Annotated in this window: 49 protein-coding genes and 2 pseudogenes (2 of these 51 cut by a window edge); 39 read left to right on the forward strand and 12 right to left on the reverse strand. The window is 58.9% G+C overall.

Annotation, left to right across the window (positions count from 1 at the left end; translation table 11 throughout):
- Window positions 1-111 carry the 5' end (the start) of a type II secretion system major pseudopilin GspG gene (gene gspG, locus ACZRKZ_RS05920; protein WP_057436533.1) on the reverse strand. 324 nt of this gene lie to the left of the window's left edge, so the window shows 111 of its 435 coding nt (coding positions 1-111); it begins with the start codon at window positions 109-111; its stop codon lies off the left edge, out of view.
- A gap of 197 nt (window positions 112-308) precedes the next feature.
- Between gspG and ACZRKZ_RS05925 the strand changes: the two genes are divergently transcribed.
- The 20 genes from ACZRKZ_RS05925 to ACZRKZ_RS06020 all read left to right on the forward strand — a co-directional run bounded on the left by ACZRKZ_RS05925 (window position 309) and on the right by ACZRKZ_RS06020 (window position 22508).
- On the forward strand, window positions 309-917 hold the full coding sequence (locus ACZRKZ_RS05925) for a lytic transglycosylase domain-containing protein (protein WP_463981019.1): 609 nt from the start codon (window positions 309-311) through the stop codon (window positions 915-917).
- 205 nt (window positions 918-1122) lie between these two features.
- A complete protein-coding gene (mnxG, locus tag ACZRKZ_RS05930; protein WP_463981020.1) occupies window positions 1123-6912 on the forward strand; it encodes a manganese-oxidizing multicopper oxidase MnxG in 5790 nt (1929 codons plus the stop codon).
- Between the two features lie 31 nt (window positions 6913-6943).
- The gene (locus tag ACZRKZ_RS05935) at window positions 6944-8896 is read left to right on the forward strand and encodes a YncE family protein (RefSeq protein WP_463981021.1); all 1953 of its coding nucleotides are present in this window, start codon (window positions 6944-6946) and stop codon (window positions 8894-8896) included.
- A gap of 13 nt (window positions 8897-8909) precedes the next feature.
- Window positions 8910-9563, forward strand: coding sequence for an SCO family protein (locus ACZRKZ_RS05940; protein ID WP_463981022.1), 654 nt, complete (start codon window positions 8910-8912; stop codon window positions 9561-9563).
- Entirely contained in the window at window positions 9560-10177 is a 618-nt protein-coding gene (locus ACZRKZ_RS05945; protein WP_463981023.1) for an SCO family protein, read from the forward strand. The genes ACZRKZ_RS05940 and ACZRKZ_RS05945 overlap by 4 nt, the downstream gene beginning before the upstream one ends.
- 9 nt (window positions 10178-10186) lie before the next feature.
- Complete coding sequence (locus ACZRKZ_RS05950) at window positions 10187-11728, forward strand: cytochrome c/ABC transporter substrate-binding protein (protein WP_463981024.1); 1542 nt, start codon at window positions 10187-10189, stop codon at window positions 11726-11728.
- A 15-nt stretch (window positions 11729-11743) separates the two neighbouring features.
- Window positions 11744-12694: a peptidylprolyl isomerase gene (locus ACZRKZ_RS05955; RefSeq protein ID WP_463981025.1), complete on the forward strand. Its 951-nt coding sequence runs from the start codon at window positions 11744-11746 to the stop codon at window positions 12692-12694.
- Window positions 12695-12916: 222 nt separating this feature from the next.
- On the forward strand, window positions 12917-13447 hold the full coding sequence (locus tag ACZRKZ_RS05960) for a response regulator (protein ID WP_463981026.1): 531 nt from the start codon (window positions 12917-12919) through the stop codon (window positions 13445-13447).
- An 84-nt stretch (window positions 13448-13531) separates the two neighbouring features.
- On the forward strand, window positions 13532-15238 hold the full coding sequence (locus ACZRKZ_RS05965) for a GspE/PulE family protein (RefSeq protein WP_463981027.1): 1707 nt from the start codon (window positions 13532-13534) through the stop codon (window positions 15236-15238).
- The gene (locus ACZRKZ_RS05970; RefSeq protein ID WP_463981028.1) at window positions 15219-16022 is read left to right on the forward strand and encodes a hypothetical protein; all 804 of its coding nucleotides are present in this window, start codon (window positions 15219-15221) and stop codon (window positions 16020-16022) included. The genes ACZRKZ_RS05965 and ACZRKZ_RS05970 overlap by 20 nt, the downstream gene beginning before the upstream one ends.
- Before the next feature lies 1 nt (window position 16023).
- Window positions 16024-16569, forward strand: a complete 546-nt coding sequence (locus ACZRKZ_RS05975) for a PilN domain-containing protein (RefSeq protein WP_463981029.1) — start codon at window positions 16024-16026, stop codon at window positions 16567-16569.
- Window positions 16556-17104, forward strand: coding sequence for a pilus assembly protein PilO (locus ACZRKZ_RS05980; RefSeq protein WP_463981030.1), 549 nt, complete (start codon window positions 16556-16558; stop codon window positions 17102-17104). Before ACZRKZ_RS05975 ends, ACZRKZ_RS05980 begins: the two co-directional genes overlap by 14 nt.
- Window positions 17104-17616, forward strand: a complete 513-nt coding sequence (locus ACZRKZ_RS05985; RefSeq protein WP_463981031.1) for a hypothetical protein — start codon at window positions 17104-17106, stop codon at window positions 17614-17616. The genes ACZRKZ_RS05980 and ACZRKZ_RS05985 overlap by 1 nt, the downstream gene beginning before the upstream one ends.
- Window positions 17613-19445 (forward strand): secretin N-terminal domain-containing protein, encoded by a 1833-nt coding sequence (locus ACZRKZ_RS05990; RefSeq protein WP_463981032.1) that lies wholly within the window; start codon window positions 17613-17615, stop codon window positions 19443-19445. Before ACZRKZ_RS05985 ends, ACZRKZ_RS05990 begins: the two co-directional genes overlap by 4 nt.
- A gap of 2 nt (window positions 19446-19447) precedes the next feature.
- Complete coding sequence (locus ACZRKZ_RS05995) at window positions 19448-19921, forward strand: type II secretion system protein (protein ID WP_463981033.1); 474 nt, start codon at window positions 19448-19450, stop codon at window positions 19919-19921.
- Window positions 19922-19925: 4 nt separating this feature from the next.
- Window positions 19926-20300, forward strand: coding sequence for a type II secretion system protein (locus tag ACZRKZ_RS06000; RefSeq protein WP_463981034.1), 375 nt, complete (start codon window positions 19926-19928; stop codon window positions 20298-20300).
- A complete protein-coding gene (locus ACZRKZ_RS06005; protein ID WP_463981035.1) occupies window positions 20275-20814 on the forward strand; it encodes a type II secretion system protein in 540 nt (179 codons plus the stop codon). The genes ACZRKZ_RS06000 and ACZRKZ_RS06005 overlap by 26 nt, the downstream gene beginning before the upstream one ends.
- Window positions 20811-21200 (forward strand): curli production assembly/transport protein CsgE, encoded by a 390-nt coding sequence (csgE, locus tag ACZRKZ_RS06010; RefSeq protein ID WP_463981036.1) that lies wholly within the window; start codon window positions 20811-20813, stop codon window positions 21198-21200. The genes ACZRKZ_RS06005 and csgE overlap by 4 nt, the downstream gene beginning before the upstream one ends.
- Window positions 21197-21616, forward strand: a complete 420-nt coding sequence (locus ACZRKZ_RS06015) for a curli assembly protein CsgF (RefSeq protein WP_463981037.1) — start codon at window positions 21197-21199, stop codon at window positions 21614-21616. The genes csgE and ACZRKZ_RS06015 overlap by 4 nt, the downstream gene beginning before the upstream one ends.
- A 31-nt stretch (window positions 21617-21647) precedes the next feature.
- Complete coding sequence (locus ACZRKZ_RS06020; RefSeq protein ID WP_463981038.1) at window positions 21648-22508, forward strand: CsgG/HfaB family protein; 861 nt, start codon at window positions 21648-21650, stop codon at window positions 22506-22508.
- A 54-nt stretch (window positions 22509-22562) separates the two neighbouring features.
- Here ACZRKZ_RS06020 and ACZRKZ_RS06025 read toward each other — a convergent pair whose 3' ends face one another.
- Genes ACZRKZ_RS06025 through ACZRKZ_RS06040 form a run of 4 tightly spaced genes read right to left on the reverse strand, consistent with a single transcriptional unit; the run spans window position 22563 to window position 28186 of the window.
- Window positions 22563-24011 carry a curlin gene (locus ACZRKZ_RS06025; RefSeq protein ID WP_463981039.1) on the reverse strand — a complete coding sequence of 483 codons (1449 nt, stop codon included), beginning with the start codon at window positions 24009-24011 and terminating at the stop codon, window positions 22563-22565.
- A 27-nt stretch (window positions 24012-24038) separates the two neighbouring features.
- Window positions 24039-24500 carry a curlin gene (locus ACZRKZ_RS06030; protein ID WP_057436496.1) on the reverse strand — a complete coding sequence of 154 codons (462 nt, stop codon included), beginning with the start codon at window positions 24498-24500 and terminating at the stop codon, window positions 24039-24041.
- Window positions 24501-24560: 60 nt separating this feature from the next.
- Window positions 24561-26804 (reverse strand): Ig-like domain-containing protein, encoded by a 2244-nt coding sequence (locus tag ACZRKZ_RS06035; RefSeq protein ID WP_463981040.1) that lies wholly within the window; start codon window positions 26802-26804, stop codon window positions 24561-24563.
- Window positions 26805-26839: 35 nt separating this feature from the next.
- Window positions 26840-28186, reverse strand: coding sequence for a hypothetical protein (locus ACZRKZ_RS06040; RefSeq protein ID WP_463981041.1), 1347 nt, complete (start codon window positions 28184-28186; stop codon window positions 26840-26842).
- Window positions 28187-28434: 248 nt separating this feature from the next.
- On the opposite strand from ACZRKZ_RS06040, the gene ACZRKZ_RS06045 reads away from it, so the two are divergent.
- The 5 genes from ACZRKZ_RS06045 to ACZRKZ_RS06065 all read left to right on the forward strand — a co-directional run bounded on the left by ACZRKZ_RS06045 (window position 28435) and on the right by ACZRKZ_RS06065 (window position 36898).
- The gene (locus tag ACZRKZ_RS06045) at window positions 28435-29883 is read left to right on the forward strand and encodes a sensor histidine kinase (protein ID WP_463981042.1); all 1449 of its coding nucleotides are present in this window, start codon (window positions 28435-28437) and stop codon (window positions 29881-29883) included.
- 184 nt (window positions 29884-30067) lie between these two features.
- Entirely contained in the window at window positions 30068-32875 is a 2808-nt protein-coding gene (locus ACZRKZ_RS06050) for a multicopper oxidase domain-containing protein (RefSeq protein WP_463981043.1), read from the forward strand.
- 53 nt (window positions 32876-32928) lie between these two features.
- Window positions 32929-33912 carry an SCO family protein gene (locus ACZRKZ_RS06055; RefSeq protein WP_463981455.1) on the forward strand — a complete coding sequence of 328 codons (984 nt, stop codon included), beginning with the start codon at window positions 32929-32931 and terminating at the stop codon, window positions 33910-33912.
- A gap of 102 nt (window positions 33913-34014) precedes the next feature.
- Entirely contained in the window at window positions 34015-35499 is a 1485-nt protein-coding gene (locus ACZRKZ_RS06060; protein WP_057436482.1) for a sensor histidine kinase, read from the forward strand.
- Complete coding sequence (locus ACZRKZ_RS06065) at window positions 35474-36898, forward strand: sigma-54-dependent transcriptional regulator (protein WP_463981044.1); 1425 nt, start codon at window positions 35474-35476, stop codon at window positions 36896-36898. Before ACZRKZ_RS06060 ends, ACZRKZ_RS06065 begins: the two co-directional genes overlap by 26 nt.
- 13 nt (window positions 36899-36911) lie before the next feature.
- On the opposite strand, the gene ACZRKZ_RS06070 is transcribed toward ACZRKZ_RS06065, so the two are convergent.
- Complete coding sequence (locus ACZRKZ_RS06070; RefSeq protein WP_463981045.1) at window positions 36912-37289, reverse strand: hypothetical protein; 378 nt, start codon at window positions 37287-37289, stop codon at window positions 36912-36914.
- A 241-nt stretch (window positions 37290-37530) separates the two neighbouring features.
- Between ACZRKZ_RS06070 and ACZRKZ_RS06075 the strand changes: the two genes are divergently transcribed.
- The gene (locus ACZRKZ_RS06075; protein WP_463981046.1) at window positions 37531-37764 is read left to right on the forward strand and encodes a hypothetical protein; all 234 of its coding nucleotides are present in this window, start codon (window positions 37531-37533) and stop codon (window positions 37762-37764) included.
- Between the two features lie 137 nt (window positions 37765-37901).
- On the opposite strand, the gene ACZRKZ_RS06080 is transcribed toward ACZRKZ_RS06075, so the two are convergent.
- Both ACZRKZ_RS06080 and ACZRKZ_RS06085 read right to left on the reverse strand, forming a co-directional pair.
- Window positions 37902-38831, reverse strand: a complete 930-nt coding sequence (locus ACZRKZ_RS06080; protein WP_463981047.1) for an HNH endonuclease family protein — start codon at window positions 38829-38831, stop codon at window positions 37902-37904.
- The gene (locus ACZRKZ_RS06085) at window positions 38794-41193 is read right to left on the reverse strand and encodes an AAA family ATPase (protein ID WP_463981048.1); all 2400 of its coding nucleotides are present in this window, start codon (window positions 41191-41193) and stop codon (window positions 38794-38796) included. The genes ACZRKZ_RS06080 and ACZRKZ_RS06085 overlap by 38 nt, the downstream gene beginning before the upstream one ends.
- Before the next feature lie 263 nt (window positions 41194-41456).
- On the opposite strand from ACZRKZ_RS06085, the gene ACZRKZ_RS06090 reads away from it, so the two are divergent.
- Together ACZRKZ_RS06090 and ACZRKZ_RS06095 are read left to right on the forward strand one after the other, a co-directional pair.
- On the forward strand, window positions 41457-43019 hold the full coding sequence (locus ACZRKZ_RS06090; RefSeq protein ID WP_463981049.1) for a hypothetical protein: 1563 nt from the start codon (window positions 41457-41459) through the stop codon (window positions 43017-43019).
- Between the two features lie 430 nt (window positions 43020-43449).
- The gene (locus ACZRKZ_RS06095) at window positions 43450-44004 is read left to right on the forward strand and encodes a hypothetical protein (RefSeq protein WP_463981050.1); all 555 of its coding nucleotides are present in this window, start codon (window positions 43450-43452) and stop codon (window positions 44002-44004) included.
- A 113-nt stretch (window positions 44005-44117) separates the two neighbouring features.
- Here the strand turns inward: ACZRKZ_RS06095 and ACZRKZ_RS06100 are convergent.
- Window positions 44118-44865, reverse strand: a pseudogene (locus ACZRKZ_RS06100) (efflux RND transporter permease subunit); the annotation flags it as partial.
- Window positions 44866-45283: 418 nt separating this feature from the next.
- Here ACZRKZ_RS06100 and gltS point away from each other — a divergent pair.
- The 4 genes and pseudogenes from gltS (at window position 45284) to ACZRKZ_RS06120 (ending at window position 47711) form a co-directional block, all read left to right on the forward strand.
- Window positions 45284-46492: a sodium/glutamate symporter gene (gltS, locus tag ACZRKZ_RS06105; RefSeq protein WP_463981051.1), complete on the forward strand. Its 1209-nt coding sequence runs from the start codon at window positions 45284-45286 to the stop codon at window positions 46490-46492.
- A 102-nt stretch (window positions 46493-46594) separates the two neighbouring features.
- Window positions 46595-46726: pseudogene (locus ACZRKZ_RS06110) on the forward strand (efflux transporter periplasmic adaptor subunit); the annotation flags it as partial.
- Between the two features lie 198 nt (window positions 46727-46924).
- Window positions 46925-47485, forward strand: a complete 561-nt coding sequence (locus ACZRKZ_RS06115; protein WP_463968465.1) for a DUF2975 domain-containing protein — start codon at window positions 46925-46927, stop codon at window positions 47483-47485.
- Between the two features lie 7 nt (window positions 47486-47492).
- The gene (locus tag ACZRKZ_RS06120; RefSeq protein ID WP_149414944.1) at window positions 47493-47711 is read left to right on the forward strand and encodes a helix-turn-helix domain-containing protein; all 219 of its coding nucleotides are present in this window, start codon (window positions 47493-47495) and stop codon (window positions 47709-47711) included.
- Window positions 47712-47907: 196 nt separating this feature from the next.
- Here the strand turns inward: ACZRKZ_RS06120 and ACZRKZ_RS06125 are convergent, their stop codons facing one another.
- The 3 genes from ACZRKZ_RS06125 to ACZRKZ_RS06135 form a co-directional block, all read right to left on the reverse strand.
- Window positions 47908-48498: a hypothetical protein gene (locus ACZRKZ_RS06125; protein ID WP_463981052.1), complete on the reverse strand. Its 591-nt coding sequence runs from the start codon at window positions 48496-48498 to the stop codon at window positions 47908-47910.
- A 37-nt stretch (window positions 48499-48535) separates the two neighbouring features.
- Window positions 48536-49381, reverse strand: a complete 846-nt coding sequence (locus ACZRKZ_RS06130; protein ID WP_463981456.1) for a site-specific integrase — start codon at window positions 49379-49381, stop codon at window positions 48536-48538.
- Between the two features lie 198 nt (window positions 49382-49579).
- On the reverse strand, window positions 49580-50380 hold the full coding sequence (locus ACZRKZ_RS06135) for a M949_RS01915 family surface polysaccharide biosynthesis protein (RefSeq protein WP_463981053.1): 801 nt from the start codon (window positions 50378-50380) through the stop codon (window positions 49580-49582).
- Between the two features lie 530 nt (window positions 50381-50910).
- On the opposite strand from ACZRKZ_RS06135, the gene arnC reads away from it, so the two are divergent.
- The 7 genes in view from arnC to ACZRKZ_RS06170 are tightly spaced (each overlapping or abutting the next) and all read left to right on the forward strand, a layout consistent with a single transcriptional unit that may run on beyond the window.
- Window positions 50911-51945, forward strand: coding sequence for an undecaprenyl-phosphate 4-deoxy-4-formamido-L-arabinose transferase (arnC, locus tag ACZRKZ_RS06140; RefSeq protein ID WP_463981054.1), 1035 nt, complete (start codon window positions 50911-50913; stop codon window positions 51943-51945).
- The gene (gene arnA, locus ACZRKZ_RS06145) at window positions 51942-53933 is read left to right on the forward strand and encodes a bifunctional UDP-4-amino-4-deoxy-L-arabinose formyltransferase/UDP-glucuronic acid oxidase ArnA (protein ID WP_463981055.1); all 1992 of its coding nucleotides are present in this window, start codon (window positions 51942-51944) and stop codon (window positions 53931-53933) included. The genes arnC and arnA overlap by 4 nt, the downstream gene beginning before the upstream one ends.
- On the forward strand, window positions 53933-54817 hold the full coding sequence (arnD, locus tag ACZRKZ_RS06150; RefSeq protein WP_463981056.1) for a 4-deoxy-4-formamido-L-arabinose-phosphoundecaprenol deformylase: 885 nt from the start codon (window positions 53933-53935) through the stop codon (window positions 54815-54817). Before arnA ends, arnD begins: the two co-directional genes overlap by 1 nt.
- Window positions 54814-56469 (forward strand): lipid IV(A) 4-amino-4-deoxy-L-arabinosyltransferase, encoded by a 1656-nt coding sequence (arnT, locus tag ACZRKZ_RS06155; protein ID WP_463981057.1) that lies wholly within the window; start codon window positions 54814-54816, stop codon window positions 56467-56469. Before arnD ends, arnT begins: the two co-directional genes overlap by 4 nt.
- Window positions 56466-56810 carry a 4-amino-4-deoxy-L-arabinose-phosphoundecaprenol flippase subunit ArnE gene (arnE, locus tag ACZRKZ_RS06160; protein ID WP_463968473.1) on the forward strand — a complete coding sequence of 115 codons (345 nt, stop codon included), beginning with the start codon at window positions 56466-56468 and terminating at the stop codon, window positions 56808-56810. Before arnT ends, arnE begins: the two co-directional genes overlap by 4 nt.
- The gene (gene arnF / locus ACZRKZ_RS06165) at window positions 56807-57220 is read left to right on the forward strand and encodes a 4-amino-4-deoxy-L-arabinose-phosphoundecaprenol flippase subunit ArnF (protein ID WP_463981058.1); all 414 of its coding nucleotides are present in this window, start codon (window positions 56807-56809) and stop codon (window positions 57218-57220) included. Before arnE ends, arnF begins: the two co-directional genes overlap by 4 nt.
- Window positions 57217-57671, forward strand: partial view of a UDP-glucose 6-dehydrogenase gene (locus ACZRKZ_RS06170; protein WP_463981059.1) — the beginning only. 925 nt of this gene lie beyond the right edge of the window; the window shows 455 of its 1380 coding nt (coding positions 1-455); it begins with the start codon at window positions 57217-57219; its stop codon lies off the right edge, out of view. Before arnF ends, ACZRKZ_RS06170 begins: the two co-directional genes overlap by 4 nt.

The following is a 57671-nucleotide window of genomic DNA, read 5'->3' on the forward strand; positions in this document are numbered from 1 at the left end:
CTTCGGCGCGACGATGCCGGCCAACAACCCCAGCACCACCAACACCACCAACAGTTCGAGCAAGGTGAACCCGCTTTGAGTGCGCGGGGCGGAACACGGACGCTGATTCATGATGACCTCATCCAGTCGACAGCAGGGTCGCTATGAGGGCTTATGCAATTGCCGCGCCCAAGCTCGAAGAACCCGATGCACCCCTTGTAATACAGCCCTTTGCGCCGACGGCACAGTGCTTGCGTATGGCTGTTTGACTACCGGCCATTGGGGCATAAGCCCCGTTTTTTGGGGGCCGGGCAGGGGAGGTACGAAACATGAAAGCACTCACCGCAGGACTGCTCGGCACGCTGCTGCTGACCGGCGTCGCCCAGGCCGATGTCTTCGTTTCCATGGATGCCAAGGGCAGTTATGTTCTGTCCAATGTCCACCGCCCCGGACGGCACTATGAACGGGTGATTCACGAGCCCGAATCCGTCCAGATGAGCATGGATCAGCAACCCCAGATGATTGCCCGCCAGCCTTATGCTGAGCTGGTTTCGGCGGCCGCCACGGCCAACCAGTTGCCGGAGGCGCTGCTGCACGCGTTGATTCAGACCGAGTCCCACTACAACGCTGACGCAACGTCGGCCAAGGGTGCCGGTGGGCTGATGCAACTGATGCCCGACACCGCCCGGGAGCTGGGGGTGACCGACGTCTACGACCCCAAGGCCAATATCCAGGGCGGCGCCCGCTATCTGAAGCGCCTGATGACCTTGTTCGATAACGATATCAGCCTCGCCGTAGCGGCCTATAACGCCGGCCCGCAAGCGGTGCTCAGCCGTGGTGGAGTGATCCCGCCGTTCGCCGAAACCCAACGTTATGTGCCCAGCGTTTTGCGCCAATACCGACGTTTGCAAGGCCTGGCCATCGATGCGCCGCTGTGAACCACCGTCGCGGGGCAGGTTGGCCCAAATGTGGGGGAACCCAGGGCGCACGGAATGTGGGGAATGGGTGGGGGACTTCCCCCGGTTTATCAAATAGAACGTTCTAACATACTGATAAAACAACAAATTATTTATGGCATGCGGATTGCTCCACAGGATTTATCGAGAATTGTTCTTGTGAATACCTACAGCGAGGCCAGTAATCATGACCGGCATACTTCACTTCCCGTCCTTGTTTCAGTTGTCGCTGTTGGTGGTATCGATGCTGGGCATTGAGTTGGCCGAAGCGGCCGTACGTTGTGAGCGCAACCTTGTGGCCAACGTCGTGGCACTCGATCAGCCCCTGATGTTCAACCGCCTCGGTGCGCAGAACGCCAACGGCATGATGTTCGCTCTGCGTCGCGATGTGGTCGACGATCATGAGCGGTCACTGGCCCAGGGAGGTTCGGCGGTGCCTGGCAACGTATCGCTGCGCCCCGACAAGCGTCCGCGGCCCTTGGTGTTGCGCGTTGCCGCAGGTGAATGCCTGACGGTGAACCTGCAAAACCTGCTGGCCTACTCGGCCAATCCCGCCAGCCACGAAAGCGGCGGAGTGGGTGAGATTGAGGGCTCAGTAGAGATCGGTAACGCCGGCAACTTCAAGGTCGATGAGCAAGTCTCCGACCGCTATGTCGGCTTCCAGGTCAACGGTATGCAGGCAGTCAACAGCATCGACGACATTGCGTCCTACAGCGGGCGCAACGCCAACACCCTGGTCGCGCCCGGCGCCACGAGTTCCTACACGTTGTACGCCGAGCGCGAAGGCGCATTTGCCGCCAGCAGCCGCGGCGCGACTTTCGGCGGTGAGGGCGACGCAGGCAACGTGGCCAATGGTCTGTTCGGCGAAGTGGTGGTGGTGCCAAAAGGCGGGCGCAGCTATCGCAATACCGTGACTGAAGAAGAGATGCGCCTGGCCAGCAGCGGTCGCACTCCGGCCGGTCAACCGATTGTCGACTACCAGACGCGCTATCCGCAGCGCGAGCCGTGGATACGCGAAGGCAAAGCTGGCACGCCGATCATCAGCATGGTCGACGGCAATGAAATCATTTCCAGCGAGAGCGATGCGATTGTGATGGGCAGCAATGCTGACGGCAGCTTTCCGCCGTCGACCTATCCGCTGGAAGCCATCGGCAAACGCAACCCCGCCATACCGAACAGGCTGGAACCGTTCCGCGATTTCGCCTCGCAGTTCCAGGATGAAACTGCCGCCACTCAAGCGTTCCCGGCCTACTGGGCCGACCCGGTGATGGCCCACGTGCTGGAGCCGACCCGCGATTCGTTCATGATCAACTATGGCTCCGGCGGCATGGGCGCCGAGGTGGTCGCCAACCGCTTGGGCGTGGGCCCAATGCACGATTGCCTGTCCTGCGCCTATGAAGAGTTCTTCCTCAGCTCCCACGTCGTCGGCGATGTGGCGATGCTAGTGGATGTACCGGCCAACGTAGGCCTGGAAAATATTCGCCCCGGTGAAACGCCGCGCGCCGATCAGGTCGGGGTCAAGGCGACCATGGCGTTGTATCCGTCCGAGCCGTCCAACGTCAATCACAGCTACATCGGCGACTTCGTTAAATTCCGCAATACCCATAACGGCCATGAACAGCACATTTTCCACTTGCACGGGCACCAGTGGTTGTTCAACCCCAACGACGATAACTCCGACTACGTGGACGCCCAAGGCATTGGCCCGGGCGCTGGCTACACCTACGAAATCGCCAACGGTGGCTCGGGCAACCGCAACCGCGTGGCAGGCGATGCCATTTATCACTGCCACTTCTACCCGCACTTTGCCCAGGGCATGTGGAGCATGTGGCGGATCCACGATGTGTTCGAGGAAGGCACCAAACTCGAGGTTTCCCAGCAGGGCGCCGATGGCTTCCACCGCGAGCCGTATGCCTTGCGCAATGGTAAACCGGCTGCGGGCGCACGTGCCCTGCCGGATGGCGAGATCATCGCCGGGACGCCGATTCCAGCGGTCGTGCCATTACCGGGCAAAGCCATGGCACCGATGCCAGGCAAGGTCGCAGTGGTGCCGAAAATTGGCGCAACCCTTGTGGCCGGGGATGATGAGGAGCATCACAGCGGTACCCAAGCCATCGGCTCCCTGGCGCTGGTGGATCGCAGCGAAGCCAACCGCAATCCTGACGGCAGCCTGAAAAACCCGGGTTATCCGTTCTGGATCGGCGGCATGGAAAGTTCAGTCGGCCAGCGTCCGACAACGCCACCGCTGGACATGCTTGACGCCGCTAAAGCCCAAGCCCTGAAAGGCAGCGGCAAGGCGCTGTGGGCCAATCTCGATCCGGCTCAGTCCGGTGGCTGGGATGGCGGTTTGGGACGCCATACCCTGGACGGTTTCTCTTCCGGTGGTACGGCGCACACCATCACCACGTCGCTGGATTTCTCCAAGGAAGTAACCCGGGCCAAACCGATTTACATGCCGGAGGAGGGCACCGAGGTCGAACAGGCGGCGATGGCGTTCCACGCCAAAAAAGACCACCCAAGCTTCGCTGTGCTACCCGGTAATCAAGTGGTGGCGCGTAACTTCCGTACCAACGGTGCACTGCCGATCGCGGGGGCGCCGTACTACGAACCATGCATGGACGATCGGCAAAAACGCCTGACCGCCAGCGCCGGCACAGGTGAGTTCAACAGCGGCGAGCGGGTCGACGGCATATCCGTCACGGGTTTCTCGACCTTTACCGCAGACCGTCCGCGCATCTACAAAGCCGCCAATATCCAGTTCGACGCAGTGTACAACAAGGTCGGCTATCACTTCCCTCAAGCGCGCATCCTTGCCCTGTGGGAGGACGCCTGGCCGGTGATCACCAAGCAACGCCCGCCAGAGCCTCTGGTTATGCGCATGAATACATTTGACTGCGTGCAATACCAGCAAACCAACCTGATTCCGGCCACCTATGAAATGGACGACTATCAGGTGCGCACGCCCACTGACGTAATCGGCCAGCACATTCACCTGCCGAAATGGGACCTGACTGCTGCCGATGGTTCGGCCAACGGTTGGAACTACGAAGACGGCGTGCTTTCCCCCGGTGCCGTGCAAGAACGTGTCCACGCGATTCGCGAGTTCAACCAGTGCGAAGGCACAGACCCGCGTGATGGCACGCCGGCTTGCCCGAAAGCCAAGGCACACCCGTTCTTCGGTCAATATGGCCGCTCTGACTGGATGGGCGCCCGCACGGCGATGCAGCGCTGGTTTGTGGACCCGGTCGTGAACACCAAAGGCGTCGACCGTGGGTTGGGGACCATTTTCACTCACGATCACTTAGGCCCATCGACTCACCAGCAAATTGGTCTGTACGCCACGGTGCTGGCGGAACCGGCTGGTTCGACCTGGTTCCACGCCGAAACCGGCGAGCCGTTGTATAGCGGCGCGCGGCAGGACGGCGGGCCGACGTCGTGGCAAGCGGTGGTGTCCACCGGTGACCTGGACGGTGACGGCAAGAACGACAGCTTCCGTGAGTTCTTCCTTGAGTACAGCGACTTCCAGCATGCCTATGAAGCCGGTGTATATGTCGGCGCTGGCCCGAATGGAGTCCCTGACCCACAAGCCTTCCCGGCCACAGCAGACAGCTTCCGCTACGCGATCAACCCTCCAGTGCGCAAGGAAGCCGAGGCCCTGCTTGAACAAGTGGTCGAAGTGCGTGGCGGATTGACGCCCGGCTGTCCAAGCCGGCCGTGCCCGCAAGCCATCTCGGTGGATGACCCTGGCATGTTCGTGGTCAATTACCGCAACGAACCGCTTGCCCTGCGGGTGTACGACCCAAACAAGGTAGGCCCGGACGGTAAGCGTGGCATGCAGGCTGATGGTCTCGGTGGCGATCTGGCGTATGCCATGCAAAGCCGCACCGATCGTGCGATTCCGGCGATGAACATGGCGCCGAACCTGGTTACAGCCGCGAGAGGTCCTACCGGCGGTACGACGCTGTTCCCGCCACACATCAATCGGGGCGGGTCTGAACCGGGTGACCCGTTCACCCCGATGCTGCGTACCTACACGGGTGACAACGTGCGGCTGCGGGTGCATGCCGGTGGCCACGAGGAAGAGCACAATGTGACCCTGCACGGCGTGAAGTGGCTGCAAAGCGGTTCCGGCTTCGGCAACAGCTCCAACTCCGGCTGGCGTTCGTCGCAGATGATCGGGATCTCCGAGCAGATGGGCTTTCTTGCGCCGGTCTCGATGCTCTCCAGTTCGGCTGCAGCCACGGGTGACTACCTGTACTCGATGGACGCTTCACTGGAAGGCTACTGGAGCGGAATCTGGGGGGTGATGCGCAACTACACCGCCCAGCGCAACGACCTGTTTGCGCTGCCGAACAACCCGAAACCGGCCGGCATGCGCAACACTGTGGCGTTCGTCGGCACCTGCCCAAGGATCGGCGCCAACCCCAATGGCATCGGCACCCGGCCGACCCCTCAGCGTAACTACGAAGTGGTCGCGGCACTGGCCAACGACATTCTCGGCAACCCGCTGAACCTGTCCATGGCCGATCCGGCAGGGCTGGGGCAACACGTCGGCGGGCCTTTGAATCCGGCAGGCGGCACCCTGGTGTACAACTCACGGGCTGTGAGTATTGCGCAAGTCACGGTGAACGACCCCGAGGACGGGACGACCTTCACCATCGGCGGGCAGAGCGGGCCGCTGCATGACCCGACAGCGATCCTCTATGTGCGCAAGGCCGACCTCGATCCGATCACCGGCAAGCTCAAGCCCGGCGTGCCTGTGGAACCGCTGGTACTGCGGGCAGCGGCTGGTGACTGTATCAACATCACCCTGGAGAACCGGTTGCCCCTGGTGATGCCGGACCTGACCCAGACAGCCTCGGTAATGGGCATGGTCAAGCGTGACCGCAACGGTGGCGAAGGCTCGACCACCTTCAGCAATAACCTGATGCGGCCGTCCAGCCATGTCGGCCTGCATGCCCAACTGCTGACGTACGACATCACCAAATCCGACGGGACCAACGTTGGCACCAACCCGATCCAGACGGTGCCACCGCGTGTCGGTAGCACCGGGGCTTACCCGACCCGGTCCTATCAGTACTACGCCGGACACCTGGAGCGCGAAGGCAAACCGATCTCGCAACTGGGCCGCAGCGTCGACAACATCAACGCCACGGCGGTGGAGTTCGGCGGGTTGAATTTCACGCCGGCGGATGTCATCAAGCAGCCGCAAAAAGGCCTGGGCGGGGCGATGAGCATCCTGCCGATCGGCGCCACCTGGGTTGACGACAAACGCAAAGTGTCAGCGACGGTTACCGCCCCGGGGCAAACCACCTACCGTGACTTTGCGATGGTCTGGCAGAAGGCGCTGAACATGCGCTGGGCCAATGGTCGCCCAGTGGAAGGGATTGCCTCGGAGGCCGGTGTACCGACCGACCCGCAGGACAACTCGAGCATGGCAATCAACTATAAAACCGAACCGATGTGGTACCGCTTCGGCCTGCCACCGGATGCGCCGTTCGGCCACGCCGATGGCCATGGTTACGGCGACGTGCCAAACGCACACATGGCCTACAGCAATGCCTTGGTTGGCGGCGATCCACAGACACCGGTGTTGTATGTAAAACCGGGGCAACCGTTCCGCACTCATATCCTGATGCCCACCGGTGGCAGCCGTGGGTCGACCTTCCAGCTCGATGGCCACGTCTGGTCTGTCAACCCGTTCCAGTCGGAGAAAAGCGATCCCGGTGGTTACCCAATGAGCTCGCCGGGAGTGGGCTCGGTGCGGTTCGGCTACAACCCGATGTCGATGTACATCGGCGCTCACGAAAGCATTCTGCCAGCGGCACATTTCAGCTTCATGCACCCAAGCGCCGGGGGCAGCAATGCGATACCGGGCGATTACCTGTTCCGTGACTATGCCGCCTACGGCAACACCGCAGGGCTCTGGGGTTTACTGCGGGTGACCAACGAACCTGAACCGGCTCCGGCACCTTGAGCCACGGCAGACACTGGAAGGGGGAAGCATCATGAACAAGAGCACCAATGTGGCCGGGTGTGTGCTGGTTGTCGGCATGGCACTGGTCTGGCTGGGCATCTGGCGCACGGCGCCGTCCACGCTGCCCGCTGAGGTTGCGCTGGCGAATGCCCGCAGCGGCCAGACGCTGGCGCGTGACGGTGTGTGGGTGGACTTCAAGGTTCAGCCGCTGGCCGAGGACGGTGTGCTGCGCGAAGGCAGTTTCGCGGACGTGCAGTTCCGGGTCCGCGACAGCCACTCGGGCCAGCCGCTGTCGGGGGTGAATCCCGGCGCCTGGCTGGACCCGGAAACTGTCGCTGCTGACCAGGCCCAGGGCCGTGAGAAGAGCTGCAAGTCCCGGGTCGGGGTGTTCCTCAAGTCGAGTATCGGGGCGCGGCCCATGCTCGATATGAACAGCTATTTCCTGCTGGTGATGAACCGTGATGCCAGCGTCTCGGTGGTCGACCCTTCGGTGTCTGTCGGCGGGATCACCAGCACAATGGCACGGGTCGATCTCAAGCAGCCCGCTGTGGATTGGGTCACCACCCGGGACAACAAACGAGTGTTCCTCTCGATGCCGACCGCAGGGGAAGTGGCGGTGCTCGACAGTGAACAATTCAAACTGATTGATTCGGTCACCGCCGGCAGCCAGCCGACGCGGTTAGCGCTGCAACCGGATGAGCGTTTGCTGTGGATCGGCAACAATGCAAACACATCGCAGGAGTCCGGCGTCACGGTGATAGATAGCCATAGCCTCAAAATTCTCAAGCACCTCGCAACAGGCAACGGCCACCACGAAATCGCTTTCAGCAAGGACAGCCGTTACGCCTTCGTCACCAACCGTGACGACGGCACCCTGAGCATCATCGACATCGCCAGCCTGACCATCAGCCGGCAACTCAAGACCGGCACGCACCCTTTGTCAGTGGCTTATTCGGCGCTGTCCGAGGCGGTGTATGTCGCCGACGGCAACGACGGCACTGTGACCGTGATCGATACCGCCAGCCTGGCGGTACGGCGGGTGATCAAGATGAGCCGGGGGCTTGGCCCGATGGGTTTCAGTGCGGATGGGCGTTTCGGCATGGTGCTTAACACCCTGGAGAACCGTGCCGAGGTGATCGACGCCGCTACCGATTCACTGATTCATGTCATCGATGTTTCCGCCGAGCCCTACCAAGTGGTGTTCACCAAGGCTTACGCCTACGTGCGCGGCCTGGCCTCCGCCAAGGTGACGATGATCAACCTGGCGTCTCTTGGCGAAGGTCGCACGCCGATCAGCCAGGGTTTCGAGGCAGGGCCTCAGGCGCCTCGGCTAGCCGGTGATTTGCCGTTGGCCTCCAGCATGGCGGTGTCGCGGGACGACAACGCGGTGTTCGTGGTCAACCCGGCGGACAATACCACCTACTTCTACGCCGAAGGCATGAACGCGCCTATGTCCGGTTACCCCAATCGCGGGCAAATGGCCCGGGCGGCAATGGTCATCGACCGCAGTCTGCGCGAAGTCGAACCGGGGTTGTACAGCACACGGATCAAACTGCCAGCTGCCGGGCGTTTCGACGTGGCATTCCTGCTCAATCAACCGAACATTATTCATTGCTTCACCGCCCAGGTGGAACCGGACAAAACCCTCAATCAGGCGTCCGGCGCACCCAAGGTGGAATTCATGCTCGACCACTCCACGGCGGTGCTCGGCAGTCCTTATGTCGTGCGCTTTCGCATCGTCCAGGGCACTCCAAAAGCGCCACGCAGCGGGGTCAAAGACGTACACGTGCGCTACTTCCGCGCACCGACTTCAAGGGCGCAAGAGGTGGCGGCACTGGACGTCGGCGACGGCATTTACGAAGTGCCGGTGACCCTCGCCCAGAGTGGTGCGTGGTACCTGCATGTGCGCGCCGCATCCCTGGGCGCGAGTTTCGATGACAAGACCTTTGCCAGCGTTCGGGTATTGCCCGGCGAGACTTTTTGAAGAGGAAATCCACATGAAACGATTTGCACACCGTGCCCTGCTGACGATTGGCCTGTTGGCCACTGGCATCGGCCAGGCCCTCGCACACTCGGCGGATGAACATGCAGGGCACAGCACGCCACCGGCCAATACTCAGGAAAGTGCTGAGGTGAAATTCGCCGACGTGGAGCTGCTGGACCAGAACGGCAAACCGGTGCGGCTGGAAAAGGACCTGGTGACCAACAAAATCGTGGTCATGAGTTTCATCTACACCCATTGCACTACGGTGTGCCCGGTAGTGTCCTCGATCATGGGCAAGGTGCAAAAACAACTCGGCGCCCGGGCCGGGAACGAGGTGCAACTGGTGTCAATCAGCATTGACCCCCAGCGCGATGACCCCCAACGCCTGAATGACTATGCCCGCGGTTTCCAGGAGGGTCCGGGCTGGAGCTGGCTCACCGGCTCCACGCAATCGGTGAGCGAAACCCTCAAAGGCCTGGGCACCTTCAGCGGCGACTTCAAAAACCATGCGCCGCTGATCATGGTCGGTGACGGAAACAGTCGCCACTGGACCCGTTACTACGGTTTCACCGACCCGACGGTGCTGACCCGTGAAGTGGAGCATCTCAGCAGCCAACGCAATATCCACGTCAAACACTCGGCGATCGCCATGGAGAATCAGCCATGAAACGGTTCGACTGGATCACCCTGACGCTCAGCTTTTGCCTGTCGAGTTCGATGACGTTGGCCCACGAGGGGCATTCGTCCACTCCCCTGGCTCCTGCCGTACAACCTGCCGGCGGTACTTACGATGGGCAAACCTGGTTCACCGACACGCCGTTGCAGGACCAGAACGGCAATACCCTGCGGTTCTACAGCGACGTGCTGCAAAACCGGGTGGTACTGCTGAATGTGATATTTACCAGTTGCAACGATGCGTGCCCGCTGATCACCCGCAAGCTCAAGGAGGTCCGCGAGGTATTGGGCGATAAGGCCGATGGCATTACCTTTATTTCCCTGACCAGTGATCCGCTTCGGGACACTCCGGCAGTACTCAAGGCCTATACCTTGAAGCAAGGGGTCGATGGTCCCCACTGGTATTTTCTCACCGGCGACAAGGCACAAATGGACTTGGTGTTGGGCCGTATCGGTCAGATCGTACCGACCCCCGAGCAACATTCCACGCAACTGATCGTCGGTGACGTGGCCAACAAACGCTGGAGCAAGATTCGCCCCGATGCCCCGGCCGCTGCCATTGCCCAGCGTTTGCAATTGCTGACAATGCCCGTGGTCGGTCGCTGAGTCCGGGTCATGAAAATTGCCTTCCTGGTCCTCCTCGCCAGCATCAGCCTGAGCGCCAGCGCGCTGCCACTGACTCCCAGCGAAAGTGCCGGCAAACGGTTGTACCGTGAAGGTTTATCGGTCAGCGGCGAGCCTGTCATGGCGCGGGTTGGTGCGGCGGACATAGTCCTCCCCGCCAGCAGCCTGCCGTGCGCCAACTGCCATGGTGCCGATGGCCAGGGGCGAGTGGAGGGTGGAGTACGCCCGCCAGACCTGAGCTGGTCGCGGCTCAGCAACGTTTACGGTCAGCGGCAGATTAATGGCCGCGATTACCCGGCCTACACTGACGGCGGCCTGGCCCGTGCGGTCCAGGAAGGACGCGACCCCGGCAACAATCGGCTGGACCCGGCTATGCCTCGATTCGTGCTGTCGATGAATGATCAACGCAATCTCGGCGCCTACCTCAAGCGTCTCGCCGATGACCGCGATCCGGGCCTGGGCAGCGACAGTCTGCACCTAGGCACGTTGTTGCCGAGTCACGGACCATTGAGCGAGGAGGGTGCGACGGTGGCGGCGATACTCCAGGGCAGCGTGGCACATATCAACGAGGCGGGAGGGATTCACGGCCGGTTTTTGCGCCTGACAATCCTCGACCCAGGCCCGGATCGCATCAGTGCTGTGCAGGCCCTTGACCGATTGATTGAACAGGAACAAGTGTTCGCCCTGATCGCGCCACTGGCACCGGCACTGGATGCGGAATTAGCCGTGCGTCTGGAGCGCGCCGGGGTTCCATTGATCGGGACACTGTCGCGGCTGGGCGCCACCCCGAGCAGTCGGCAGATATTTGAACCGTTGCCAGGTTTGCGCGAGCAACTGATCGCCTTGGCCGACTATGCCACTGACAGCTTACAGGTGCTTCAGGGGCCGACGCTGATCGCCTACACCGATGACCCCGATCAGCAATCGGCAGCGCAAAGCCTCGGTCAATATTTACAGGATCACGCATGGCAAGACGTGCGGTTACACGCCTATAACTCGGCCCAGAGCGCATTGCCACCGGATTCGCGCTTGGTGTTTTACCTGGGCAGCAGTGACGGTTTCAGCGGCATGGCCGAGCGCTTACAGGGGGCGGGGCAGCTACCGTACTTGTTCGCTGCGTCGAATCAGGTGGCGGGGGATTTGTGGCGGCTGCCCCGCGAGTTTTCGCGGCGAGTGTTCCTCGCGTATCCGTTCATACCCAGCGACTGGACGCAGGCAGGGCGCATGGCGCTTACCAGACTGCGCGAACATCAAGGCTTGGGCGGCGAACATGCGGTGCTGCAGGTCAGCGCGTTTAGCTCGATGCTGCTGTTCAGTGAAAGCATGAAGCAGGTTGGGCGCGACGCCAGCCGCGAGAAGCTGATCAGCGCCCTCGAAGGCCTGCACGACTTCGACACCGGGCTGACCCCGCCAATCAGCTTTGGCCCTGGCCGGCGTCTGGGCCTGAGCGGCGCGCATATCGTCACGGTGGACTTGCCAGACCAGCGCTTTTACCTGGTGGCCCCCTACAAACCCATTACCGCCACACCCTGACCGGAGGCCTCGACCATGACGCTCAAGATTCCACTCCTGCTGCTGATGCTTTGGGTGCCCGTGGCCTTCAGCAATAACGGACCGGCTGTCGCACGGGTCAACGGCGAGGAGATTTCCGAATTCCGTCTGGAGCGTTATTTCGTCGAATACCTGCAAGACCAGGGTCGGGCTGTGGGCAGCATTCGCAATCCCAAGGCTTATAAGCAACTGCGCCAGGCTGCCCTGGACGCTTTGATCAATAAGGAGTTGCTCTGGCAGGAGGCGCTCAAGCGCGGGGTGCTGATCAGCGACGCCACGGTGCAACGCCAGGTCGAGCAGACCCGCCAGGCCATGGGTGGTAGCGAAGTGTTTGCCCGCCGGCTGCTCGATGGAGGTTTCGATGAGGCGAGCTTCACCGAGTACACCCGCCGCGAACTGGCCGCGCAACAAGTCTTCGCCGACCTGACGCAAGTGGCTGAGCCGGACGAAAAACAGGTCAGGGCATTCTTTGAAATGCATCGCGCCGAGATGGGCATGCCCGAGCAAGTCCAGGCACGGCACATCCTGATCAAAGTCCCTCAAAACGCCGATGCCGCCACAATTGAAAGTGGGCGACTACGCTTAGAGGATATGCGCGTACAAATCGCCCATGGCGCAGACTTCGCCAGCGTCGCCCGTACCGGCTCCGAGGATGATTCGGCCAGTGCAGGCGGAGCTTTGGGCTACTTTGCGCGCGGACGCATGATGCCTGAGTTCGAAGCGGCGGCGTTTGCTTTGAAACCTGGGCAAGTCAGTCAGCCGGTACGCACACCGGTCGGTTGGCATTTGATCTACGTACAGAACCATCAGGCGGCGGTCGATGTCACAGAACTAGAGGGGCTTGAAGCCGTTCGGGCATACCTTACCCGGCAGCAAAAGGCGCAGGCTCGTCGAGATGTTCTGGTGCAATTGCGATCCCGTAATCGCATCGAGCAGAATGATGAATAAACCTTCCCCCCCAACAGTGGGGAAAAGCTTCAACGCCAATCCGAACGCTTCCCCGTCTTTGGGGGGAGGAGGATTGGGGCAAGATAGCATTGTCATAAAATTCAATGACATGAAACGATAAAAATACCGTTGCTCGGCCTGGCATGAAGTGTGCGTTAGTCCTCGTAAGGCACGCACTCTGCCAGGTTCGGTACTCGGACTTGCGCGCTCAAGGAGTCGACCTTGTTAAACAAAGTACTGGTTGTCGAAGACGAACAGCTTCTTGCTGAAAACCTCAAGGTTTACCTTCAGGCGCAAGCGCTGGAAGTCCGGATAGCTCACGACGGTGCCAGGGCAATCGGCGAAGCCGAACGTTTTGCACCCGATGTGATGGTGTTCGATTACCGCTTGCCGGATATGGAAGGGTTTGAGGTGCTCGATGCCGTCCGCCAGAACAGGAAGTGTCATTTTGTGCTGATTACCGGGCACCAAACCGCTGAAGTCTGTGAGCGGGCCCGGCAACTGGGCGTCAGCCATATCCTGTTCAAACCGTTTCCATTGGCGGAATTGGCCCGTGCAGTCTGTGACCTTCTAGGGATGGTGCGCGAAGCCAAAGTTGGCGCGAGCACCTCCGAAGGCTACGTCGAACGACGCCAGAACAGGATCGAGAGTTTCCCGCTGCAGTTGTACGACGGTAGTTGGGTGCTGGCGGATCGCCGACGAACATCGGCCTCCAGTGCACCGGACGACGGACAATTGCTCACCGGGGAGTAGTGGCGCGACACGACGTTCCGGCTCCCACCGTGATGGCTTGCCGCGCCGACAGGGCGTTAAGCCCCGGGCGTTGGAGAGCAAGCCATGGAACGTTTATCCCTTGCCGCCGTACCGGCACCGTTGGACTGTGTACCCTCACGCTTTTCCAGTGAACAGTTGGTTCAGGCACGATTGCTGGCCGCGAGCTCCGGCGAACGAGTGCTGGACGCCCTAGGGGTGTTGTGCGAGCTGGCCCCCATGGCCTTTATTCAGTGCCTCGGTGCAACCCTGCATTATCCGGTGCTGGACACCGATGCCCTGTTTGATTCTCCCCCCGTGTTCGACCGGGTCACCCTGGCCCAATGCCTCAAACGCGAGTTCATCCTGCTGCGCCATGACGACGCGGTCATCGGCGTGTTCGCCGACCCCTTCGACGCTGCGCGCCTGGCCTGGATCGACGATTGCCTGCATGGCGCGCCGCTGTACCTGGTACACGTCGATGACCTCAAAGCCTACCTTGCCCGTCATGAGGAAAGCTTCCACGCGGTGGAGTCGCTCAACCCCCAGGCCGCCGCGAATGTACAGGTCGACAACCTGCAAAGCCTGTCCCTGACCAGCATCAGCGAAGACGCCAGCGTCGTCGTCAAGCTGGTCAACTCCACCCTCTACGATGCGCTGAAGATGCATGCCAGCGACATCCATTTGGGCACCACCGGCAACGGCCTGGTCATCAAGTACCGCATTGATGGGGTATTGAATAATATCAGCAAGATCCAGGGCAGCGAGTTCGCCGAACAGGTGATTTCTCGGGTCAAGGTCATCGCCGAACTGGACATTGGCGAAAAACGCGTGCCTCAGGACGGACGCTTCAAAATCGGAATCAGCGGCCGGCAGATCGACTTTCGAGTGTCGATCATGCCGAGTATTTTCGGTGAAGACGCGGTGCTGCGGGTGCTGGACAAACAGGACCTGGCGGACAAGGTCAGCGGCGTGCAATTGCAGGCCCTGGGCTTTGAGGATGAAACCTTGCGCCAACTGCGTCGCCTGGCTGCCGAACCCTACGGCATGGTGCTGGTGACCGGCCCGACCGGCAGCGGCAAGACCACCACACTCTACGCGATGATCACCGAGATCAATCACGGCGTGGACAAGATCATCACCATCGAAGACCCGGTGGAGTACCAACTGCCAGGCGTGCTGCAAATTCCGGTCAACGAGAAAAAAGGCCTGACCTTCGCCCGTGGGTTGCGCTCGATCCTGCGCCACGACCCGGACAAGATCATGGTCGGTGAAATACGCGACCCCGACACCGCCCAGATCGCCGTGCAATCGGCGCTTACCGGACACCTGGTGTTCACCACGATTCACGCTAACAACGTGTTCGACGTGATCGGCCGCTTCACCCAAATGGAAATTGACCCGTACAGCCTGGTCTCGGCACTCAACGCAGTGCTGGCACAGCGTTTGATACGCCTGGTCTGTGCCAGTTGCAGTGCGCCAAGCCATCCGACTGACGAAGAACTACAAGCCTCCGGGCTCGACCCACAGAACGTGGGTCACTACCACTTCGTCCACGGCAAGGGTTGCGGCCATTGCCGTGGCACCGGTTACCGCGGGCGTACGGCGATTGCCGAACTGCTGCACTTGGACGATGAACTGCGGCAAATGATCGTCGAACGCCAACCCATTTCGAAAATCAAGGCCCTGGCCTGTAGCCGTGGCTTGCGCTTGTTGCGCGAGTCGGCGCTGGTGCTGGTGCAAACGGGGCGGACCACGCTCGAGGAGATCAATCGTGTCACTTTTGTCTCGTGATCGTTATGTCGCCGTGCTCGGCGCCGGTGGTGTCGGGCTCGGCCAGCGCCATGGCAGTGAAACTCGCTGGCTGGGCAGCGTCGGTTTTATCGACGAGGGTTTTCACGCCTGGGCGGTTGCACTGGAAACCCTCGATTGCTTGCTCGGTGAGCATGCCCGTGCTGGCTCAGAATTGAGCGTGGTGATCTCCGGGCACTTCAGTCGGTTTTGCCTGGTGCCATGGAGCGACCAGATCAGCAGCCCCGACGAATTGCAGGGCTTCGCTCAACTGTGCTTCGAAGACCTTTATGGCGTACCCGCCCAACCCTGGAAGCTGGTGCTGTCGGCGGAGCCCGCCGGTTACGACCGGATTGCTGCCGCCTTGCCGCAAGACTTGCTGGACCGTCTGCGCACGCTGGTCAGCGGTCGCAGGTTGCGCTTGCGTTCGGTGCAGCCGTACCTGATGGCGGCGTTCAACCACTTCGATAAAACGTTCCACTCCGGGGACTTTCTGTTCGTGCTCGCCGAACCGGTACGCAGTGTGTTGCTGCTGGCCCGGGAAGGACACTGGACGTCGGTGGGCTCGGTGGGCACTAGTGACAGCGATGCGGCACTCACTGCGCTGATTGGCCGGGAGAGCCAGTTGCAGGCATCTACCAGCGAACGGCCGTTGAGTGTCTACCTGCATGCCCCTGCACGCATTGACTCGCCGCCCGAGGTGCCCGGGGTGCAGCTGAGAACCCTCGAACAAGACCGGACCTGCGTACGCGATGCTTTGTACGTTATGTCCCGGGCGGTGGCCTGACATGCGCGCCCTGACGCTTGACTTCCAGCCCCGCCGGCGCTCGAGCCCCTTGGGCTGGAGCCTGTTGGCCGGTGGCGTGGTGCTGACCCTGGCGTGCTTTTTCGGCCAGCAACAACTCAACCAACAATCCTCGCAACAGCAAGGCCATCTGCAGCATGCCCAGCGGGCACTCACTGGAGACAGCAACGCCAAGGTCGGGCTGACCTCGGCCGAAACCCGCGAGCAAGCGCAAAACCTGGCCGAGATGCGCAAGGTCTCCCAGCAACTGCGCCGGCCGTGGGAACGCCTGTTCACCATGCTTGAAGCCATACCCGGTGACGATGTCGCCTTGCTGACCCTGACGCCCGATGCTCGCAAGGGCCAGGTACGGATCAGCGCCGAGGCACGGAACCTGGAAACAATGCTCGAGTTTCACCAGCGTCTGGAAGCCAGCGACGAACTGTCGGACGTGTCACTGCTGAGCCACGAAATCGTCGCCAACGTGCCGGAACACCCGGTGCAATTCAACCTATCGGCTACTTGGGAGATTGGCGATGCGAATCCCTAGACTCATTGTTCACGAATACCTCCAGGGCCTTGGCATTCCTGGTCTGGCAGGAATGGCGCTGGTATCGCTGGCGCTGGTGTATGCCCTGGCCGGATTGGTACCCGACTGGCAGTCGCTGCAAACCCTCAGCCAGCAAACCCGTGAAGCGGGCGAGTACCTGGCCAAGGTTGAAGACGGCAGCGTCACACCACCGATGGTGCCGCAACGGCAACTGGATGACTTTCGCAGCAAGTTGCCGTCCCAGCCTCAGGCCACCGTGGCCATCGACAAGATCTACGCCTTGGCCGCTCTGGAGCGTATCACCCTGGCGCGGGGCGAATACTCGCTGGGCATAGACCCCAAGACCCATTTGGCCCGCTACCAGATTTTGCTGCCGGTACGCGGTAGCTACCCGCAACTGCGTCGGTTCCTGCACGCTTTGCTCGGCCAGTTGCCGGCGGTGGTGGTGGAAGACGTGGAGTTCCAGCGCAAGAAAATCGCCGACACCGACCTGACCGGACGGATCCGCATGACCCTTTACCTGTCGAGGTCATGATGAATACCAAACGCGTAGCCGGTTGGGCGGCGTTCTTCGGCGTTGCGGCGGTGCTGGTCTGGTTGCCGGAATATTTCCAGCAACCGGACGACTCTTCGGTCGCTGCGATGGCCGCCCCGGCCAACAGCAAAGCGGGCAGCACGCTCCTCGATACTTCGGGCAGCGCGACACTGGCGCAGGTCAAGGACTTGGCCCCCGCGGGCGACCTGTTCGCCGCCCGCAGCTGGAAGGCCACGCCGCAGCTTGCCAGCGTCACTGAACAACCGGTCAACCTGATCCCGGTGGTGCAACCTCCCAGCGCACCACCGATGCCTTTCCAGTTCGTCGGCAAACTCGCTGACCGTTCCGACCTGCAAGTGTTTTTGCAGAGCGGCGAAAAAATATACGTCGTGCGCAAAGGGGATGTAATCGACGACACCTGGCGGATCGAGGGCATTTCCGATGTGGAATTGAGCCTGGTCTACCTGCCTCTGCATTTGTCCCAGACCTTGTCTGTGGGGAGCACGCAATGAACAGTTCCCGTTTGCTGATTAGCTTGTGTCTGATCACCGCACTGGCCGCCTGCAACTCCAAGCAAGTCGCCAACCAGGAGGCGACGGACCTGATCGAACACGGACAGTACGAAGCCGGGCTGGCGAGAATCGAAGAAGGCCTGCGCGAAGAACCCCGGGATACCGGGCTGCACTTGCTGCTCAACAGCGGCCGCGCCAAAGCGATTACCGCATTGTTGACGGCGGGTGATACCGACCGGGCGCGCCGGGATTTCCCTTCGGCGCGCGTGGCCTACGGCCGCGTGCTGACCATTGAACCGAACAACCGCCGCGCCCAGGATGCCCTGCGCCAACTCGATTACCTGCGCAGCCAGGATGAAAAACTTGAACTGGCGCGGGGCGATCTGCGCCGTGGTGATATCTACGGCGCCGACCGCCAGGTGAAACAGATCCTCGAACTCGATCCGAAAAATGACGGCGCCCTGGAACTGCAAGGCAGCATCCGCCTGGTCCAGAGCCGCAATGTGATTGCCTATCCACAACTGCGTACCCGCATGGAACGGCCGGTGACCCTGGAGTTTCGCGATGCCAACCTGAAAACCATCTTCGAAGTGCTGTCTCAGGTAGCCGGGCTGAATTTCATCTTTGATAAAGACCTGCGCCCGGACATGAAAGCCACGATTTTCGTGCGCGATGTGCGCATCGAAGACGCCGTGGAGCTGCTGCTGCAACAGAACCAGTTGCACCAGAAAGTGGTGAACGAAAACACCGTGCTGATCTACCCGGACACACCGCAGAAGCTCAAGGATTATCAGGAACTGGTGATGCGCACCTTCTACCTGACCAGCGTCGATGCAACTACCGCACTGAACATGATCAAAACCATGCTCAAGACCCGCGACGTGTTCGTTGATGAGCGCCTCAACACCCTGACCATGCGCGACACCGAAGACGCCGTACGCATGGCCGAAAAACTTCTGCAATCGCAAGACCAGTCCGACCCCGAAGTGGTGTTGGAAGTGGAGGTGATGGAGGTCGCGACCCAGCGGATTCTCGACCTTGGCCTGCAATGGCCGAGCACCTTCGGCCTGGTTAACAGCGATGGTTCGGCGGTGACACTGCTTAATCAACTGAAGGGCATCAACTCCGGCCGGATCTCCATTTCGCCGTCGCCCCAGGCAAAGATTAACGCTCAGGACAACGACATTAACACCCTGGCCAGCCCGGTGATTCGCGTGAGCAATCGGCAACAGGCGCGCATCCACATTGGTCAGCGTGTGCCGATCATCAGTGCCACCTCGGTGCCTTCGACTCAAGGCCCGGTGATCACCGAAAGCGTCACTTATCTTGACGTTGGTTTGAAGCTGGAAGTACAGCCGACGGTGTACCTGAACAACGAGGTGGCGATCAAGATTGCGCTGGAGGTGAGTAACGCGACGCCGCTGGAACCGACCCGTCAGGGCACGATCCCGGTGCAGGTCGATACCCGCAACGCCCAAACCACGCTTCGTCTGCACGATGGCGAAACTCAGATCCTTGCTGGCCTGGTGCGCAACGACCATGGCGCCACTGGCAACAAGATTCCGGGCCTTGGCGACATTCCCGGGCTGGGCCGCTTGTTCGGCAGCAACAAGGACACGGTCGGCAAGTCGGAACTGGTGCTGTCGATCACCCCACGCATCGTGCGCAACCTGCCGTACCAGAGCCCCTCGGACATGGAGTTCCCGACCGGCACGGAAACCAGCATGCGCATCCAGGCGCCCGAGCGTGGCGTGGCAACGTCAATTCATACCGAGGGCATGACCACGCCGGTCGCGTCTGCCGCCCACGTTGTCGTTCAGAAACCGTGACCATGAAAACCTCCCAGCGTGGTTTTACCTTGATCGAAGTCGTGGTGACGCTGGCCCTGATCGGCCTGTTGGCCGGCATGGCCGCGCCCTTGACCGAAACCGTTGTGCGCCGTGGCAAGGAGCAGGACATGCGGGCGGCGCTGTACCAGGTTCGTGATGCCATAGACGCCTACAAACGTGCCTTTGACGCCGGCTATATCGAGAAGTCGCTGAACAGCAGCGGCTACCCGCCAAGCCTGCAAGTGTTGGTGGACGGCGTGCGCGATGTACGCAGTGCCAAGGGGGCCAAGTTCTACTTTTTGCGCCGGGTGCCCCATGACCCGCTGCTGCCGGTCAAGCGTAACGATGACGGTGGTTGGGGCCTGCGCGCCTACGACAGTACCGCTCAAAACCCACGGGAAGGTGAGGACGTGTTTGACGTCTACTCCAAAGCCCCGGGCAAGGGCCTCAACGGCGTTGCCTACCGCGAGTGGTGAATCTATGCGCCGGGAAAAAGGTTTTACCCTGCTGGAGTTGATGGTGGTCATGGCAATCATCGCGACCCTGATGACGATTGCCTTGCCACGCTACTTCACCAGCCTGGAGGCCTCGAAAGAGACCACTCTGCACCAAAGTCTGTCAGTGATGCGCGAAGCACTGGATCACTACTACGGTGATACCGGGCGCTATCCCGACTCCGTCGAGCAACTGGTGGAGAAGCGCTACCTGCGCAACCTTCCGATGGACCCGATTGCCGAGCGCAAAGATCTCTGGGTGCTGGTGGCGCCGCCGGACGGCGTGTCGGGCTCTGTCGCCGATATCAAAAGTGGAGCTACCGGGAGAGCGCGTGATGGCAGTCCTTATTCCGAGTGGTAAACCTTCCAGTCAAGCGGGTTTCACCTACCTGGGCGTGCTGTTGATGATTGCGTTGATGGGCATGGGGCTGACGAGCGTCGGCGAGTTGTGGTCCACCGCCTCACGGCGTGATCGCGAACGGCAGTTGTTGTGGGTCGGCACGCAATACGCCCAGGCGCTGCGTAGCTATTACCGCAGTTCTCCGGGGCTGGCGCAGTACCCCAAAGCACTGGAAGACCTGCTGCAGGATGAGCGTTTTCCAACCCCCGCACACCATCTGCGGCAGTTGTATCCGGACCCGATTGGCGGTGGAGAGTGGACGCTGATGCGCGGCTTTGACGGGCGCATCACCGGCCTCTACAGCCCGGCTACGGACCTGCCGCTCAAACAGGCTGACTTCCCGACCCAGTGGTCAGACTTCGTTGGCATGGCGAGCTACCAGGATTGGCAGTTCGTGGCCGAGAAGGCGTTTCTCGATGGTGCGTCCGGCCCGGCGCAAACCCGGTCTCCGGCCCCTAAGGCGATCACGCCATGAACAGACATTGCCTGGGGTTGCTGCTGATGTTGATGACGTCTTTCACGTCGGCCAGTGAAGAGGACGAAATGATGGGGTTCATCGTTGACGACACGATTTCCCACATCGGCCATGACTTTTATTACTCGTTCAGTGATCGCCTGCGCGCCACCAGCCCGATGGATTTCAACCTGGTGGTGCGGGAACGGCCCTCGGCCCGCTGGGGCAGCCTGGTGACCGTGGAATATCAACAACGCTTGGTTTACCGGCGCTTCCTGCCGCCCAACACCGTGGAACTCAAAGACGAGGCATACGCCGCCGCCGACTGGGTCCGGGTGCAGATTGTCCAGCGCAAGCTGGAAATTTTATTGCAGGACACCACCGACCTGGAGAAGGACGAATTATGAACAAGAAGACGTTCTCACAGCGCACCGGCGTCTGGGTTCTTGGACTGGGCAGTTGCTGCCTGGTGCATGCCACCGAGCTGGTCTACACGCCGGTCAACCCGTCGTTCGGCGGTAACCCGCTGAACGGCACCTGGCTGCTCAACAACGCCCAGTCGCAAAACGACTACGACGATCCTGACCTGAAAAGCCGCACCGCGGTGGCAGGAACCTCGGCCCTTGAACGTTTCACCAGTCAGCTGGAATCGCGGTTGCTGGGGCAATTGCTGGACAACATCTCCACGGGCAATACCGGGAGTCTGTCCACCGACAGTTTTATCGTCAACGTCATCGACGACTCCGGCGCACTGAGCATTCAAGTGACTGATCGTGCAACGGGTGAAGTTTCGGACATTCAGGTGAATGGCCTCAACCCTTGACCGGGATTCGGGCTGCCGGGGAGTGAAGAACATGAAGAATATACTGGCGCTAGGGCTGATGCTGGTGGCAATACAGGGCTGCAGTCTGCGCGACACGATGCCGGCCGAGCAGGACACTGAATCACCGACGCTCACACCACGGGCGTCGACCTACTACGACTTGCTGAACATGCCGCGACCCAAAGGCCGCTTGATGGCAGTGGTGTACGGTTTTCGCGACCAGACCGGGCAATATAAACCAACCCCGGCCAGCTCGTTTTCCACCAGCGTGACTCAAGGCGCAGCGAGTATGTTGATGGACGCGTTGCAGGTCAGTGGCTGGTTTGTGGTGCTGGAGCGCGAAGGGCTGCAGAACCTGCTGACCGAACGCAAAATCATTCGTGCTTCGCAGAAAAAACCGAATACGCCGCTGAATATCCAAGGCGAGCTGCCACCGTTGCAGGCGGCGAATTTGATGCTTGAGGGCGGGATTATCGCTTATGACACTAACGTGCGCAGCGGCGGGGAGGGTGCGCGGTACCTGGGGATCGATATCTCCCGGGAATATCGGGTGGACCAGGTGTCGGTGAACCTGCGGGCCGTGGATGTGCGCAGTGGGCAGGTATTGGCCAACGTAATGACCAGTAAGACTATCTACTCGGTCGGGCGCAGCGCCGGAGTGTTCAAGTTTATCGAGTTCAAAAAGTTGCTTGAGGCTGAAGTGGGTTATACAACCAATGAGCCAGCGCAGTTGTGTGTGTTGTCGGCGATTGAGTCTGCGGTGGGGCATTTGCTGGCCCAGGGGATTGAACGGCGTTTATGGCAGGTCGCGGGAGACAATGCTTCTCTTGTGCAGGATGAGACGCTGGGCCGGTATTTGAGTCAGAACAAGGTTGATCCGGAAACAGAATAAACAATGATAAAAAACCGCGACCCCGTAAAGGGCCGCGGTTTTTTTACGTCGCGATTATTGCTGCAGAACGGTCGCCTGGTTGGCGGTACCGAACTGTTGCACCGTCGCCATTTGTGTCATGCCACTCTGATCAACATTGGCAATGTTCCCGGTCCCGCCCTGGGTCACGTACGAGACGTTCATGCTGCCCGCTTGCTTGACGGAGATCTGGTTATCACTGCCATACATCTGCGCGGTATACGCCCGGTTCGCCGTGTCGGACTGGTCAAACTCAGTGCTGTTCCCCGAGCCGGAGGAATACCCCTGCGCGAGGTTAGTCGTGCCGCGCTGATCGGCGACGAGGATGTTGTCGCTGCCGTTCTGGTCGAAATACAGCTCGTTGTAGCTGTCGGCCTGGCTGACGGTGGTCTTGTTGCCTGTACCGGTTTGATGGGTGGTCATGATGTGGCCGATGCCATCCTGGGTGAAACTCGCCACGTTCTCGGTGCCGTTCTGGTTGACGGTCGCGCGCTGGTTGCTGCCGAACTGGCCGCCCAATTGCGGACCTTTCCAGTTGCTGGCGTAGACCTTGTTGCCATTCCCCACCGAGGTGGCGTTGAGCACGTGGCTGTCACCGCTCTGGTAGGTGAAGTGCACATTGCCCGTGCCTTGCTGATACAACGCAAGTGTTGAACCCATGGACTCGAATTGGTCGGCATAGATCGCGTTGAGGTCGCCGACTTGCAGCACCTGCGCCACGTTGTTTTCGCCGAAGCTTTGATCGACCACGGTTTCGTTGGTCTGCCCGTATTGGTTAACGGTGGCCAGGCTGGCGGTTTGCGCGTCTTGCCAGACTTCGCTGGCGTTGAAGCCGCCGAGCTGGTTAATGGTCAAGTTGCCGCCGTGGCCGTTGCGCTGGTCGCCATAGGCATAGTTGCCTTCGCCGGACTGGTTGATGCCGAGTTGGCCGCTCATGTGACTGATTTGTTCGGCGGTCGCATCGTTGGTGCTGCCGTACTGAATGATCAGCGCATTGTTGGCAATGCCAAACTGGATCTGTTCGATGTTGGCCTCGTTGTTGTCACCGAACTGGAAAGTTTTACCGGACGTGCCTTCTTGAGTGTCCTGATAGACGAACGAGAAATTGCCACTGCCTTGCTGCTGTTGAAGCACCTCGTTGGCAGCGCTGCCGATCGACTGGCTGGCATGGCTGATGTTGAAGCTGCCGACCTGTTGCTGGGTAATGGTGCTGCCATTTTCGTAGAGCTGCTCAGCGTAGCTGGCGTTGTAATCGCCGAGCTGAGTCTGGTCGATGCTGCTGGTGGCGTTGTCTTGCAGGGCGGCCGCGTCGTTGCCCTGGCCGAGTTGTTGTTGGGTGGCGGTGCTGAACGGGGCCATGCGTTGCGTTACATCGGCGATGTTGGCAGTGCCGACCTGGTTCTGCGTTGAAACGCTGTCGTCGGCCAAAGCCTGGGCACTGATGATGACCAGTATGGCGGCGGTGAGGGGCGTCAATTTAAACATGATGAAACCTCCAGGGTGTTGCAGTGCTTAGCGATATTGTTTGACCGAAACGCTCATGCCGTTTCCCGACTGGGTCACGGCGCTCGAAAGCCCCGCGCCCGCCTGATCGATGCTGGCGTCGTTGTTATTGCCGTTCTGGGTAATCTGCGCGCGGTTGTGGCTGCCGTTTTGGGTGATGGATGCGGCGTTGCCAGAACCTTGCTGGGTAATCTGTGCCATCAGGTCGCTGCCCTGTTGCAGGATGAATGCTTCCTGGTTGCTGCCCGACTGGACGATGCGCCCGAGTAACGATTGACCGGTCTGTTGCAGCAGTGCCGCGTTGGCCTGGCCGTTCTGGTCGATCAGCACGTGCTGGCCAATCGGGGACGGCAGTTCGCCGAGGTCGGCACTGGGGGCCAGGTCGTCGTTGTCCATTAAGTCGTCGGCTCGGGTGCCTGCACCGCAGCAGAGAAAAAACAGGCAGAGCAGGGCGGCGGTCGGCGTTTGCATGGCGTTGTCCTTAGGAGTTTGGCCAGCCCCACCGACCTTGGCGGTCAATGGGGCAAGGGCTCAGAGCGAGGTCACCGACACCGTGCGCACGGTTCCCTGGGACGACCGGATGGTCGCCGTCGGGTTGGCTGACGGGATCACGTTGGTGACGTTGTTTACCGTCAGCCGCCAGCGACCGGTCACCGGTACCGTGGTGGTGCCCAGGGTGACCAGTCCGGTCGGGGTGGTCACCTGGACAGTGATGGTGTTGCCGGTAGTCACCGATGAGGTCCCCGCAAAGCCCCAGTTGAAGCGGTTGTTGGAGCGGGCCTGGACCGTGGCGGTGGTTACGGTGAAGGTTTCCGTCGCAGGGCGTGGCGAGACTTGCACCGTGACGGTGGCTGGCGTCGACAGGGCGCCGAAGCTGTCCCGGGCGATGTAGGTGAAGGTCGTGGTGAAGGCCGTTGTGACGGTAGCCGGCGGGGTGTAGGTGATCACTGTGCCGTTACTGCTGACGGTACCGCGACCCGCCGCCGGTTGGGTAAGGCTGGCGACGCCGAGCGGCACGTTGCCTTCAGGATCAGTGTCGTTGGCCAACACGTTGATCGGGATCGCCACGCCCAGGGTCGCAATGCTATCGGCAACCGCCACCGGTGGCCGGTTAGGCGCCACGGTAATGGTCACTGTCGCAGCGGTGGCCGAAACCAGGCCTTTGACGTCCTGGGCCTTGTAAGTGAAGGTCGTGGTCAACGGGGTAGCGACCACGGCTGGCGGGGTGTAGACCACTGCGGTGGTGCCGTTCAAGGCGACGGTGCCTTGGCCGGCAGCCGGTTGGGTCAGTGCGCTGATGCTCAGCGGTACGTTGGCGTCCGGATCGCTGTCGTTGGCCAGCAGGTTAAGGGTGATCGGCACCCCAAAACTGGTGCTGCCTGTGTCTGCCACGGCGACCGGCGCCTGGTTCTGGCCAGTTGATGGCGCGGTGCCGACGACGACAACAAGCTCCGTGTCACTGCCGCCCGCCGCGGATTTTACCGTGACGCTGGCGGGTGGTTGGGTCAGGTCGGCCACGGTCAAGCGTTGCAAAGTGCCGGATTTCGACAGGCGTCCGTAGCCCTGGGCAACCATGTCCGGCACTGCTACTTCGTCGGTGGAGGTGGCTTCGATCAGCAAACTGTGATTGCTCCAGTTGTAGCGCGCGGTCTGGATTTTCACCAGATCCGTGAGCTTGCTCGATACCGCCGTAGGGCGCGTGGTGCCGGTCGGATTAGTGGCAGTAACCACCACCACCGAAGGCCGGGCGCCATTGACCAGATCTTGGCCAAAGAACAAGCCATTGTTGTCACCCAAAAGGCTCTTCAGGCACGGCGACACAGGTGGGCCTGCTACAAGGGCGAGGGTTTCACGCAAGCACAGGGTTGAGCTGTTAGCCGATTTGGCAAACACTTCAACCCGGGTAGTGCCTGCACCGGAGCCGGTGCGTCGGTAGGTTGCGCGGCTGATCTCCACCGGTGTTTGTGCCCGGTTGTCGAGAATTTTTCCGGACACGTTGAACAGGCTGGTCTGAATGGTCCCGGCCGGGCCCTGGATGCGGACGAAGTTAGTGTTGTTAGGGCTGCCGGTGACTTGTTCGGTGAGGTTTGGATCGCCGATGAAGGTGTCGATGCCGCCGTTGTCCGGGTTTACCTCGGTGTAAGGGCCGTTGACGCTGCGCAGGAACGGTCCGATATTGCCCGCCAGCACGCCGTTGAACACGCCAGGCACACTGATGCCGATGTCCCGGGTGATGTTGATGGCACGACGGCCAGGCGTGGTGACGTTGATGGTTTCCACCCCGTAAGGATGGGTGATGGTATAGGTCCCGGCGGTTGGCACCGAAACGCGCAGACGGATCCGCGCGAAGCTTTGCTGATCCCCATCGACCGGATTTTCGTTGGCAAATGCCGCCTCAATCCCGGCAACGTAGACCTCCAGTTCATACCCGCTGTTACCAATTTGCGGGATAGCCGTTTCGGCGTGAAACCAGAACGCTTCCGGTGGCCAGTTGTCGGGGAAGATCATCGGCAGTGTGTCGTCGTATATACCTGGCTCGACCCCAAGGATGCACATGTACGCCGGCGGCACCGTGGCCGGAGTCCGAGAGCTTACGGCCAGGGACTGGCACAGCTCCATCTTCAGTTGATTGCTGTCCTGATACCACATCGGGAATTTCCCGGTGGCAAAGGTATAGGGGCCGGGGTCGAAATCGGCGAGTTGCGCGAAAGCACTGCCGGACAGCGAGAGAGTCAGTCCCAGGGCATTGAGCGCCAGGCGTGGCCAATTGTTCATGATGCCTCCTGATGAGGATCTGGGCATGAGAGTGTTCATTGCACGATGACCACTTCTTCGGTATCGCTGCCGCCATTGGATGACGTCACGCGTACCTTGGCGGGTGGAATCGGCGAGATCCCGGTGGTCAGGGTTTTCACTGCACCGTTGCCACTGAGGGCGCCGATGGCGGTACCGCTGGCGGATGACGCTGTGAGTACTGGCGGTGAGGTTTCATCACTGGTTGAAGCCACAAGCGTCAGTTGCCCGGAGCTCAGGCTGTATTCGGCGCGCGAAACCACTACCAGGTCGGTCAGGGCCATCGGCAGAGTGATCGGCGTGCTGGCCGCAATGGCCAGGTGGTTGTCGGCCGTCACCTGTAAGGTGCTTGGCAAGGTCGGGTTGGTGGAGGACTGGGCATACCAGCTTCCGGTGGTATCGGCTTCGGTCAGGCTCAGCTCCGGGCTGCTGCTGGTCAGTGCCACGGTGGCCGGCGGTGGTGGCGCCATCACAAAAACATCTTGCTGGGCCACCGGTGCGCTGATGCCAGCGTGCCGGGAGTAGGTGCTGCGCTGGGTGATCATCGGGGTCGGCCGGACCACCGTGGACAACTTGCCGGAGATGGCAAACACCGTCGTGCGAATGTCCAGCCCGTTGGGCCCTTCGATGCGGATGAAGTTGGTGTTGAACGGGCTGCCGGTCACTGCTTCCGAGATATTCGGGTCACCGATGAATTTTTCAGCGGCACCGGTCACCGGATTGGTTTCGGTGTAGGGGCCGTTGACGCTGCGCAGGAACGGTCCGACGTCACCCTTGAGTGCACCGTCAAAGGTGTTCGGCACCCCGATACCGATGTCTCGGGTCATGTTGATCGCACGCCGTCCAGGCACATCGACGTTGAACACGTCGACGCCGTAAGGGTGGGTGATGACATAGGTGCCAGCGGTGGGCACATCGACGCGAATGCGGATGCGGGCGAAGCTGACCTGGTCACCTTCAATTGGCTCTCCGCCGGCAAATGCCGCTTCGATGGCGCTGCCATACCCCAGATCGATACCCCTGGCGGCATCGACGATGGCAGCATCGGCAGTGAACCAGAAAGCTTCATCGGGAAAGTTGGTGGGGAAGACGACTGGTTGCGCATCGTCGAAGACGCCGGGGGTCGGCAACAGGTTGCACATGTACGACGGTGCGCCCGGTGCACTGGGTACCCGTGAGCTGGTGGTTTTGGACAGACACAGGTCGAGGGTTCGGCCATGAGTGTCTTGATACCAGGCGGCGAAAGAGCCATTGGCCGGCACGTAGGGGCCGGGGTCGACGGCAAACAACGTGGCGTGTGCGACGCTTTGGGCCAGAGCGCTAACGACCAGAGCGGCCGCCGTTTTGGACAGTAAAGGGTGCATGAGTAATCCCTCTATCGGAGTGCCTGTCCCTAGATAGCGGGCCAGTTGAGGGGGGCAGCGCAACTTCCATACCAACCGGGCGTAACCGCCGGCAAAGCCCGGTGCCATGGGCGTGCAGCATTGCAAGGGAGATTGAGTGGCAACTATCGCAATGGGCCAGTGTCCCCAGCATTGGGGGAGATGGGGAAACGGGCAAAGCCGGTACAGTGGGCTATAACCCTATAGGTGAATCGCTTGGATCAATGTCCATGAATATGCACACAGACACACCCCCACCAGAGGAAGGCAACATTCGCTTAAGCGTGCTTAAGCGACCGTTCAACCTGCTGCGCTGGTTTTCACTCATCAGCATGGCAGTGATAGCCACGGTGGCGGTTGCCCTGGGTGCGGTGTCCACCCAGTTCGTGATCCGCGAGAGCGTACAGCGCGATGCATTGTTGACGTCGCAGTTCATTCAAGCGATCGCCTCGGCCGAGGTGCGCCATGTGTCGATCCCAAACGTGCGGACCATGGGCGAGTTACTCGACCCACGCCAGGACAAGAACTTTCCCGACGTTGATCCTGCGGCGCGGGCCAAAGCCCGGGGCGAATTCCTCGACCATATTGCCAACCTGCCGGACGTTATCCTGGCCAATATCTACGCCCCTGACCGCCTGGTGATCTGGTCCACCAACCCGGCACTGATGGGCACCACGATTCACACCGACGAGGACCTGGATCAGGCTTTCGATTTGAAGACCCCGGTCTCGGCCAGTTATCACGATGTTGATACCGCGCGGATGGAGCAGAAATTTGTCACGCCTCCGGATTACATCTTTCTTGAAAACTACATTCCGCTGTTTGATGCCGACGGCAAGAATGTCACGGCGATGGTCGAGATCTACAAGGCGCCCAAGGACTTGATCAGCCGTATAGCGCGCGGCCTGGCATTGATCTGGCTAGCGACCGCGCTGGGTGGCGGGTTGATTTACCTGGGTTTGTACTGGATTGTGCGGCGGGCAGCGATTCTGCTGGCGCAACAACAAAAACAACTGATCACCAACGAAACCTTAGTGGCCCTGGGCGAAATGTCTTCAGCCGTCGCTCATAGTTTGCGCAATCCGTTGGCGACTATTCGTTCCAGCGCGGAATTGGCCCTGGAGTTCGAAGGCGGCCCGGCACGCAAGAATATCAGCGACATCATCGGCCAAGTCGATCGCATGTCGACGTGGGTCAGCGAACTGCTGCAATCCTTGCGACCGCTCAACGACGATCCCGAGCCGGTGAACCTGGTGGCGGCAGTCCACGACAGCCTCATGGCGCTCGAGCAGCAAATTGCCCGGGCGGGGGTTCATGTAGTGTTCAATGCGCGGCAAACGCCGATGGTCCTGAGCCAGCAGGTGCAGTTGATTCAGATCCTCAACAGGTTGATGGCAAATGCCCTGGAGGCGATGGATAAGGGCGGCACGCTGACCGTCACCCTGGAACCGACCGATGCCCGATGCGTCTGCCTGGTGCTGAGCGACACCGGCAAAGGCATGAACGAAGAACAGCGCAATCTGGCCTTCCGGCCGTTCTTCACCACCAAGCAGGCCGGGCTTGGTGTCGGGCTGGTGCTGGTGAAGCGGATCATGGAGCGTTTTGGCGGTGCGGTGATCCTCGACAGTCGTGAAGGCGAGGGCACTTTTGTTCGCCTGTCTTTCAAATTACTCCCCTGAAAACGGGGATGATCTTTACCCGTTAGCGGGTGCCATGCCCCAGTCACTGAGCCGTTAGCGGCCTAATTATATGGGTAACTCGTTGCTTTATAACGTGCTAATGCTTTTGTGCAAGACCGTTAAAAGTCTGGCGAGGTAATTGCAGAACACCATTACCCCCTTCACTACTTCGAGGCGGCTGGTAATGGACACAAAAATGCGGCACACCTGTAAGTGGTTCGGCCTGTTGACCCCACTGGGCATCCTTCTGACGATAACACTGGGCACGACCCCGCTGCGCGCCAGCCCGATTGACGATGAGCGTCAGCCCGAGCCTTCCGACCCCTCGGCATACCTGGACGAGCCGGCTGATAAGCCGACCGCCCTGAACGCTATTCTGACCCTGCCGGATGCCAACGAAGACGCCTTCGATTTACCCGATGGCATCAAAGGCTCACGGGATAGCACCCGGGTGGAAAACCTGCTGCCGCTTAGGGCGCAGACCAGTTTCAACTACCCCACCAATGGCAAGCCGAGCCCGTTGTACGGCGCCCAACCGTTCAGTCAGCAGTTGGTGTTGTTCGAAGAGTTTGGCCCTGAAAAGCTCGACGCCACCACGCCTGCAGCACTACTGGGGTTTCCTCCGCCCACCGTTGGCCCGTTGCCCCAGCAGGACCCTACCAATGCGGCCCGCAGTGCACCACCGGGAGCAGCGCTCGACGCCTTTTTGCGGCAGACCGGGCTGACGCCATTCCCCAGCCAATTCTCCAACGTGGTAGATCGCAACCCGTGGCAGCCACAGATTGAGATGTACCTCAATCGCCATATCGGCTCCTCTGCTGAAGGTCGTCCACCTGGAAAGGGTTGGTCGCACCAGCGCTGGAACGAGTTCTACCCGCAAGTGGCCTACAAAACCGTGCAAACCGGTGCCCGGCTCAACAGCGGTTGGCGTGACGCTCGACAGATGCACGGCTATGCCCTGGGCGAGTTCGGTCCAGGTGGTCTCTATCACAACGTTGCCGGTGTGCCGGCAACGGATGGCACCGCAAAGGGCGTCGATCCGCGCTTTCACCCCAACATGCCGGTACAGAATCACAACTCGGTCTGGACGTTCGACGGCACCTTGCCGCCCAAACTGCTGATGGTGCGTTACGGTCAGCCTGTGCTGATGCGCCATTACAACGGTCTGCCGATTGATCCGTCGGCCAACATGGGGTTTGGCCTGCATACCATCAGTACCCACGAACACAACGGCCATGCGCCGGCGGAAAGCGACGGCTATGCCAACGCCTTTTTCTTTCCGGGCCAGTATTACGACTATCGCTGGCCGATCCAGTTGGCCGGTTATGACAGCATCAACACCGACGCCCATGATCCGCGCGCAGCATTCCCCTGCGCGCCGGGCGAAACCCTGTGGACCAACGACCTCAACCCCGGCCGCAAGACCTGCGACCACGGCACCATCAAGATTCGTGGCGACTGGCGCGAAACCATGAGTACCCACTGGTTCCACGACCACATGCTCGATTTCACCGCGCAGAACGTCTACAAGGGCAACGCGGCAATGATGAACTACTACAGCGCCCTGGACCGTGGCAACGAATCGGTGAACGACGGCGTCAACCTGCGTCTCCCCAGCGGTAGGGCTTTACCGTGGGGTAACCGCGATTATGACGTTAATCTGGTATTCGCTGACAAGGCGTGGGATCAGGCCGGCCAGTTGTGGTTCAACCCGTTCAACACCGACGGCTTCCTCGGTGATCAAGTACTGGTCAACTGGCAGTGGAAACCGACGCTGGATGTCCGTGCCCGCAGCTATCGGTTTCGCATCCTGAATGGGTCGGTGTCGCGTTACTTCAAGTTCGCCGTGGTCCGTGAGATCAAGGGCAGCAGTGGTGAGTTTCAGGGACCGAAAAACGCTGGCGTTTCTTATGCCCGCGTACCGTTCCACATGATTGCGAACGACGGCAACATCATGGAACACAGCGTGCCGTTCGACGGCAGCATGGACCTCGACGCAGACGGCGATAAGCAGAACCATAACGCGATCCTCCCTACACAGGGCATCGCCGAGCGCTTCGACATCCTCATCAATTTCGCCAAGAACGGCATCAAGCCTGGCGACAAGCTGTTCGTGGTCAACCTGATGGCCCATGACGATGGAAAAGGTCCGAAGGCGCCTATTGCCCTAGGCGACGTATTGTCGGAAAAATACCTGGCGGTGATCAAACAGGGTAACCAGGGACCGCAGTGGGACAAGGGCGACCCGGGTGTAGGCAAAGTCTTGCAGCTTAACGTCAAGGCCTATACGGGGCAGGACCTGGCCATGGACCCGGCAGCGTACGAGCCCGCCAAACCCGGTAAAGCCGAGGGTCTGGTGATGATTCCTCTGAAAATCCACCGTGACAACGCCGCCGACAAAGTGCTGCTGGCCAACGCCCGTCACCGCACCTTCACCTTCGGCCGTTCCGACGGCACCGATGAAGCACCGTGGACAGTCAAGACCGATGGTGGCTTTGGCTTCCATATGGACCCGCGCCGCCTGAACACCGCGACCAAATTGGCCTCAGGCCCCACCGATGCCGGCGTCAGTGGTTTCGGCACCCTGGAGGTGTGGAACATCAAGGCCGGCGGAAAGGGCTGGAGCCACCCGGTGCATGTGCACTTCGAGGAGGGAATCATCCTCAGTCGCGGGGGCAAGGCACCACCTGAATGGGAAAAGTGGGCGCGCAAAGACGTGTACCGCATTGGTTCGGAAAACGACGGTCTGGACAGCGTCGAGATGGCGATCAACTTCCGCGAATTCGCCGGGACGTACATGGAGCACTGTCACAACACCCAGCATGAAGACAATTCGATGCTGCTGCGTTGGGACATTGAGAAACCCGGGCAATTCCAGTTGATGCCCACACCCTTGCCGAGCTGGGATGGCGTGCGCTATGTCAACTCTGCGGCGCTGCCAACCTTCCGCACCGGTGATGGCTTCGGTCCGCAAGTGGGGGTCCAGAAGTGACCCGCGTAGGTGTCGGCAGGCCTTTGTATACGCCGCGCTCCCGGGCGCGGGGCATGCACGTGGTGTTGATGCTGGTCACCTGTCTGCTGGGCAGCCAGGCGCTGGTGGCTCACGAGACGAATCCGCTGGCGCCGACCGAGTCCGCCACCCCCTGGGGTGGTGATTACTTCCCCAATACCTTGCTGACCGACCAGAGCGGTCGGCAGGTACACTTTTTCGACGACCTTATCAAAGGCAAAGTGGTGGTGATCAACTTCATTTTCACCTCATGCAGTGACTCCTGCCCACTGGAAACCGCACGCCTGCGCCAGGTCCAGAAGTTGCTGGGGGACCGGGTCGGTCAGGACATTTTCTTCTACTCCATCAGCATCGATCCGCTCAGCGACACCCCCGAGGTGCTGAACGCTTATGCACAACGCTTTAAGGTGGGGCCGGGCTGGAAGTTCCTGACGGGCGAATTTGCCGACGTCACCCAACTGCGCAAAAAGCTCGGGCTATTTATCGAAGGCGTCGACAACGGCCGCAGCAAGGACCACAACCTGAGCCTGATCGTCGGCAACCAGGCCAGCGGACGCTGGATGAAAGCTTCACCGTTTGAAAACCCGTGGATTCTCGCCGACCAATTGGCTAACACCTTGCAGAACTGGAAACAGCCCAGCATTGAAGAAAGCTACGCCAATGCGCCTGAAATTCGCCCGCCGAGCAATGGTGAAGAATTGTTCCGCACCCGTTGCGCCTCGTGTCACAGCCTGGGCCCGCAAGACGGGCAAGGCATCGGCATGCGGGGTATCGGCCCAGACCTGCTCGGCGTGACTCGCCAGCGCGAACCCGCCTGGCTCAACCGCTGGATTCGCGAGCCGGACCGCATGCTTGCGGAAAAAGACCCGGTTGCTGTTGAGCTTTACCAACGGTTCGACAAGATCCCGATGCCCAACCTGCGCCTGGACGACCAAGCTGCGCGGGCCATCATCGGCTTCTTGCAGGAGGAGACTGACCGTCAGCAGCCCCTGGCAGCTCCTTTGACGCACATCAACTAACAGTGAAATAACACGATTGGCCCGTCGATCATGATCAATGCAGCCTACACTCTTCGTGACAACGGCCAGATAGGTTTGAAGCGAGCATCCAGGACAATTCCCATGCAGCTATCAGAACAAAAAGTACCTGCGCCCCCTATGGCAGCAGCAAAACGCAAGGGGTGGGGCGGTCAGTTCAATCTGCTGCGCTGGTTCTCGCTGGTCAGTTTTTTCTTCATCGCTGCCGTGGCGCTGGGCCTCGGCTACATTTCCACGCGTTTTGTGGTCAACGAAAGTATTGAACGCGATGCTTTGCTGACCGCGCAATTTGTCCAGGCAATCGGTGATGCCGAAATTCGCCACGCCGGGATCAGCCCGAACAGAACCATGGGCGAAATGCTTGATCCGCGCCAGGACCCTCTCTATCCCGATGTGGACGCGGCGGTGCGCGCTGCTGCCCGCATCGAATTCCTCGACCATGTGGAGCACTTGCCGGATATCCTCCTGGCCACGGTTTATGCCCTGGACCGCACGGTAATTTGGTCGACCAACCCACAACTGGTCGGGAAGCACATTGAGAATGACGAGGAGCTGGATGAATCCTTCGAGATGAAGGTGCCGGTGTCCTCCAGCTATCACAAGATCGACGAAGAACGCCCTGAGCAAATGCTGTTGCGGGAGCCGCAATTGCTGTTCATCGAGAACTACATTCCGATGTTTAACGCGGAGAAGAGCAAAGTGATTGCCATGGTGGAGATCTACAAGGAACCAGGGGATCTGGTGGAGCGTATCCAGCGCGGCTTCAAGGCGATCTGGATCGCAACGCTGCTCGGCGGAGCGGTGATTTACCTGGCGTTGTTCTCGATCGTCCGGCGGGCCGCTACGCTACTGCAAAGCCAGCAGAAGCAATTGATCAGCAACGAAACCTTTGTCGCTCTGGGGGAAATGTCCACGGCAGTCGCCCACAGCTTGCGCAACCCTCTGGCGACCATCCGCACCAGCGCCGAACTGGCCCAGGAGGTTGCCTGCCAGAACGCTCAAAAGAATATCGGCGACATCATCAATCAGGTCGACCGCATGTCCCGTTGGGTGCGCGAATTGCTGGTGTCGTTGCGGCCAATGAACGACGACTTTGAGTCTGTGGACCTGGTGCTGGCCATCGACGATACGTTGAGTGCCTTCGACCCCCTGATCAAACGTTCCAACGTCGAGGTACGTTTTAACCCACAGAGCGTTCCGCCGGTGGTTTGCCAGCAGGTCTTGCTCACACAAATTCTCAATAGCCTGTTCGCCAATGCGCTCGAAGCCATGCCCAAGGGCGGCGTGATGAGTGTCGACATCCATTCGCCCAGCCCAGGGCAGTTGACCATGACTCTCGGCGATACCGGAAAAGGCATGACCAAGCAGCAGCAACAGATGGTCTTCAAGCCGTTTTTCACCACCAAACAGGGCGGGCTGGGCGTTGGCCTGGCCTTGGTCAAAAGAATAATGGAACGCTTCCATGGCTCGGTCGTGCTGACCAGTCAGGAGCAGGAAGGAACCCGTGTTTGTCTGAATTTTAAAGTGGCAACGGGAGTGGAATATGGAGCACAGCATACTACTGGTTGAGGATGATGAACTCCTCGCCGCAAACATCCAGACCTACCTCGAGCGCAAAGATTTCGAGGTGACGATCTGCCACTCGGCTGAAGAAGCACTGGAGCAACTGAACACCTTCGTTCCCGACGTGGTGCTGACCGACAACTCGTTGCCAGGCATGAGCGGTCATGACCTGATCCAGAAGTTGCGCATCAGCGCGCCGCAACTGAAAGTGATCATGATGACGGGCTACGGCAACGTCGAAGACGCTGTGGTGGCGATGAAAGAAGGCGCCTTCCACTACGTCACCAAACCGGTGGCGCTGCCGGAACTCAAGCTGCTGCTGGATAAGGCATTGGCCACCGACCGCATGGAGCGCACGCTGTCGTTCTATCAGGAACGCGAAGCGCAGAAGTCCGGGGTGCAGGCGTTAATCGGTGATTCAGCGCCGATGCTCTACTTGAGAGGCACCATCGGACAATTGCTCGACGCCGAGCGCCGGATGGCAAACACCGACTTGCCGCCAGTGCTGGTGGAAGGCGAAACTGGCACTGGCAAGGAACTGGTGGCCAGGGCTCTGCACTTCGACGGCCCGCGTGCCAAGGGACCGTTCATAGAATTCAACTGTGCGTCGATTCCGTCCAACTTGGTGGAATCGGAATTGTTCGGCCACGAGAAGGGGGCTTTCACCGACGCCAAGGATCGCCGGGTTGGGCTGGTCGAAGCCGCCGACGGCGGGACGCTGTTTCTCGATGAAGTCGGTGAGATGGACCTGTTACTGCAAGCCAAACTGCTGAAACTGCTGGAGGACCGGACCATTCGTCGAGTGGGTTCGGTGAAAGAGCGCAAAGTCGATTTGCGGGTGATCAGCGCGACCAATTGCAACCTTGAGCAGATGGTCCAGCAAGGTAAGTTTCGGCGCGACCTGTTCTTCCGCCTGCGGATTATCTCGATCAACGTACCGCGTCTGCACGCCCGAGGCGCTGATGTATTACTACTGGCTCGGCATTTCCTGGCGATCCACGGCAAACGCTATGGTAAACCGCACTTGTATTTCAGCGATCAAGCCGAAGAGTTGCTGCTCAGCTACACGTGGCCAGGCAACGTGCGCGAGCTTCGCAACATGCTCGAGCAGACCGTCTTGCTGGCGCAGAGCGATGCTATTGCGCCGCACCAATTGAACGTATGCCTGAGCCTGATGGATGAGCCGATGGTCCTGCGGGACCTGCAATACATCGAACCTCGGCCCGGCAACGGGGTTGAATCGATGAACCTGCCGGAGGTCGAGCGCGACATGGTCCGCAAGATGCTCGACAAGACCGACTGGAACGTCACCAAGTCTGCGCGATTGCTGGGCTTGAGCCGCGACATGCTGCGTTACCGGATCGAAAAACTTAACCTTGCACGTCCGGAAAAGCGTCCGTGGTAAATGTATTAAGGAATCACCTGGCCTTTAGGGCAAGGCAGGCCCGCAGGCAGGAGGGGGTGAGCACCTCGTCGTTGACGTAGACCCCGCGTACAGGATCATAGGACCGGATAAAGACCCGCACGCTGGCATCCGCCACGGTGGGTAATTGTGAGTCATAGAACACATGCGTGCTTGCGATCGGTACGAAGTCCTGGGGTTCGCTCGGGATATAAGAGCCCGGCGGCACAGGATCCAGCGTCGGCGGGGCAGGGTGCGCGAAGGGTTGGTTTGGCCCGTAGTAGAGCAGCGTACTGCTGGAAGCGGCAGTTTGCATGGGGCTGTGGTCCGCATGTACGGCACTGGCACCCGTGATAAATACGATGAAGAACATCGTCAGATCGATTTGTTTCATGGCAGCACCTGCGAAGTCGGTTTGCCCGCGTTTCCTCAAGGCTTTTAACTATAGCTGTCGTAGAGCGACGTGTTCGCAAACAGGCTGCCGTCTTGGTAAAGCGTGCGTCACGGGAACTGCTTTAATGCATGGGCGGTTATTTTATTGCTCGCTCACTTCCCTAAACGAGGCGGCACACGGGAGTTGCGTTACAGCGCCCGCACTGGAATGCAGATAGTGATAACACCTTAACGAAAGTTCGGTGAACACTGCGCTTTTCGCAACAGCACCGCTGCCGCAAATAATAGATTTCCCGGATCTGCTCAACGATTTGGTTGCCGGACATGTGCGTCGACGCGGGCTATTTCTGTGGCAGTTCATTAGTTCGAACGCTCCCGTCAAGGGCCAGCCTTTTGCCTCGCTGGTGAAAATCGACAGAACGGGCGGTGGCCAACAACCTGATGGATTGTCGGATTTCGCTAGCTATGAAAGTTAGTGACCACTGGGCCAAACACTAAGAATGAGTCTGTTCCGGACATCGCCCATTGTGGGCCCGGCGCCCTGAATGAAATCACGACAGGGGCCGGATGAATTCGAGAATGAACCGGAGTAACGGGAGCCGCGAGAACGTATTCAGCCGGAAAGCCGTTTTTCAAAGGCAAGTATCCATTCGCCCACCATTGCCGAATAGGGCGCGTTTGGTTGCGCCATTTTGCCAATTTCGTCGACCGTCCGGTTCCTTAATTCACAAAGCCTTGATGGCACCACTTTCAATCGATCAGGCCAGTTTGCGTCTACCACGTTCAACAGTTCGTCAAACTCATCGGCCATGGCCGTCAACTCAATGATCATCTCCGCCATGAACTCCAGTTGTCGCAGGACGCGGGTTCTGTCCTGGACAAGGCCAAGGCGGTTAAGTCCGAATATGTGAATCGTATGTGCACCACGATGCAATCCGTCTGGATGGTCCTTGGGCACAACCAGCGCTGACAATGGCAGCTCAACATTGAACCCCAGAAATTGCGATGGATCGACGTCACACGGGTTCAACAGCAGTGGCTGCTCTTTCGTGAAGTCGTAGCTCTCCGGCGCCAAGCGAGTGCCGACAACAGGAAAACTGTCTTTTTTGCCCGACGTGACCGTGTTCAGTGCTTCGTTAGCGGCGCTTTCCCACAGTTGCTCAAGGGTCGTTTCAGCGCCCACCAGTTTCTGTCGGCGTTTTCGATTGCAATCGATGCAGCTCGGTAGCAGGTTTTCCCACTTCATGGCCAGCCACCAATAGCCAGAAAGAGGAGGGTCTTCAGCAACCGCTCCTTTGGGGCGGAAGTGCTCGACATCCACAGGTCCGCTTGCAGAGTAAAACGTCTCGCAGTAAGCGCATTTGCCATGGAACAGTTGATGCAGTTTCTGTTTCACTTCATCGTGTTTGTACAGGCGGAATGCAAAGCTCCCTGGCTTTTTTTGGGTCCAATGGGTGCGAGCCTCATTCAATTCTCTTTTACCGCCCTCCAGTGACTCAAGGATATCAGGGGGACTCACGGTCGACCGATTGACTTTGCGCATGGTTGATACCTCGCAATAAATTCATGATCTTGGCCTTCGATTCCTTTTTCATGCGCTGAAGGGCCTCATCCGACGCGGTTCTGCGTTCCTTGAGGAACTCGGCCACCACCTCTTGTACAAGCCGCTGTCCTTCTGACGTTCCAATCGGCAGCACAGACGCGATGTCGCTCTCGAAGGTGCGCAGTAATTTGAGCTTGTTTGGGTCGGTGATCGGCTCCAGGCGTTGAGTCGCCAGAAGATCAGCGATACCGGCGAGCTTGAGGTCGATTTCTGGTGCGTCCGCTGAAAAAAGCTGGAAAAAATCAGACGTCAACAATTGTTCGATTGTCAGGTTCGAGGTGACAGGAAGGTGCTCCAGACGTTCTACCTTCATCGGTAGCAAGGGAGGCTTTTTCGACTTTCTCGCAGTATTGCGAGGTTGCTTTGATGCGGCGCGTTGCAGCACCAGAACCTCATTGTCAGCCATGGCGCGCAGGCAAAGAGGGTCATGGGTTGTTGCAATGAACGTGACATTTGGCAGTGCGCGCCTGAGGCCACGCATGATGTTCATTTTCCAGCGGGGGTGGAGGTGGGCCTCGACCTCATCGATCAGCACAACCGCTCGAGCATCACTCAAGCTCTGGAAGTCCCGGTTGACTCTGGGGTCCATCAAACCCTGAAAAATGTCACAGATCGTCGCAAGCACAGTCCTGAATCCAGACGATGCGATATCCAAAGGGGTTTTGCCCCATTTCGCCTCGATGTCACTGCTCATGATTGAGGTGACGATATGGCATTTGGTTCTTTCAGGATTGCGCCAGATCACATCGAAATCGCCTTCGATACTCAACACATCCCTCAGCGCCCGCACGACCATTGCAAAGGTCGTCGGGTTGAGACTGAGCAGCCATCTTTCCGGATTGGAAAGCACCACATCGGAACGCAACAGATTTTTAACGTATTTCGCCGGGCTATAACTTCGCTGTTTCCTCAGGTATTGCCGAAAGGCGCCATAAGCAAAAACGCCAGGCATCTCGAAGCCGCTGGTGTGTCTACTATCGACAAAGCCTTCCTCGCCAATACTCAGGACATGGGAACTGCCGTCGTCAAACGTCAGCGACACGGTTGCAGACCCCCGTCGATCCTGATCGCTACCGCCCATGAATTCGGGTTTTAAAATAAAGCTGTGAGCCTCCAGCGCTAACTCTTCTCGCGCTGGATCGTCTGACATTGCGAGAGCGATGGCTTCCAGAATCGAACTTTTGCCCGCTGCATTCTCACCCAGTATCAACAGGGAAGGCGTGGTCATTTCTGAGGGGTTATCAAGTTGTGCCTGATCTTGCGTGGGGGCCGGTAGCTTAAAGCTAAGGTCCTCAAGTGCCTTGAAGTTCTTTATGTGAACACCGATCAGTCTCGCTCGGCCTAGTCGAGGTTTAGGCGCAACAGCCTCAACCGGCAGCCCCAACTTATCGTCTCGGGCAAGCGCCGCTTTAGCCTGTTCAAGTTTCTCGACCGCGCCCTCTGACTCCCAAAGACGATGGTAGAACCGGCGAATACGAGCTTTTGATAAGACGAGGTGCGAACTACCGAGAGAGCCTATTTCCAGCGCAAGTCGCCGCAATAGTAAATACCAGGTACCTCCGAATTCCTGATTTTCAAACTCGAACAGCGGGACCAGGCTTTTCCATGTTTTGGCTGACTTTTCACCCGGCCCGCAGTTGCGGATCAACTCATTCAGACGCTTCTCATAGGTTTTACGACGCTGTTTGATGCGCTCATCTGCATTGAGGTTGAAAGTGGCAATCGTTGTGGAACCGACATCCTTACGACCCCTCATTTGACCATCGAGCTGAACATGGAGCAGAGAGGCGAAATCTTTCTGTACGCAAGGATCAAGTAACAATGGCTTCTCGGACGGCGGGTACTTAAGCCAAAGACCGTTGCCCTGCTTCACAAATTGGTCTATTTCCGACGAGCTTGGGATTCTTGCCCGATTGCCCTGGACCGGGAAGAAAAAGGGTTCCTTTGGCATACAACTCGCGCAAATAGAGTAAATGTTGTCCCATGCATCGGCGAGCCATGTGTAGTAGAGGTGCCCGTTTTCGCCGGACTTAAGTGGGCTTGCCTCCGCAGTGGGGCGAAAGCGGTAAGGTTGAACCTTGGTGGATGCTTCACAAAACGCACACTTGCCTCGGAACAATTGGTTCAGCGCGCGGTGAGTCCCCGGTTCATCGAGCGACAGTACTTTTCGCGAGACTCGGGTTTGCGATATCTGTTCTGACGATTTACTGAAATACTCTTTGAGCAGACGCCGATACTGACCCGCTTCGCGGCTGTTGAATACGCTCGGCGGCGGAACCCTGCTTCTATCGAACGTCAGCATGTCTCTGTTCCTTTAAAGTATTGGAGTGCTGTCCAGTCAGGGGGGGGCAGGTTTTAGAAGTGTAGTAGTCACATTTGCGAAAAGAGTAAAAAAATAACCAAATAAATAAGCAAGGCTATGCTGGTTAGATAGGACGAAAGCAAGTGTGACCAGCTCTGTTAATTCGTTGAAACACTGTTTTTATTTATTTTACAGATGATTAAGGCTGGCTTCTTTAAACCGCTTTTTTACGAGCACAGATTCTCACAGCCGGAGTAGATATTATGGCCTCAACACCTGTCAGTGATACCGTTGGTTCGATGGGCGAGGGCGCTGTTTCAGCCGCACCAGTGGGCGTCAAAAAGAAAAGGAAGACTGGCCTGGGGACCGCTCGCCAAGCTGTCATTCTGGTCCATGGTATGGGTGAGCAAATTCCGATGGATACCGTCAAAGGTTTCGTCAGCACGCTGTGGCAGAACGCGCCTGCCAGTCAACAGTCGGCGAATGACATCTGGAGTAAACCTGATACCCGAACCGGTTCGTTGGAGCTGCGGCGGATCACAACTCGCAAAAGCAAATCATCCGGTCATTTTCGACAGGGTGTGCGGTCGGATTTTTTCGAATTGTACTGGGCAGACCTGACCGCGGGCTCCACATGGGATCAATTTGTTGGCTGGGTCCGATACCTGCTGATCCGCCCTCTGGACAAGGTACCCCAAGCCCTCCGGGCTGCGTGGTTTGTGCTGTGGGCCGCCACCCTGTCTGTCATCGCGTTGGGGTTGATCGGATTGGTGCCCGAACACATCTGGGCGAACCACGCGCCGTGGTGGTTACCTAGGGCGTTTTTTTTGGCTGTCGTCGCGAGTTTGATGGCATTGCTGCATAAGCTTGTCGCCCAGACGTTTGGGCGGGTGGTCCGTTATACCCGAGCCGAACCCGACAATATTGCGGCGCGAGCGGCGGTTCGGGCGCGAGGTTTGAATTTGTTGAGAGCGGTTCATGAGGGGGATGAGTACGATCGTGTCATCCTGGTTGCCCATAGCCTCGGGGCCATCCTTGCCTACGACCTGCTTACTTATTTTTGGGCCGAAAAAGCAGACGCAACCTCTGTGGAGCAGGGGACTCCCGCGTTCAATGCGCTTCGTGTGGTCGAAGTGGCTGCCTTGGATCTGGACGCGGCCGCGACCCGGCTCGCCGCAGCGGCGACGAGTAATACGGCGAGCATGGTTCAGGTCAAAACGGACTTGGACAATGCACAATTGAAGTACAGGGCGGCGCAAGCGCAACTCTGGGACTGCCTTGCGACACTGAGCTCGCAGAGTGGTCGCTCGTCGCCCGAGGATAGATGGTTGATCAGCGATTTTGTGACGTTTGGCAGTCCGCTGGCGCATGCCGAAGTGTTGCTCGCACGTGGGGAGGCCGATCTGAAAGTGCGCATTGAAGCCCGTGAAATGCCGATTTCTCCACCCGTTCGTGAGCCTCTAGACCAAAGAACAGAGAACATCGCGAAAGCCGATGGCATGAAGGATGACGCAGGCGTTGTGTTTCCAAAGCTCTTGTCGTATCCGAGCAAGGACTTTCCGGGACGTTGGATCATTAATCATGGCGCGCCTTTTTCCGTGGTGCGTTGGACCAATGTTTATGACCCGTCGAGGTGGGTCTATCAGGGAGACCTAATCGGTGGCCCACATGCGCCTGTTTTCGGTCCTGGGGTCAAGGATCTCGATTTGTCTGTGGTCGATCGTCCTTCAACGCTTTTTACGCATACGCTCTATTGGAACGCCAAGTGTTCACCTGGGCGGACCGAAGTATTCCGAGAGGCCGTGAACTTGCTGAACAACCCATAGATGCAAGAGATATCGGGGGGGACGGTTCAGCTGTGCCAATTCGGCCGAGGCGGCGCATTATCAACTTGCAGGAGCAGCGGTACGCGCCGACCAGAAGATAAACGGCACTGAATCAGTTTCATCGTCAGCCACCTCATGCAAAAACTCACCATGAACACGAAGGACATGGCCCGTTGAGAGATTGGACGCCAGAAGCGGGTTTGTCGAATCAGTACCTTATGAGCTCATGAACATATCTAGCATAGCACCTGATTTAACATAATATACATTATGCGTACTATTGTGTGCGACCTCTGGGGCTGTTGGTCAGATGCACAGCCTGCACTGCGCTCCTTCTCGTTACTTGAATAATCACCCCATACGGCTACTTGCAGGTTCGTACTCGCTGCGGCAATCTGCTCGGCTCAATCATGATGGAACCTGATCTGTGATGTCACCAGTTGCAATGAACGATCCAAATCTGCAGACATTCATCGCCCGGTTGATGGCCGACAAGCTGGCCACTTGCTCATCAGTTCTTAACGCTCCGTTGCCAGGTGACGGTATTCAGTTCCCGGTCAACAAGCTCGTGGTCAAAGGATACGAACCCTTGAGGTGTCACCACAATTGCCGGGTGCATCAGCTTCGTAACCAAGGCGACGTCATCTACGGCTGGAACCTCTATTCCGGGATGATCGAGGGCGACTTGTTCTACGTGGCCCAGCCTCATGCGATTTGGAAGAAGGATGATCAGTACGCCGATGTTACCCCTGAATTCGATAAGCGGATCAGCCACATTCAGACGTTCACGTTCCTGCCCGATAACCGTGTGCCGATCGGCCACACCATTAGGTTCAAAATTCCACCCTTGTTCATCCACGGTGCAGGAATGTATTGCTGGGCTTCCGGTCTTAATAATAACAGCAGGTATTCGAAGGACTATTTCGAGGTAATGACGATGAGTTCAGATTTCGCCATCGAGGCGCTAAACCTCGCTTCGTGTTGACACCGAGGGTGTTCAATTGCATAACTAAACTAAATGACTGTTTAGTTTAGTTATAATAAACCCTTGCCTAGGCCCGTGATTGGGCGCCCCCCTCCTGCCGCCTCCAGCACCATTTAACCCTTCCTGGTAAACCGCCCACGAATCAGCACAAAAAACAGCGGTACAAAAAATATCCCCAGCAGCGTCGCGCTAAACATCCCGCCCAGCACACCCCTACCGATGGCCTGCCGCCCTGCCGAGCCTGCGCCACTGCTCATAGCCAGCGGCAGGACGCCAAACATGAACGCCAGCGACGTCATCAGGATCGGCCGCAGACGCAAGCGTGCTGCGGTCAGGGTAGCGTCCACCAGGCTCTGGCCCTGTTCCTGTAGGTGCTTGGCAAATTCGACGATCAGGATTGCGTTTTTGGCCGCCAGGCCAACCGTGGTCAGCAACCCGACCTGAAAATACACGTCGTTTGAAAGCCCCGCCGCTCGGATCGCCAGCACTGTGCCGATAACCCCCAGTGGCACGACCAGGATCACCGAAAACGGCACCGACCAACTTCCATACAGTGCCGCCAGGCACAAGAACACAAAACTGCGTACAGCAGAGGCGCCTGGGAGCCCGCCTGGCGCTCTTAATAAGACTGCCCGCTCCACTCGTGGCCAATGCCTTCGGGCAATTGCTTGATGATTGCCTCCACCGCCGTCATGGCTTCGCCCGAGCTGACGCCCGGTGCGGGTCGCCCACCAGGCCGATGGCCGCACTGCCGTTGTAGCGCTCCAGTTGAGGTGAACCATAGCTCCAGGTTGCGCTGGCGAAGGAGGAAAACGGCACCATTTCGCCCAGGCTGTTACGCACAAACCAGCGGTCTAGGTCCTTACGCCTTCAGACAAGAAGGCGCAGCTTTTCAGTTCAATGCCAGAGCATTGCAAACACAGGCATGACCAACGATGGGCACATACGCAACGAAGACAAACTACAGGTCAGTGATATTGTCGCATCAATACAATATGTGCTTTCGCTAAGCAATACAGTCTCTACTCCTCGATTGGAAATTCATTGCGAAATCATGGACCTTGAATAGATTCATCGTGCTCGTCATATGAAATATTTTGATAAAGTAAAGTTAACTCCAAGTCATCTTGGCTCCACTACCATGCCGCGCTCCAATATATCTGGCAGGCCAGTGACGGTTGCCTGATTCTCGACGTCAGTCAGGGCTGAAGTAGCTCAACCCACTCTAGAAGCGTGACCAGGTAAAAAGTCCGCCTCTGGATCAATACCTAGGATGCTAATGTTTCAGCTCGATTTTTATGGAACACTTGTGGCCGCCTCTTTAGTCCTTTTACTGGGGCGCGGACTAGTTGCACGTATCGGTTTTTTACGCACGTATAATATTCCTGAGCCGGTTGCAGGGGGCTTGGTGGTTGCATTGCTTCTCTTGGCTTTGCGCCTGTTCGATATTGAAATCCGCTTTGACACTTCACTGCAAACCCCTTTGATGCTGGCGTTTTTTGCCACCATTGGCTTGAGTGCAGATTTCGCCAGCCTGAAAAAAGGTGGGCGCGTAGTCGGGATTTTTCTACTGGCGGTCACAGGGCTTTTGATACTCCAAAACGCCATGGGTATCGGGCTCGCCAAGGCGTTGGGGCTCGACCCCTTGATGGGGTTGCTGACAGGTTCAATTACCTTGTCGGGCGGACACGGCACAGGCGCTGCCTGGGGGGCGATGTTCAGTGAGAAGTTCGGTCTTGCTTCCGCCTCTGAACTGGCGATGGCCTCCGCGACGTTCGGCCTAGTGCTGGGCGGCTTGATTGGCGGTCCGGTCGCCCGTTTGCTGATCAACCGTGTCCAGACTCCCGGTCTCGTACAAGGTGAGCCGCGCTTGCCAAGGGGCTTTGAACAACCAAACAAAGAGCGCTTGATCACACCGTTTTCGCTGATTGAGACAATCGCGCTGATTGCCGTCAGCCTACAAGCCGGTTCGCTCCTCAATGGCCTGCTCCAGGGGACGGCATTTGAGCTGCCGACGTTCGTCTGCGTCTTGTTCGTGGGTGTGGTGTTGCGCAACGGGCTTTCCGCACTGGGCCTGTATCAGGTGTTTGAGCGTGAAGTCTCGGTGTTGGGCAACGTCAGTTTGTCGCTGTTTCTAGCGATTGCGCTGATGTCGCTCAAACTGTGGGATCTGGCAGCACTGGCGTTACCGTTCGTTATCATCCTGACAGCGCAAGCCTTGCTCATGGCGCTGTTTGCGATTTTCGTGACGTTCAGAGTCATGGGCAGTAACTACGATGCAGCGGTACTGGCTGCCGGACACTGCGGTTTCGGGCTGGGTGCCACACCCACCGCCATCGCTAACATGCAAGCGGTGACACAGCGCTACGGGCCTTCGCAGATAGCATTCCTGGTAGTCCCTATGGTGGGCGCCTTCTTCATCGACATCATTAACGTCATCATAATCAAGCTGTACCTATTATTGCCGTTCCTTGGCGCTGCTGCCTGACGCTCAAGTCACCGGGCCTGGGTTACTAGGCCTGAGTGATCTCTCATGGTTCAACTATCTGTGTGCTGTTGGCGCGACTAGCGGCCTTTAGCAAGGCTCAGCCTGATCACATGGGCACTAGCGCTTGGCGCCTGTGATACGTCTTCCTCCGTAGAAAAATCCGCACCACCGCCCACCGTCCGGATTGAGACCATCCAAGCACAACCCTTGTCGACCTATGGGCGGATCGCCGCTACGCTGGCGGTGGTGTTTGTGCCGGTGTTTTTTGTGGTGGTGATGAAGCGGGTCGGCAGACGATAACAACTAACCGCAGCAAGCCAGTCACCAAGGGGAATAGGAATAATTTATGTGATAATTGCGATAATTAATTATTGTTTTACGATGATTTATGGCTTAGCTTAGACGCTCATTCATACTTTGTGAGGCTTCACTATGACGTCACTTCGTCTTGCTAAACTCAGCCAGCTTATGTCGGCCGCCACGTTAATCCTGATCGTCGTGATGCTGGCGCTCAATGTGGCGCTGTGGCTTTTCCCTTCCCTGGCTTCCAATGAGGGATTAGGCCTGGGTTTCGCGCTCACCGAGCGGCAGCTGTCGCAAAGAACTGAGGTCGCAGCACTGTTCCCTTGGTGGCAAACGCTGGGCGGTATCGTATTGTCGAGTGTGCCGCTGCTGGTGTTGACGTTCGGCCTGGGGAACTTGCGTCGGCTGTTCCAGAGCTATGCCAGTGGCGAGTATTTTTCCGGTGCCGCCGCCTTGCGCCTGGGCAAGGTCGGTAAGGCGGTGGCGCTGTGGGTGCTGCTGGACTTCCTGTGTGAGCCAATGCTCAGCCTCTGGGTTACGATGAATGAACCAGTGGGCCAAAAACTGTTAACCGTGAGCTTTAATGCGCAGACTTTTGTTGCCTTGTTCCTGGCGGCGTGTATTTCGATAATCGCGCGTATTCTCTGGCAAGCCAGTGAAGTGGACTCTGAAAACCGTACTTTCGTTTGAGACCCTTATGTCAATTGTCATTCATCTGGACGTAATGCTTGCGTTGCGCAAAGTTAAATCCAAAGACCTCGCTTCAGCCATCGGCATTACCGAAGCCAACCTTTCACTGTTGAAGCAAGGCAAGGTAAAGGGGGTTCGATTGGCCACTTTGGACGCAATATGCAAGCACCTGAGTTGTCAGCCGGGGGATCTGTTGATCCATGTTCCCGAGGTCGAGCAACAGTAAGTCCTTGATGGAGGCATGCTCTGCACCCTCCTCGCTTTAACCCAGACACCGCCTCTTTTGGCGGTGTCTTTTTTTCGGTGAGGATGAGTCGGGGGCGCCTCGGTCCTGGTGCCAGGCTAGATAGCAGCGGTGCGGCCGACGTAGCCTCGCTGGGGCTCGACAACGGTCATTTCTGCTTTTGACGATGTGTAAATACCTATGGCGTTACGGGCAAACGATGTTCTCTGACCGTTTCATAGTGCAGCTTCCAGCCTTTGAAAAAGACCGTTCTGCGTACATGCAGGTCGCGTGGAGGCATAGGGACAATCGCGACTGCCAATTTGTCTCTTCTGAGCAGGCCGTCAGTAAGAATGTTGACGCCCAGCGCCCCACCTAGAAAACCCAGCAGAAGCCCAACCAGATCGATGAATTTCTCCATGATGGTGTAGGTTTCCTGACGATTCTCTTTCAGGGCATCGTAAATGGAGGTGCCGGAAACAACTGGAGGATTCTGCCCGGAGCCGGGCTTCACCGACTTCGCTAGTGCTTTTTCAGTCGTCTCTTGGTGAATTTGGGCCTGAAACTCCTCCTGTTTCTTGAACTCAAGAAACGTCGTTGATGCCACACCTATCGGCACCAATGACGTCACTACCAACAGCACCCCCAGGACTATGTTGCGAGAAGCCGGGGTGTGAAAGCCGGCGAGCCAGTCGGTTCGCACCATCCAGCAAATAATAATGGCCAGCAACACACAGGGCACCAGAAAACCCAGGTTGATCTGAAAAAAACTATCCAGGCGTGTACTCATTACCGCTTTCTCTCCATGAATGATTGAAACTCAAGTTTTACAGGTCAAACCGATCAATCGCCCGCCGTCGCTCATTATCATCACGAACGTCGTAGCTGGCGGTGGTCTGGATATTGGTGTGGTGCGCCAGTTTCTGGGCGATGGACAGGTCGTGTTCTTCAATCACTCGCGTGATAAATGAACGGCGGAAATCATGGGGCATGATCTTCACCCCCACTTGCTGCCCGCGCTGACGGGCGATGTAGTAAATCGCGTGCTTGGTGATGCGCTCGCGGGTGATGTGGCTGCCCCGGCGGATACGGTTGAACAGAAAGGCGTCGTCCTCCTGCTCTTCACCCAATTGAGCGCGACGGAACGCCAGCCACGCTTCAAGTTTGGCAAAGGCCCACGCCGGCGCGTACTTGATCAGTTCCTTATTGCCCTTGCCCGTGACCCGCAAGCTGCGTTCGTCGAAATTGATCTGGGCCAGGTCGAGGTTGACCGACTCCGACTTGCGCATCCCCGAGCCGTACAGGATTGCAATGACTGCCGCGTCCCGCAGGCCCTGGGGGCGTGGATCGGCTGCGCAAACGTCCATCAACTCGCGAATCAGCGTGCGCCGCAAGTTGCGGCCCTGGCTCAAGCGCGTACCTGCCATCGCCTTGACCGAGCGCATCTTCAGTAGATGCTCCTGGCTGATCAGGCTCATGCGCCATGCCTCGTTCATCACCCCACGCACGGCGTTGACGTAAAGCGATGAGGTATTGGGCGCGTAGCCGTCTTCGCGTAGCACCGCCACCAGGCCCATAACGTGTTCGGGCTGCAGCAGATGCCAGTCGATGTCTTCCAGATTGACCTCTTCGAAACCCAGGCGGTCGGCGGCGTCTTGCAGCACATAACGCATGGTCAACTGGCTCGAAGGGGCCAGCCGCGTGAGGTAGAGGGTCAAGGGGTTTCGGGTCGGGGCGTGGGGAAGCTCAGTCAAAATAGATCAGCCTTGGAATTAAATAACGCAACTAAGCATTTGTTTAGACAAGGTATTTAGTGGTTTGGCGAGCACCGAGTCTAGCGCAGGTCAGCGGCTCGCACCAAACCATCGAACCTATTCCTGACCCTCCATGCGGTCCTGGGTCTGCTGTTGGCCCCATTGGGCATCCTGCTTATACATCACCGCCAACCAGTGCCGGCGCATGAATTCCAGCAGGCTTACCGGCGCCTTGGCAAAGTCCTGTTCATCGGCGTAACAGCCCGGCAACGGCAGTTCGGTGCCTTGCTCCTTGTATTGGCTGACCAGGGCTTGCTGCCCTGTCACGCTGCAATCCTTGGGCAGCGGCATGCCCTGCAGTGCCCCGGCCTCTTCATCCCACCAACTGGCGCCATAGCGGTCGACGCCACGCAGGCCGTACTTCTGCGACTTGCCGATGTGCATGATCAGCTTGAACTCATGGGGGCTGACGTCGCTGGTGCACATCCGTGAATAGCCGACAGTGGCTTGGGTGATGCCGTCGCCAAGCAGGTCAGTGACCTTGGTCGCTGCGCTGTCGAAGTGCAGGCCAGCGTCAAATTCGCAGTGCTGCACGTCGTCATAGAGCATCCACAGGCGCCTGGGCCGGTCGCCATCGAGCAGGTAGTGGGCGGCATAGACAGACGCCGACTGTGTGCCATCGTCATCGCGCTCACTCGCCTGTTGCTCGGCCAGCACCAGCAGATTACGGCCTTGTCGGTCGCTCCAGGTATACGCCGCCACCTGTTTGCCTCGTACCTCCACGCCAGGCGGTACCTGAGTGACCTGAGTGAGCACCACCCCCTCATCGGCCTGAACCCCGCAGGCGTACACGACTGTCATCCACAACACCATCAAGACCGGCCGTAACTGGCCGCGTAAAAGCTGCACGTTGTTCATCCGACTATCCAGGCAAGAGATGGCTTACTTTACCGGCACTTGCATGACAAAGCTGAGAAGATTCACCAGCAAAATCGGGCCGTCGCCATGGAGGCGGCCGCCGAGCACCGGGAAGTTGTTTGCCAGAAATCCCGTTAATTCATTTTTGGCGTGGGACAAATGACTTACAGGCAAGGCGCTACAGCACGAAAATGTTCTCGTTGGTCTCTGCCCTTATTATTTAGCTGAACACTAGCTGTCTACCCACCAAATAAACGAGTTTTTCATCGGCCTTTCATATTCGTTCTACATTTTTGCGCTTAATCTTGAGCGCAGGACTTGAGAACAATCCGCGCTTTGCAGACTAACCCTTTGATTATGCTTTACCTTTGAGCGCTGTGGTCTTTACTCAAGGTGTCCAGGCGCCAGGCAATGCAACGGTCGAATGACCGTAAGCAAACCGCTCTATTTTTATTCGGATCACTGCACTTTTAACCTTTGGCTGTTGTCGTCTTTACGCGCCAAGTTGCTCTAACCGAGGTCATGAATCTTTGAAACCCTACCCTATTCATTGCGTGTCGATCGTTATCCCGGTCTACAACGAAGAAGAGAGCTTGCCTGAGTTGCTTCGTCGCACCACGGCGGCGTGCAAGCAGCTGGCTTATGAATACGAAATCATCCTGGTGGACGACGGCAGCCGCGATAACTCGGCCCAGTTGCTGGAAGAGGCAGCCGCCGAAAACGGCAACCATGTGGTGGCGGTGATCCTCAACCGTAACTATGGCCAACACGCGGCAATCATGGCCGGTTTTGAACAGTGCCGGGGCGACGTAGTCATCACCCTCGACGCCGACCTGCAAAACCCTCCTGAAGAAATCCCGCGTTTAGTCGAACAGGCCGCCCTGGGCTACGACGTGGTTGCCACGGTGCGCAACAACCGCCAGGACTCGGCTTTGCGCCGCTGGCCGTCGCGCTTGATCAACCTTGCTGTGCAGCGCTCCACCGGCGTTGCCATGACTGACTACGGCTGTATGCTTCGCGCTTATCGGCGCACCGTTGTCGACGCGATGCTGGCCTGCCGCGAGCGCAGCACCTTTATCCCGATCCTGGCCAACGGCTTTGCCCGCCACACCACGGAAATCCTCGTGCAGCACGCCGAGCGTGAACACGGTGAGTCCAAGTACAGCGCCATGCGCCTGATCAGCCTGATGTTCGACCTGCTGACCTGCATGACCACCACGCCGTTGCGCCTACTGTCCATCGTCGGCTTCAGCCTGGCTGCCATTGGCATGCTGTTTGCGCTACTGCTGATCGTACTGCGCCTGGCTTTCGGAGCCGAGTGGGCGGGCGACGGCATGTTCGTATTGTTTGCCGTGCTGTTTGTATTTACCGGCGGCCAGTTCATCGGCATGGGCTTGTTGGGTGAATACCTGGGGCGCATGTACAGCGATGTCCGGGCCCGTCCACGGTTCTTTATTGAAAAGGTGCTGCGCAACGAACCGGCAGCACCGGCTCCGGTCGTTATCGTCGACGGCCTGACCTCTTCCCATACTTCCACCTCACTTTCCGATCAGGTTTCGTCATGAATCCCAAAGCTGTTGTCTTCGCTTACCACGACATTGGCTGTGCAGGCATCGAAGCCCTGCTCACCGCCGGCTACGACATTGCTGCCGTGTTCACCCATGCCGACGACCCCCGGGAAAACAACTTCTACGGCTCCGTCGCCCAGCTCTGCGCCCGCAACGGTATCCCGGTGCATGCGCCTGAAGATGCCAACCACCCGCTGTGGGTCGAGCGTGTGGCCAAGCTCAAGCCAGACTTCATCTTCTCCTTTTACTACCGCAACCTGCTGAGCGAAGCGCTGCTGGCTACCGCAGCCAAAGGCGCGTTCAACCTGCATGGCTCGCTTCTGCCCAAGTACCGGGGTCGTGCACCGGCCAATTGGGTGCTGGTCAAGGGTGAAACTGAAACCGGCGTGACCCTGCACCGCATGGTCAAGCGTGCCGATGCCGGCGCGATCCTCGCCCAGCAAAAGGTCAGCATCGAGCGCAGCGACACTGGCCTGACCCTGCACGCCAAACTGCGTGACGCCGCCAGCCACCTGCTGGGCGATGCCTTGGGGCAACTGGCCGAGGGCACGCTGACAGAAACTGCCCAGGATGAAAGTCAGGCCACCTACTTCGGTCGCCGCAGCGCCGCCGACGGCAAGCTGGAATGGAAAAAACCTGCTGAAGAACTGTTCAATCTGGTCCGCGCAGTCACTCAACCGTATCCGGGTGCCTTCTGCGCTGCGGGCGAGCACAAGTTGATTGTCTGGAGCGCCGAGGTCGTCAAAGGCAACGAAGGCCAGGCCCCGGGCCGAGTGATCAGCGTCGATCCGCTGCGCATTGCCTGCGGTGAGGATTCCCTGGTAGTGCGTTTCGGTCAGCGCAATGACAACGGCCTGTACCTAGCCGGCCCTGCGCTTGCCAACGAGCTGGGCCTGGTGGACGGCTCCGTGTTGCGCGGTGCCGAGTCGGGTCGCAAGCCACGTCGCACACGGGTGCTGATCCTCGGCGTCAACGGCTTTATCGGTAACCACCTGTCCGAGCGCCTGCTGCGCGACGACCGCTATGAAGTCTACGGCCTGGACATTGGCTCCGACGCCATCGAGCGCCTGCGCAGCCACCCCAACTTTCATTACGTGGAAGGCGACATCAGCATTCACTCGGAGTGGATTGAGTACCACATCAAGAAATGCGATGTGGTCCTGCCGCTGGTGGCCATCGCCACGCCAATCGAATACACCCGCAACCCGCTGCGCGTATTTGAACTGGACTTCGAAGAGAACCTCAAACTGGTTCGCTACTGCGTCAAGTACAACAAGCGCGTGATCTTCCCCTCGACGTCCGAAGTCTATGGCATGTGCCAGGACCAGAACTTCGACGAAGACACCTCCAACCTGGTGGTCGGCCCGATCAACAAGCAGCGCTGGATCTACTCAGTGTCCAAGCAACTGCTGGACCGGGTGATCTGGGCCTACGGCGCCAAGGGCCTGAACTTCACCCTGTTCCGTCCGTTCAACTGGATGGGCCCGCGCCTGGACCGCCTCGATTCGGCGCGCATCGGCAGCTCGCGCGCAATCACCCAACTGATCCTCAACCTGGTAGAAGGCACGCCCATCCGCCTGTTCGACGGTGGCGAGCAGAAACGCTGCTTTACCGACATCGCCGACGGCATCGAGGCCCTGGCGCGGATCATCGACAACGACAATGACGCCTGCAACGGTCAGATCATCAACATAGGCAACCCGGACAACGAAGCCAGCATCCGCCAGTTGGGCGAAGAGCTGTTGCGTCAGTTCGAAGCTCACCCTTTGCGCGGCAACTTCCCGCCGTTCGCCGGTTTCCGTGATGTCGAGAGCAAGGCGTTCTACGGCACCGGTTACCAGGACGTCGCACACCGCAAGCCAAGCATCGCCAACGCCAAGCGCCTGCTGAACTGGGAGCCAAGCGTGGAGATGAGCGAGACCATTGGTAACACCCTGGATTTCTTCCTGCGTGAAGCCATGCTCGAAATCGCGGACAAGCATTGATGCAGGCAGGTCTTCGCATCGACGTCGACACCTATCGAGGCACCCGTGAAGGGGTGCCACGCTTGTTGGAGCTGCTCGATGAAGCCGGGATCAAGGCGACGTTCTTCTTCAGTGTCGGGCCGGACAATATGGGCCGTCATTTGTGGCGCCTGATCCGCCCGCAGTTCCTGTGGAAGATGCTGCGCTCCAATGCCGCCGGCCTGTACGGCTGGGACATTCTGCTGGCCGGCACTGCCTGGCCGGGCAAGCCCATCGGTCGCGACCTGGGGCACCTGATGCGCCAGGCCAAGGCGGCCGGGCATGAAGTCGGTTTGCATGCCTGGGATCACCATGGCTGGCAGGCTAATACCGGGCGCTGGAGCGATGAGCAACTGGTGGAGCAGATCCGTCGCGGCGTCGACACCTTGAGCGACATTCTTGGTGAGCACGTCGACTGCTCGGCCGCCGCCGGTTGGCGTGCCGATGAACGTGTGGTGCAGGCCAAGCAAGGCTTCAACTTTCGCTACAACAGCGATTGCCGTGGTACCAGCCTGTTCCGACCGACGCTGGCCGATGGCAGTGCCGGCACGCCGCAGATTCCGGTGGGCCTGCCAACCTTTGACGAAGTGGTCGGGCCGTTGGTAGCGGCCAAGGATTTTAATGCCTTCATTCTCGACCGATTCACCGAATCGAAACTCAACGTCTATACGATCCACGCAGAGGTAGAAGGGATTCTGATGGCCAATGATTTTCGCCAGTTGCTTGCCCTGGCAGGGCAGCGCGGCATCGCGTTTCAACCGCTGGGTAGGTTGTTGCCGAGCGATCCCGCCACATTGCCCCAGGAGCATCTGGTTCGCGGAGCATTGAGCGGCCGCGAGGGCTGGCTGGGAGTGCAAAAGGCATGATTCGCCGTTGGGCCCTGCCCCTGCTCTTGCTGGTCTTTGGCGTGTGTTATCTGCTGCCGATGGCCACCCATGGCCTGTGGATTCCGGACGAAACCCGCTATGCCCAGATCAGCCAGGAAATGCTCCTGACCGGCAAATGGGCGTCGCCGCATTTTATGGGTATCCGCTATTTTGAAAAGCCGGCGGCCGGGTACTGGATGATCGCCCTGGGTCAGGCCATTTTTGGCCAGAACCTGTTTGGCGTGCGCTTTGCCTCGGCGCTGGCCACCGGCTTGAGCATCTTGCTGGTGTACTGGGTGTCCCGACGCTTGTGGCATGACCCGCGCAAAAGCCTGGTCAGCACCGTGCTGTACATGAGTTTTGTCAGCGTTGCGGCACTGGGGGGCTACGCCAACCTTGATCCGCAATTCACCTTTTGGATCAACCTGACCGGCGTGGCCTTGTGGCTGTGTGTCGACAGCACCAGCCATCGCGGCCGTTTGTGGTCCTGGGCCTTGCTGGGTGTGGCCTGTGCCATGGGTTTCATGACCAAGGGCTTTCTGGCATGGCTGCTACCGGTGTTGATCGCCCTGCCCTACATGATCTGGCAAAAGCGCTTTCGTGAGCTGCTGGGCTATGGCCTGGTGGCGGTCGTCGTGGCAGTTGTCGTCAGCTTGCCGTGGGCGTTAGCGGTACATGCCCAGGAGCCGGACTATTGGCATTTCTTTTTCTGGCATGAGCATATCCAGCGCTTTGCCGGTGAAGATGCTCAGCACGATCAGCCGTGGTGGTATTACCTGCCGCTGCTGGTGGCGTTCTGTCTGCCGTGGGTGGCCTTGCTGCCCTCCACCTTGAAACAGGCGTGGCTGGAAAAACGCACCCACAAGACCGCGTTCCTGTTGTTGTGGCTGCTGATGCCCCTGGCGTTTTTCAGCCTGAGCAAGGGCAAGTTGCCGGCTTATATCCTGCCGTGCCTGCTGCCCCTGGCGCTGCTGATGGGCAATACCCTGGCAGACAAACTGGCCCAGGCCCGTGGCCGGGTGTTGCAAGTCAACGGCTGGCTCAACCTGATGCTCGGCCTGCTGGGGTTGCTGGCCCTGGTGTATTTCCAGTTGAAGAAGCCGGTGTACGAGCATAACCAGGAGCTGCTGAGCCTGGTGCTGGTGTTTATCGTGTTGTTTGGCTGGATCATCGCCAACCTGCTGCAAGCGGCGCGTCCGTTGCGGTTGTGGGCCGCGCCGGCGATTGGCAGCTGGCTTCTGGTTGCTCTGGTACCTGCCGCCCTGCCCCATTCGGTGGTTTATAACAAGACGCCGGATCAGTTCATCATTGATCACTCCGATGAGTTGGCCCGCACATCCACGTTGCTAAGCAACGACCTGGGCGCTGCGTCCGCCCTGTCGTGGCGGCTCAAACGCCCGGAAGTCGCGCTGTACAACACCGTCGGCGAAGTCAAATACGGCATCGCCTATCCAGACACCGCCTACCGCAAAGTGGACACCGCCCAGGTCCAGCAATGGATGACGGACGCCCGCAAACAGGGTTCGGTGGGCGTGGTCATGCGGGTCAAGGGCAATGACGAACGGCAGGAAGTGGACTTGCTGCCCAAGGATGGCAAGCGCTACGAGCAAGGCAACATGGTGATCCTGATTTTCCCGCAGGTTGCACCATGACCCTCCTGCTGCTCTTGGCCGCTTGCCTGCTGACCTGCATGGGTCAGGTTTCGCAGAAGTTTGCCGTGGAAGGCTGGCGTGACCAGCCTGACGGTTGGGCCGCAAAACTGCGCTCGCCCTGGCTGTGGTCGGCACTGCTCTGCCTGGGCCTGGGTTTACTGGTATGGCTGCTGGTCTTGCAGCGCCTGGAAGTGGGCATCGCTTACCCCATGCTCAGCCTGAATTTTGTGCTGGTAACCCTGGTGGCGCGTTTTGTCTTCCACGAGCCTGTGGATCGTCGCCATTGGTTGGGTGTCGCCCTGGTAATCGCCGGCGTGGCGTTGTTGGGAGGTGAGGTATGAGCCGAGTTCGCGGCTTTGCCCTGGCCCTGGGCAGCGTTGCATTGGTCAGCGGTGCCCAGTTGGGCATGCGCTGGAGCATGACCCGCCTGCCGCTGCCCAGCGAATGGCTGACTGCGTTGAACAGCGGCGCCATCGACTTTGGCGCGCTGGGCGTGGTGATCCTGGCGATTTTCGCCTACGCGCTGTCGATGCTCTGTTGGCTCGGCGCCCTCAAGGACCTTCCCCTGGGGCGTGCTTATTCGCTGCTGAGCATCAGCTACGCCCTGGTGTACCTGCTGGCGGCCAGCCTGCCGGTATTCAACGAACACTTTTCCCTGTCGAAAACCCTGGGGGTGGCATTGGTCATCCTCGGTGTCCTGACGATCAACTCCCGTCGTATCAGCAGTACAAGCCCCAGGAATACCCCATGAAAATCAGCGTATTTGGTAGTGGTTACGTCGGCCTGGTACAAGCCACCGTACTGGCCGAGGTCGGTCACGATGTCATCTGCATGGACGTTGATGAAAACAAGGTCCGCCTGTTGCAGCAGGGGCACGTGAGTATTTTCGAGCCGGGGCTTGCCAGCCTGGTCAAGGAAAACCTGGAGACCGGCCGCCTGACCTTCACCTGCGATGAAAAGCTTGCGGTGGAACACGGTGAGGTACTGTTCATTGCCGTGGGCACGCCTTCGGACGAGGACGGTTCGGCGGACTTGAGATACGTGCTGTCGGTGGGCGATGCGGTGGCCCGTCATCGGCGCGACCCCGTGATCCTGGTGGAAAAATCCACCGTGCCCGTGGGCACCGGCGACACTTTACGCGCCCATATCGAAAAGGCCCTGCACCTGGCCGGGCGCAATCTGGAGTTCGATATCGTCTCCAA

It is taken from the genome of Pseudomonas sp. c313, from assembly GCF_055407145.1.

What these genes read in the sequence shown, in the direction of transcription:
- ACZRKZ_RS05925 (WP_463981019.1), top strand. Translation starts at nt 309, where the DNA reads ATGAAAGCACTCACCGCAGGACTGCTCGGCACGCTGCTGCTGACCGGC.
- mnxG (WP_463981020.1), top strand. Translation starts at nt 1,123, where the DNA reads ATGACCGGCATACTTCACTTCCCGTCCTTGTTTCAGTTGTCGCTGTTG.
- ACZRKZ_RS05935 (WP_463981021.1), top strand. Translation starts at nt 6,944, where the DNA reads ATGAACAAGAGCACCAATGTGGCCGGGTGTGTGCTGGTTGTCGGCATG.
- ACZRKZ_RS05940 (WP_463981022.1), top strand. Translation starts at nt 8,910, where the DNA reads ATGAAACGATTTGCACACCGTGCCCTGCTGACGATTGGCCTGTTGGCC.
- ACZRKZ_RS05945 (WP_463981023.1), top strand. Translation starts at nt 9,560, where the DNA reads ATGAAACGGTTCGACTGGATCACCCTGACGCTCAGCTTTTGCCTGTCG.
- ACZRKZ_RS05950 (WP_463981024.1), top strand. Translation starts at nt 10,187, where the DNA reads ATGAAAATTGCCTTCCTGGTCCTCCTCGCCAGCATCAGCCTGAGCGCC.
- ACZRKZ_RS05955 (WP_463981025.1), top strand. Translation starts at nt 11,744, where the DNA reads ATGACGCTCAAGATTCCACTCCTGCTGCTGATGCTTTGGGTGCCCGTG.
- ACZRKZ_RS05965 (WP_463981027.1), top strand. Translation starts at nt 13,532, where the DNA reads ATGGAACGTTTATCCCTTGCCGCCGTACCGGCACCGTTGGACTGTGTA.
- ACZRKZ_RS05975 (WP_463981029.1), top strand. Translation starts at nt 16,024, where the DNA reads ATGCGCGCCCTGACGCTTGACTTCCAGCCCCGCCGGCGCTCGAGCCCC.
- ACZRKZ_RS05980 (WP_463981030.1), top strand. Translation starts at nt 16,556, where the DNA reads ATGCGAATCCCTAGACTCATTGTTCACGAATACCTCCAGGGCCTTGGC.
- ACZRKZ_RS05985 (WP_463981031.1), top strand. Translation starts at nt 17,104, where the DNA reads ATGAATACCAAACGCGTAGCCGGTTGGGCGGCGTTCTTCGGCGTTGCG.
- ACZRKZ_RS05990 (WP_463981032.1), top strand. Translation starts at nt 17,613, where the DNA reads ATGAACAGTTCCCGTTTGCTGATTAGCTTGTGTCTGATCACCGCACTG.
- ACZRKZ_RS05995 (WP_463981033.1), top strand. Translation starts at nt 19,448, where the DNA reads ATGAAAACCTCCCAGCGTGGTTTTACCTTGATCGAAGTCGTGGTGACG.
- ACZRKZ_RS06000 (WP_463981034.1), top strand. Translation starts at nt 19,926, where the DNA reads ATGCGCCGGGAAAAAGGTTTTACCCTGCTGGAGTTGATGGTGGTCATG.
- ACZRKZ_RS06005 (WP_463981035.1), top strand. Translation starts at nt 20,275, where the DNA reads ATGGCAGTCCTTATTCCGAGTGGTAAACCTTCCAGTCAAGCGGGTTTC.
- csgE (WP_463981036.1), top strand. Translation starts at nt 20,811, where the DNA reads ATGAACAGACATTGCCTGGGGTTGCTGCTGATGTTGATGACGTCTTTC.
- ACZRKZ_RS06015 (WP_463981037.1), top strand. Translation starts at nt 21,197, where the DNA reads ATGAACAAGAAGACGTTCTCACAGCGCACCGGCGTCTGGGTTCTTGGA.
- ACZRKZ_RS06020 (WP_463981038.1), top strand. Translation starts at nt 21,648, where the DNA reads ATGAAGAATATACTGGCGCTAGGGCTGATGCTGGTGGCAATACAGGGC.
- ACZRKZ_RS06025 (WP_463981039.1), bottom strand. Translation starts at nt 24,011, where the DNA reads ATGTTTAAATTGACGCCCCTCACCGCCGCCATACTGGTCATCATCAGT.
- ACZRKZ_RS06030 (WP_057436496.1), bottom strand. Translation starts at nt 24,500, where the DNA reads ATGCAAACGCCGACCGCCGCCCTGCTCTGCCTGTTTTTTCTCTGCTGC.
- ACZRKZ_RS06035 (WP_463981040.1), bottom strand. Translation starts at nt 26,804, where the DNA reads ATGAACAATTGGCCACGCCTGGCGCTCAATGCCCTGGGACTGACTCTC.
- ACZRKZ_RS06040 (WP_463981041.1), bottom strand. Translation starts at nt 28,186, where the DNA reads ATGCACCCTTTACTGTCCAAAACGGCGGCCGCTCTGGTCGTTAGCGCT.
- ACZRKZ_RS06045 (WP_463981042.1), top strand. Translation starts at nt 28,435, where the DNA reads ATGAATATGCACACAGACACACCCCCACCAGAGGAAGGCAACATTCGC.
- ACZRKZ_RS06050 (WP_463981043.1), top strand. Translation starts at nt 30,068, where the DNA reads ATGGACACAAAAATGCGGCACACCTGTAAGTGGTTCGGCCTGTTGACC.
- ACZRKZ_RS06055 (WP_463981455.1), top strand. Translation starts at nt 32,929, where the DNA reads ATGCACGTGGTGTTGATGCTGGTCACCTGTCTGCTGGGCAGCCAGGCG.
- ACZRKZ_RS06060 (WP_057436482.1), top strand. Translation starts at nt 34,015, where the DNA reads ATGCAGCTATCAGAACAAAAAGTACCTGCGCCCCCTATGGCAGCAGCA.
- ACZRKZ_RS06065 (WP_463981044.1), top strand. Translation starts at nt 35,474, where the DNA reads ATGGAGCACAGCATACTACTGGTTGAGGATGATGAACTCCTCGCCGCA.
- ACZRKZ_RS06070 (WP_463981045.1), bottom strand. Translation starts at nt 37,289, where the DNA reads ATGAAACAAATCGATCTGACGATGTTCTTCATCGTATTTATCACGGGT.
- ACZRKZ_RS06080 (WP_463981047.1), bottom strand. Translation starts at nt 38,831, where the DNA reads ATGCGCAAAGTCAATCGGTCGACCGTGAGTCCCCCTGATATCCTTGAG.
- ACZRKZ_RS06085 (WP_463981048.1), bottom strand. Translation starts at nt 41,193, where the DNA reads ATGCTGACGTTCGATAGAAGCAGGGTTCCGCCGCCGAGCGTATTCAAC.
- ACZRKZ_RS06090 (WP_463981049.1), top strand. Translation starts at nt 41,457, where the DNA reads ATGGCCTCAACACCTGTCAGTGATACCGTTGGTTCGATGGGCGAGGGC.
- ACZRKZ_RS06095 (WP_463981050.1), top strand. Translation starts at nt 43,450, where the DNA reads ATGTCACCAGTTGCAATGAACGATCCAAATCTGCAGACATTCATCGCC.
- gltS (WP_463981051.1), top strand. Translation starts at nt 45,284, where the DNA reads ATGTTTCAGCTCGATTTTTATGGAACACTTGTGGCCGCCTCTTTAGTC.
- ACZRKZ_RS06115 (WP_463968465.1), top strand. Translation starts at nt 46,925, where the DNA reads ATGACGTCACTTCGTCTTGCTAAACTCAGCCAGCTTATGTCGGCCGCC.
- ACZRKZ_RS06120 (WP_149414944.1), top strand. Translation starts at nt 47,493, where the DNA reads ATGTCAATTGTCATTCATCTGGACGTAATGCTTGCGTTGCGCAAAGTT.
- ACZRKZ_RS06125 (WP_463981052.1), bottom strand. Translation starts at nt 48,498, where the DNA reads ATGAGTACACGCCTGGATAGTTTTTTTCAGATCAACCTGGGTTTTCTG.
- ACZRKZ_RS06130 (WP_463981456.1), bottom strand. Translation starts at nt 49,381, where the DNA reads ATGCGTTATGTGCTGCAAGACGCCGCCGACCGCCTGGGTTTCGAAGAG.
- ACZRKZ_RS06135 (WP_463981053.1), bottom strand. Translation starts at nt 50,380, where the DNA reads ATGAACAACGTGCAGCTTTTACGCGGCCAGTTACGGCCGGTCTTGATG.
- arnA (WP_463981055.1), top strand. Translation starts at nt 51,942, where the DNA reads ATGAATCCCAAAGCTGTTGTCTTCGCTTACCACGACATTGGCTGTGCA.
- arnD (WP_463981056.1), top strand. Translation starts at nt 53,933, where the DNA reads ATGCAGGCAGGTCTTCGCATCGACGTCGACACCTATCGAGGCACCCGT.
- arnT (WP_463981057.1), top strand. Translation starts at nt 54,814, where the DNA reads ATGATTCGCCGTTGGGCCCTGCCCCTGCTCTTGCTGGTCTTTGGCGTG.
- arnE (WP_463968473.1), top strand. Translation starts at nt 56,466, where the DNA reads ATGACCCTCCTGCTGCTCTTGGCCGCTTGCCTGCTGACCTGCATGGGT.
- arnF (WP_463981058.1), top strand. Translation starts at nt 56,807, where the DNA reads ATGAGCCGAGTTCGCGGCTTTGCCCTGGCCCTGGGCAGCGTTGCATTG.